The organism is Streptomyces sp. NPDC058401 (assembly GCF_042722885.1).
Classification (GTDB): Bacteria; Actinomycetota; Actinomycetes; order Streptomycetales; family Streptomycetaceae; genus Streptomyces.
Genome location: NZ_JBHXKA010000012.1, coordinates 1 through 53,892, shown reverse-complemented (window position 1 = coordinate 53,892; position 53,892 = coordinate 1). Strand labels below are relative to the sequence as shown.

Genomic DNA, 53,892 nt, shown 5'->3' with positions numbered 1-53,892 from the left:
AAGCGCGCCGACGCGGTCCAGGCCGAGCTGGCCAAGACGGTGACCAACCCCGGCGTCACCTTCGACGTGCGCGGCTACAGCGAGGACTACCCGATCGCCGACAACGGCACCGAGGAAGGCCGCAAGAAGAACCGCCGCGTGGAGGTCACCTTCCCGCGCAGCACCGGCGGCTAGCCGATCCGCGGGCCGGCCGTGGCGGGTGACCGCCGCGGCCGGGTCAGCGGAGCAGGTCGGAGTGCTGGGCCCAGAGGCAGAAGCTGCTGCTGTCGGGCTTGCACGTGTCGGCGTAGGCGTCGCCCGCCGTCTGGAGTGTGCTGAGCAGGCCCGCCGCGTTGAAGATCAGCGCGCACCAGGCCAGGCCCGTCCTCAGGGGGAGCCGCACGCTCCACAGCCTGCGTACGGGCAGGGACAGGACTACGGCCGCCAGGGACCAGCCGGCGATCCCCAAGAGCGGCCACGGGTCCGAGTCGCCGAGGGACAGGAACATCGACAGGTACCAGGCCACGGGCGGAGTGGCGAACACGACCCCGATCCGTAGGTTCCGTGCCTTCCGCCACCGCGCCATGCGGGGTGTCGGTGCCGGCCGCCGGGCCGCGCGGGACGCCGCCCGGGCCTTGAACCGGGATCTGGCCCGGGATCCGGCGGTGACCGCGGCGCGTGCGGTGGTGACCGTCTTGCGGTAGGTCCGGAGGGGCCATGGCGCAGCCGCATACGGCTGTGAGGGGAGCCGCTTCGTGGAGCCGTTCGAACCCGTCCAGCCGTCTGCGGGACGGAGTGCGACGCGCATCTCGCGCGCGTTCTGGTACCGGTCCTCGCGCCGCTTGGCCAGCGCCCGGTCGAGTACGACTTCCAGCCCGGGCAGGCCCGGCAGGCCCGCCTCGGTGAGGGTCGGCGGGCGCTGGTGCAGGTGGTGGTGGCCGACGACCAGCCGGTTCGCCCCGAAGGGCTGGCGGCCCGTGAGCATCTCGAAGAGCAGGAGGCCCACGGCGTACAGGTCGGACCGGCCGTCGATGTCGGGCCGCCCCTCGATCTGCTCGGGAGACATGTAGGCGGGCGTACCGATGGTGAAACCCGTGCCGGTCAGGGCCGTGGCCTCGGAGACCACGGAGCGGGCGATCCCGAAGTCGGCGACCTTCGCGGTGCCGTTCTCGGTGAGCAGGATGTTGCCCGGTTTGATGTCCCGGTGCACCAGGCCGAGCGCGTGGCTGGCGGTCAGCGCGTTCAGTACCTGGTCCGCGATGCGCACCGCCTCTTGGACCGGCAGTGTGCCCCGGTTGCGGAGGCGGTCTTCGAGCGATTGCCCGTCGACGAGTTCCATCACGAAGTAGGGGACGGAAGGTCCGCCCGGCCGGGGTTCGACGCCCGACTGATGCACGGCGACGACATGCGGATGGGTGAAACCGGCCATCGCCTCCGCCTCGCGCCGGAACCGCTCGACGGTCGCACGGTCCGACCCGGGTCCGGGTAACAGGGTCTTGATGGCGACCTTCCGTTGCAACCGGGTGTCCCAGCCCCGCAAGACCTGCGCCATGCCGCCACTGCCGAGCAGTCCGTCGACGCGGATCAGCCCTCCGGCCAGGTACTCGCCGGGTTCGAACATCAACTCCCCCATGGAGCAGATGATCTGACTGGCACCTCCGCGTGCGCAAGTGCCGGGCCGGTCAACCGTCCAGTAGGTGGTCGGCCTTGCCGGCCTTGATGGCCCGGATCAGCTGTTGCAGGGCCTCGCGGCTGTCTCTGAGGTACGTGTCCTCCTGGCCGGACAGGGCTATGTAGCTGTTGCCGTCCCCGTCCACCCCGATCCGGTAGCAGTTGTTTCCTTCGCCGCAGAAGGCGTCTTCCCAGTCGATGTCGGCCATCGGGGGCTCCTCAGAGTTGGCGGGCGACCGCGTGGATGAACTCGCGGGATGCCCCGGGGGACAGTGCGTGCTCGTCCATCCAGTGGATGTGGGACCGGTACTTTGCGAGCTGGGCCTCGTCGTGCATGAACTCGGGGCCGTGGGCCGAGTCGAGCTGCACGGTGTCGAGCTGCGGCACGGCGCCTTCGGCGTACAGCACCGCGTGTCCGGCGCCGGGGAAGGCTCCCGTCTCCACGGGCAGGATGCGGAGGGTGAGGTAGTCCCGCTCCGAGACCTCGCAGAGGTACTCCAGCTGCTCCCGGGTGGCCCGGCGACCGCCGAACTGCATTCGCAGCGCGGCCTCGTGCACGTACGCGTCGTACGGGCGGGCGTCGTCGCCTTCCAGCACCTGCTGGCGCTTCAGGCGGTGTGCCACGCGCATTTCGACCTCGGACGGCGGGAGCGCGGGGAGCACCGAGCCGAATACGGCGCGGGCGTAGGAGCTCTGGTGGAGCAGCCCCGGCAGGTGGACGGTCTGCACCGTGCAGAGGCGGGTGGCGTGCCACTCCAGCTCGGAGATGTCGAGCAGCCCCTGCGGGATCGACCCGCGGTACGCCTCCCACCAGCCCCGCTCCCGCGGCTGCGCGAGGGCGGAAAGCTTGTCGACGTAGGGCTTCTCCGACACCCCGCAGCGCGCCGCCAAGGTGCGTAGCCGCTCCTCGCTGACGGCGCGAAGTCCCTGTTCGATCGCGGACAGTTGGGAGCGGCTGACGTTTAGCGCGGCCGCCGCGGCCTCGGCTGAGACGTCGGCGGCGACCCGCATCCTGCGCAACTCCGCACCCACGCGCCGCTGGCGCTGCGTCGGAGAGGTCCTGGCTGTCATGCCAGCAGTCTGCCGGTTCGGGGGCAGCCCCGGTGACGGCGGGGCATTTTCTCTGAGCGCGGGCACAATTGCACCCGGGATCCGCTACATTCGGTAATGCACCGCTCACGCAAGGGAGTTGGAAGTGCATCGCCGCAGCATGCCTCGGCCTCGGCGACGAGCCACTGCCCCCACAACGCGAGAGCAACCCGTGCGCGTCGAGCTCACCCAGGTCACATCGCCATCCGCGTCTCGACAGGGAGTCCGTCATGCTCAGCCCCGTCATGCCCCCCAGCCCCGGCTGCTTCGATGCCTGCCCGCCGGCCGACGAGCCGCCCTCGCCCGACGGGCTGTCGTGCAGCCTGACCGTGCCGGGGGAGCCGTACAGCGCCCAGATCGCGCGCAGCACCGTACGGTCCGTGCTCCACGCCCACCGGCTCGACCGGGCCGTGCCCGCCGCGGTACAGGTGGTGGGGGAACTCATCGCCGCAGCCTGGTACTTGGACCCCGGCCGGAGCCTGTACCTCGCCCTCCGCCACCGCGAAGACGCCCTCCGCCTCACGGTCTACGACGGGCACACCCCGCACACCCACCCCCGCCTGGCCGCCCACTGCGAGGCCCGCCGCAGGGCGGCCCTACGGGTCATGGCCGCCGTAGTACGGGACTGCGGCGGAGCCTGGGGCTTCGGCGAGTCCCGCGAACCCGGCGGCGGCACCCGAACCTGGGCGAGCCTGCCGGTGGCGGGGGCCGCCGGATATCTGGCTTCCTAGGGGGCCGCTGTGCCCGGAGGCCTCGCACCGTCACGAAGGTCGGCTTCTCGACGGCCCTGCGGACCGCGCTGCTTCCAGGTTCGTTCTCACCATCTCAGTCGACGGATGGCCGGAGCTGAGTACGCGCTCGCATTCTGCGAGAGTGCGCTCGTACATCAGTATGGCCCGCCGCAGATCCCCGGCAGACTTGTACGCGAACGCGAGGTTGTTGCGGGAAGTCAGGGTGTCGGGGTGGTCGTTACCCAGCACTCGCTCACGGTCGGCAAGGTTGCGCTCGAAGATTGGGATGGCCTGCGCAAGGTCCCCGGCCAACTGGTAGACACCCGCGAGGTTGTTGCGGGAGTCCAGGGTGTCGGGGTGGTCATCACCCAGCACCCGCTTGGAGTCGGCGAGGGTGCGCTTGAACAGCGGGATGGCCCGCCCCAGATCACGGATAGCCGTATACGCGCCCGCAAGGTTGTTGCGGGAGTTGAGCGTCGAGGGGTGGTCATCACCCAGCACTCGCTCACGGTCGGCGAGGTTGCGCTCGTACATCGGGATGGCCTGCCCAAGGTCCCCCGCCGACTGGTAGACGCCCGCGAGGTTGTTGCGGGAAGTCAGGGTGTCGGGGTGGTCATCACCCAGCACCCGCTCGGAGTCGGCGAGGGTGCGCTTGGACATGTGGATGGCCCGCCCCAGATCCCCCACCGACCTATACGCGAACGCGAGGTTGTTGCGGGAAGTCAGGGTGTCGGGGTGGTCATCACCCAGCACTCGCTCACGATCGGCGAGGTTGCGCTCGTACATCGGGATGGCCTGCCCAAGGTCCCCCGCCGACAGGTAGGCGCCCGCAAAGTTGTTGCGGCAGGTGAGAGTGGAGGGGGCGTCAGTGCCCAGCACCCGCGTGAAGGTTGTCAACGCGCGTCGGTAGCCGTCGATGGCGGAGGTGATTGCGCCTTGTTCATATCGGTAGGAGGCGGTGCAGCTGAGGGCCAAGGCCGTGTCGATGGTGTCGTGGTCGGGCGTGTGGTGGCTGGTGAGGGCGTCGGTGTGTGGGAGGAGCGCTCGGTACGTCGCTCGGTTGCCTGGGTCGTCGATGTTGGAGGGGAAAGCGTTCGCAAGGAGGGCGGCGGCCCGGTCCCGGGCCTGGCCGATTGCTTCGGGTTGTCGGTGGGCATCGGTGGGGTCGGGGGTGCGGGCGAGGGTCTGGACGAGGCGGTGGACGGTGAGGGTGCCGTCGTGGTTGTCGGTGATCATGCTGTGCGCGATGAGGCGGCCGATCGCGGTGGGGAGTTCTGGTGCCTCGGCGAAAGGGGTGAGGAGGGTGCGGGGGATGTGGTCTGGGGCGTACCAGGCCAGGATCCGCAGGATGTCCTCGGCAAGAGGGGTGGCGGCGAGGTTGTCCAGGGTGATGCGCCAGGCCCGGGCGATCGTGCGGTCGGGGTCCCCGTCCTCGGTGCCGGTTGCGAGGGTCGCCGCGGTTCGGTGGGTCAGCATGTCGAGGTAGGCGCGCGGGGTGGTGCCGGTCTGGGCGCAGTACGCGGCGGCCAGTTCGACGGCGAGTGGAAGGTCGCCGAGTTCTGAGCAGACTTCGGCGGCGCCGGTGGTGTCGCGGGCTGCGTCGTCGGTGAGGACCCGGGTGAACAGGTCCAGGGCTTCGTTGTGGGCGAGGACGTCGAGGCGCAGGGAGGTGGCGGTGTGGTGCCAGCCGGTGGCGCGGCGGGTGGTGATCAGGAAGCGGCCCGTGCCGACGCGGTCGAGGAGTGCCGTGATGTCTGCGGGGCGTTCGACGTTGTCCAGGACGATGAGCCAGTGGTCGTGGGTGGTCAGCCATTGCAGGGCGCGTTCGGTGAGGAACGCGGGCGGCATGACGGCCAGCGCGGGCTGGAGTGAACGGGCGAGGTCGGCCAGGCCGGTGTCGATGGCTTCGGGGCTGTCGGCGGTGATCCACCAGCGGGGGTTGCCGGTGTGGTGCCGGCGGACCCAGTGGGAGGCCAGGCTCGACTTCCCGATTCCGCCCAGACCGTGAACGGCCTGCACGACGACCTCGCCGGGTGTCGCGAACGCTGCGTCCAGGAGGGTGAGGGCCTCGGCGCGGCCGACGAACAGCTTCGTGGCGGGCGCGTTGCACAACCCGGCGGGTGCCTGTACATCGGCGATCGGTCCGTACGCCTCCTGCGGCAGGACCATGCCGTTCTCGACGTAGAGGGTCACCGAGTCGATGATGTCCCGGCCTGCCGCTTGGGACCCCCGGTCGGCTTCCACCGCCGGTTGCGACGGTCCCTCGGTCGGCGACGGGCTCCCCTTACCGGTGGGTTGTCCCCAGCTCGGGAGCTTCACGCTCCCCTCCGGGCGGCCGACCCGTCGACGTCACCACCGGCGGCGATCGCCACGGCCAAGGTCCAACACGAAGCCCTCATGGCCCCATGTTCTTCCACCCGAGAGATCCAAGCCCCGGATTTGTCGAACTCAGGGCCGAGGACGGCCGCGGTTCAGTTCTGTACGTAGACGGACTGGTCGACGTAGCGGTCCTGTTCCAGGTTGTCGAGCATGAAGGCGGCGAGGTCGGCGCGGGAGATCTTGCCGAGGATGGATGCGCCTCGGTAGTCCCCGTGGCGGTAGGTGCCGGTCGCGGGGCCGTAGGTGAGGGTGGGCGGCTGGACGATCGTGAAGGTGAGGCCGGAGGCGCGTACGTATGCGTCCTGGCGCTCCTTGGCCCGGAAGCCGGTGCGTACGAGGAGGCGGACCGCGCCGACCACGCCGCGCATCCCGGGGCCGAGCCGGCGGCGGCTGATCGCGCTGGCGCCGAATCCCGTGAGCACCTCCACGCGCTCCACGCCGGTGTTGCGCATCGCCGCGAGTACGGCCCGGGTGCCCGTGTCGCAGACGGGGTCGCCGAGGGTGATGATCGCCGCTCCGGCTCCGGCGAGGGCCTTTCCCAGGGCCGGCGGGTCGTTGAGTTCGGCTACCGCGACCGTCAGATGCGGATGGCGGAGCTTGATGTGTGCGGGATCGCGGGTGACGGCGACGACCTCGTGGCCCCGGCGCAGGGCTTCGGGGACGAGTAAGGCGCCGACGCTGCCGCTGGCGCCGAAGACGGTGATCCTCATGGCTGTGCCTCCTTCAGGAAGAGGAGGGGGAGGACGGCAGGCTGGTGATGCCGAGTTGCAGGAGCATGGCGAGGATGTCCTCGACGAAGGTCCCCTCCGCGATCTTGCCTTCGTGGATGCGGTAGACCCCGACTCCGTTCCACTGGGCCGCCTTGCCCGTGGCGGGCATGCCCATGAACGGGCCCGTGTTCGTACCGCTGTTGGTGAACAGTGCGACGACGGTGTCGCCGTCGGCCAGGAACCGCTGGGGCTCCAGCCGCATGCCGGTGAACGCTCCGGCGGCGTTGGCCTCGGCGAACTTCCTGTAGTTCGCCAGGCCGTGGTACTCGCCGAGGCTGCCGCCGCGCCAGACCATGTCCTCGGTCCAGTACTGCTCCAGGGCGGACAGGTCGCCTCCGTTGACTACGTCGTCGAAGAAGCCCTGGACGACGGCGATGTTGTCCTGCGTGCTCATGGTGATGCTCCTAGCGGGGGAGGGGGTATGGGTCAGGCCGAGAGGCGGGTCGTGAACCAGGACGCGATGCGCTCGGCCACGGCGTGGCCGGTCCCGGGCGCCATGGTGTTGAAGCCGTGGACGCCGTCGGGCCAGACGTCCAGGTCGGCGTGGTTGCCGGCGGCCTGCCAGCGGGCGGCCATGAACAGGCTGTCGTCCAGGAGTGGATCGAGCGAGCCCACGGTGAAGAGGGCGGGCGGCAGGTCGTCCAGCTTCGCGAAGAGCGGGGAGAGGTACGGGTCACGGCGCTGTTCGGCGTCGAGACCGGGGAAGGCGTTGTCGAGGAAGCCGCGGAGCCAGTGCTCGGGCAGGACGGGGGTGGTGCGGTCGGCGAGACGCTGGCTGGGTGTGCCGCTGATGTCGTAGGCGCCGTAGAGGAGGCTGACCGCGGCGATGCGCTCGGCCACCTCGGGGTGCTCGTCGCGCAGCCGGAGCAGGGTCAGGGCCGCCAGGTGGCCGCCGGCCGAGGCGCCGTGCAGCAGGAGCCGGTCGGTGCCGAACTCGGCGGCGGCGTTCCGGGCCACCCATAGGGCGCCTGCCACGCAGTCGTCGACCGGGGCGGGTACGGGATGCTCGGGCGCCAGCCGGTAGTCGATGGAGACGGTCGCGACCTGCGCGTGCTCGGCGTAGTGGTCGTTGATCCAGTCGTCCTGCTGCGGCGTGCCGATGCACCAGCCGCCGCCGTGGATGCCGATCACGACGGCCTTCACCGGGCCCTCGGGCCGGATGATCCGCAGCGTGAGGTCCCCGCCCGGACCGGGGATGGTCCGCTCGCTCACCGCGTGCTTCAGGTCGGAGCTGGGTGCGAAGTCCGCGCTGCGGACGGCGGCCAGGCCTTCGGCGGTGGTGACATCGGGGTACTGCATGGATGCGGCGATCTGCTGGTTGACGGCGGCGAGTTCGGCCGCGTCCGGGTTCGGGACGAATCCGTCGGAGCTGGTGGCGGTGGTCATGGCGGTGCTCATGGCGCTGTCTCCTCTGGTGAAGCGCGGGCTGCGGGGTTCGGGGACGGGGCGGGGTCCGGGGCGGGTTCCGGGGCGGGGGCCGGCTTCAGATCCGTACCGCGGTCCGGATCCGGGGCGCATCAGGGACGGAAGGTGACTCCGGTGAGCCGTTCGCTCTCCGCCCACAGGCGGGCGCCCTGCTGCGGGTCGTCCGCGCCGCGGGGGAGCCTGGCCGGCTTCGGTGTGCCGGAGGTCTGGTCGCGGCCCGCCGGGCCGATGAACTGCCCGCTCGTGACGCCGGGGGCGGTGGCGGCGTACAGCGACGGCCACGCGGCGCCCTCGGCGGAGCCCATCAGCAGACGCTCGGCGATCGGGGTGAACACCCTGGCCAGGGGGCCGGCGCCGTGCTGCTGGAGGTTGGTCATCGCGGCCCCCGGGTGGACCACCAGCGCCTTGAGGGGGGTACCGGCGGTGCGCCGGGCGAGTTCGAGGGTGTAGACGACGTTGGCGCGCTTGGACTTGGCGTAGGCGCCCATCCCGCGGTAACGCTTCTCGCTCATCAGGTCGTCGAGCCGGCCCAGGGGCCAGCGCGCGGCGATCGCGCTGACCGTGATCACGCGGGGGTCCGGGGAGCGGAGCACGGCCGGCCACAGCTGTGCGTCGAAGGCGAAGTGGCCGAGGTGATTGGTGCCGAAGGTCATCTCGAACCCGTCGCGCGTGCTCTGGCGGGTGGGCAGGTTCATCACCCCGGCGTTGTTGAACAGCAGGTCGATCGTCTCGGTCTCGGCGATGCGGGCGGCCGCGTCCCGGATCGAGCCGAGGTCCGACAGGTCGACCACCAGGGTGTCGGCCTCGGCCTTCGGCGCTACGGCGAGCACCTCGCGCACGGCTCCGTCCAGGTTGGCCCGGCTGCGGCCGGCGAGGATGATCCGCGCGCCACGTGCCGCGAGCGTGCGTGCGGTCCGGAGCCCGATACCGCTGTTGCCGCCCGTGATCAGGGCCGTACGTCCTGCCTGGTCGGGGATCGAATCCAGGGTCCAGTGACTCATCGTAACCGCGCTCCCTTACTGAATGAACCTTCAATAGCGATGGTGCGCGCAGGGCGGACCTTTGTCAAATGAACGTTCATTAAGTACATTGGATGGATGCGTACCCGGGATCCCGAAGCCAAGAAGCAGCTGCTCTTCGAGGCCGCACTGGCGGAGTTCGCCGAGTTCGGCCGTGCGGGAGCGCGGATCGACCGGATGGCCAAACGTGCGGGCATCAGCCCGGGCCTGGTGTACTCGTTCTACGAGGGCAAGGCCGAACTGTTCGACGCGGTCTTCGACCAGATCGTCGACATGATCCTCGCGTCCGTACCGATCGACGCGGACGACCTGCCGGCGTACGCGGGCAGCCTGCACGACGCCGGCCGGGCGCATCCCGACGTCATGCGGTTCATCAGGTGGTACTACCTCGAACTCGGCGAGTCCTCGCAACGCGCCGTCGTGGCCGCCTCCATGGCCGAGAAGGTCGCGGCGATCACCGAGGCGCAGCAGCGCGGCACGGTGACTTCGGCACGGACCGCCGCCCAGATCCTCGCCCTCGTGCTGACCTTGGCGAACATGTGGCACCTGCCCGGGGAAGACGTGGCGGGCCTGGTTCCCGAACCGGACCGGCGCTCCCTGGTGACCTCCGCGGTCGCGGCCCTGGTCGCACCCTGACCCTCGGCCAACGGATGGCCGAATCCGAAGCAGGGCGTACCCGCGTCCTGACCGGCACCGGAAGGTGGCGAGGCTTGATTTCAGCCCGAGGTGGCCGTCGGTAGGGGCTCGGTGAAAGCCGCCCGCCACTGCGGGCGCGGGTCGGCGCCCAGGCTCGTCCAGTACTCCGTCCCGCGGACGATCCGGCCGTCGCGGACGGTCCAGAACGACGCCGCACGGAACACCCCGAGGCCCTCGTGCGGTACTTCCACCTCGGAGGCGACCTCGTCACCGGCGGCGACGATCCGCAGCACGCGGATCGACCAGCCCTCCGGATACTCACGGTTCACCGCGAGGTAGTTCTCGGCGCCCACGATGCGTTCACCGCTGACCGGCCACTCGACGACCGCGTCCTCGGCGACCAGCAGGGCCACGCCGTCCCGGTCCCGCGCCTGGATCCGGTCCCACAGCGCCTCTACGACCCTCGACGGCTCCATGCGTCCCACCCTGCCAGAAGGCCCGGAGAGAGAGGGGCCGGTCAGAGCAGGAGGCCGAGGGCGGTGGCCAGCATGACTGCGGCCGTCGCGGCGTGGACGCCGTAGGCGGTGGCCTTCGGCCCGCCGCTGCGGAGCACGATCAGCGTGTCGGCGACCGGCATCACCGCGAAGGTCAGTACGTACCAGCCCAGCACCGACGTCGGCGCGACGAGCATCAGTACGAAGATGAAGGCCCCGCACACGATCTCGCGCGCCCCCTTCACGTGCAGCCAGGACCGGAAGGCGGGGTCGTCGACCGGGGTGTCGGGAATGCCGAAACCGGTGGCGTTCCGCGGCTTCGCGAAGACCATCGCGCCCATGGCGATGAGGGCCGCGCCGAGCAGGCCGGCGAGAACGGTGGCGAGGGTGGTGAGCATCGGAAGTCCTGTTCGTCTACGCGGTGGGTTGTTGGCGGAGTCGGGTGGTGGTCAGGGGACGAGGACGATGCGGCCGCGTACGCCGCCCTTGGCCATGGCCTCGTAGGCGTCGGCCGCTTCGGCGAGCGGGGTGACGGCGTGGACTCGGGTCGGGAGTTCGCCCGTCGCCGCCCGTTCGAGCAGGCGGGCGAGGAGCGGGCCGTCGGGGCGGGCGAAGAGGACCTCGACGGCGATGCCGCGCTCCTCGGGAAGCCGGAACGCGGGCTGCACGCCGACGAATCGGCCGCCGTCGCGCACCGCCCGCAGGGCGGGCTCCTGCAGGGCTCCGGCGTCGGCGACGGCGTCCCAGCCCTGCCCGGGGCCGGTGGCGAACTCGCCGCCGAGGCCCCGTACGAACGGCTCGTCGGCCGGGCGGGCCAGCCCGGTCACCTGCCAGCCGCTGTCCCGGGCGAGTACGGCCACGTACGCCCCCACCGCGCCGGCCGCGCCGGTCACCAGCAGGCGCCGGGACCCGGCGGGCGCCTCGCCGAGGAGGGCGACGAGCTGGGCCGCGGCGGTGGCGTTGAGCGGCACCACGGCCGCTTCGACCAGGTCCAGGGCGTCCGGTACGACGGCGACCTTCGCGGCGGAGACCAGGAGGTGTTCGGCATGGGATCCGTGGTCGCGGTCGAAACCGTCGAGGAACCCGGCGACCCGCGTGCCGACCGGCAGCTCGACGCCCGGACCGGCGGCGTCGACCGTACCGGCGAAGTCCCAGCCGAGCCCGGTGTGCTGAGGCTGATCGACCAGGCCCAGCCGGTGGAAGACACCCCCGGCCACGCCCAGGTCCACCGGGTTGACCGCCGCGGCGGCGACCTCGACCCGGATCTGCCCGGCCCCCGGCTCGGGCAGCGGGACCTCTACGGTCTCGATCGACCGGGGTCCGGAGGGGACGCGGACCACGGCCCGCCGTGACGTTCGGAGCGTTCGGAACGGTCGGGACGTCATGTGCTGCGTCATCAACTTCTCCTTGGTAGTGGCCCCGTCAGCTGGCCTTGCCATCGCTGGGGCGTGTCACCACCATGGGGGAACCTGCTTCCCGGCAGGAAGAAGGCACCTGGAAGTGCCTAAGTGACCGAGCGGAGAGGCGAGTTATGCCGACCACGACCGCATCCGAGCGGCGGGCCGCAGCCAAGGCGGAGTACGACGCGTTCTTCGCGCAATGCCCCAGCCGCCAGCTCCTGGAGCGGATCTCCGACAAGTGGGTCGCCCTCGTGCTCGCCGCGCTGGGCGGGGACGGCCCCGGGACCACCCCGGGAGACGAGCCGCGGCCCATGCGCTTCTCCGAGCTGCAACGCCGGATCTCGGGCGTGAGCCAGAAGATGCTGACGCAGACGCTGCGCGCACTGGAGCGCGACGGGATGGTGACCAGGACCGTGACCCCCACGGTGCCCGTCACCGTCAGCTACGAGCTGACCGGCCTCGGCCGCTCGCTCCAGGGCCTCATGCAGGGGATCAAGGCATGGGCGGAGGGCCACATGGAAGAGGTCCTCACCCATCGCGGCGGCTACGACCACGGGCAGGGCGACACCGCCGACTGACGTGTGGTGAGTGGAAGTTCAGCCGCGGCGGGCGGAGTTCAGGCGGGCCGCCTGGCGGGTCAGGTGGTCGCGCTCCGCGAGGTTGGGGGCCCGGTGGGCCGCCTCGGCGTACAGGCGGGCCGCCGTGACCGGGTCGCCGTCGCGCTCGTGGAGGTACGCGGCCACCGCGGTGTGGCGGGGGAGCGTCTCGTCCAGCTCCGCCAGCGCCGCCAGGCCCGCGCGCGGGCCGTCCGCCTCGCCGACCGCCACCGCCCGGTTCAGGCGGGCGATCGGGCTGTCGGTCAGGCGGACCAGCTCGTCGTACCACTCCACGATCTGCACCCAGTCCGTCTCCTCGGTGCTCTGCGCGTCGGCATGGAGCGCCGCGATGGCGGCCTGCGCCTGGAACTCCCCCAACCGGTCGCGGGCGAGGGCGGGATGCAGGATGCCGATGCCCTCGGCGATCAGCCGCGTGTCCCAGCGGCCGCGGTCCTGCTCGGCGAGCGGGACCAGACTGCCGTCGGGGGCGGTCCGGGTCGCGCGCCGGCCGTGGTGGATCAGCATCAGGGCGAGGAGCCCCGACACCTCGGGATGGTCGATCGAGGCCGCCAGGCCGCGGGTGAGGCGGATGGCCTCGGCGGCGAGGTCCACGTCGCCGGAATAGCCCTCGTTGAAGACCAGGTAGAGCACGCGCAGGACCGTACCGACGTCGCCCGGACGGTCGAGGCGGACGTCGGAGACGGTGCGCTTGGCCCGGCTGATGCGCTGCGCCATCGTCGCCTCGGGGACGAGGTAGGCCGCGGCGATCTGGCGCGTCGTGAGCCCGCCGACCGCGCGCAGGGTGAGCGCGACGGCGGAGGACGGGCTCAGGGACGGGTGGGCGCACAGGAAGTAGAGCTGGAGCGTGTCGTCCACCGCGGGCGCGGGGCCCGGTACGGGCTCCTCCTCCACCCGGTCCTCGCGCCGGCGGCGGGCGGTGTCCGCCCGCGTCGCGTCGAGGAACCGGCGCCAGGCCACGGTGACCAGCCAGGCCTTCGGCTCCCGGGGAGGGTCCTCGGGCCAGCCGCGCACCGCCTCCAGCAGGGCCTCCTGGACGGCGTCCTCGGCCGCCGCGAAATCTGCTCCGCGGCGGACGAGGATTCCGAGGACCTGCGGGGTGAGGCTCCTGAGCAGGGCCTCGTCCATGTCAGTGGCACTCGGGGACGGTCGGGGGCGCGGCCAGGAACGGGCGCAGCTCCAGCCACTCGTGGATCGGCTTGCCACCCGCACCGGGGGCCGCCGACAGCTCCCCGGCCAGCTCGACGGCGCGCTCGTAGCCGTCCACGTCGATCACCATCCAGCCGGCGATCAGGTCCTTGGTCTCGGCGAAGGGGCCGTCGGTGACCGGCGGGCGGCCCTCGCCGTCGTAGCGGACCCAGGTGCCCTCGGGGGCGAGCGCCTGACCGTCGACGAACTCGCCGGTGCCCTCCAGCTTGGCCGCGAAATCGTGCATGTACTGGATGTGGGCCGTGATCTCCTCCGGCGTCCACTCGCTCATCGGGACGTCGTTGGCGCAGGCAGGGGCACCGCGGTAGTGCTTCAGAAGCAGGTACTTGGCCATGATGGTCTCCTCCGTGCGGTGCGGCCATTGTGGCCGCTTCCACAGAGGAGACGGAGCGGGGCGCGGGTTCTCGACATCGCCGCCGAAGTTTTTTCCACGGATTTTCCGCGGATTTTCCGCGGAGTTCCGACGGGACTGCCGGGGGCCCGGACCGGGCGGTCGTGCCACCCGGTCCGGGCCGTGGATTCAGCGGTTCACCTGGCCGAACCAGCTGCTGTAACCGTTGCCATTGCCGTGCCCGTTGCCGTGCCCGTTCCCGTGCCCGTTCCCGTGGCCGCTGCCGTAGCCGTACCAGTAGGTGTGGCAGTGCCACCGGCCCCAGCTCTGGTGGTGGCCGTGCTGGGTCCAATGGCAGTAACGGACGCGGTAGCCGTCGCCACCGCCATCGCGCTGACCCTCGTGACCGGACGCCATCGCGGTGACGCCGGCGACGGGGCCGGCCTGCGGCGCCGCCGCCGGTGCGGCGAAGGCCTGGGAGGGAAGCAGCGCTCCTGCCGCGGCCAGGGCGGCCGAGGCGATGAGTACGGCAATGCGTCTTCGGCAGGGTCCGCGGGGTACGCGGGGTGTGTCGGTCATGAGGATCCACCTCCGGCGAGCAGACAGGGACAGGAACGGAGGAGGCGGGGGTCGCCTGCTCTACGCGATCACCGCCCTCGCTCCCCTCACTGAACCCCGGGCCGCCGCCCGCCGTCATGCCCCTGATGTTCGGGGCTTGACGGGCGGCGCGTCCTGCGCTTTGTCCCGCCAGCGGACGAAGAGGCTCTCCGCGTCGCCGCTGTACGACCACGGGATCCGCGTGGCCCGGTTGTCCAGCAGGGCGAAGACGCCGGCCGCCCGGTCCTCCATGCCCGCGTGGACCAGACCGTGGGCCAGATGGTTCAGATCGGCGACGTCCTGGGCGTACGCGACCGTCCGCCGGGCGATCCAGGTGTCCAGCGCGTGGCGCAGGTCCCAGCGCGCCCGGTCTCCGCTCCAGTGGTAGGCCAGCCCGATCGCCGTACGCCCCTCCGCCTCCGTCTGGTGCCGGTACTGCTCCGCCCGCGCCACCTGCGGCAGCACCGCGAGCGGTGAACCGGGCGGGGCGTAAGCGGCCACGTCCCAGGCGAAGTTGTTGGCCTCGCCGTTCGAACCGTGCCAGCGCGGGGAGAGGTAGCGCAGCGCCTGGTGGTGGGCCTCCCGGTGAAAGGGGTCGCGGGCGCGGAGCTCCTTCCACCAGTGGCCCATGTTCGGGTCGCCGCGGTCGTACAGCCGGGCGAGCGTCACGAGGGAGACGTACGGGTACGGGTCCTCCGGCGCCAGATCGGCCGCCCGCAGACACAGGCCCGCCACCTGGTCCAGGCTGTCGTTCGCGGGCATCGCCCCGCTGCGCGCCGCGGCGAACGTCCGCATCACCTCGGTCTCCGCGCGCAGCACGGCCGCGTCCGGATCGGTGGGGTCGGCGGCGTACCAGACGTCCACGGTGCGCCGGCTCGCCGCCGCGTCCGCGAGCAGCCGGATGCGGTGCGCCCGCCGGTCCCAGTCGTCGCGGGGGTGCTCCGCCAGCAGGTCCCGGGCCCCTTCCCAGCGGCCCATCACCATGTCCTGGCGGCACTGCTCCAGGCTCCGGTCGCCGTACGCCTGGTCGTAGACCGGTGCTCCGGAACGGCGGCGGCGCGGCCAGGGTGCCATGGACTGTCCTCGGATCGGTGGGGGGACGGCGCGGGTGGGACGGACGGCGCCGGTGGGAGGGGCGGCGCCGTCGGGCTCCGGGTGGCGCCGTCGGGCTCAGGGTGGTGCCGTCAGAAGTCGGTGAGCACGTCGTCCCGCCGTTCGGCCGCCGCGAGACCCGGTCCGGGGACCGGCCCGGAGCCCTGTTCCCCGTAGAAGGCGTCCTGTTCGGGATCCAGCGGCCTGGGCCTGAAGTACGAGACCCCCCGCAGCCGGGAGACGGTCATCGGGACCAGGCCCAGCGCGAGCGCCCCGAGGCCGATGGTGAGGGCGCTGCCTGTCAGTTGCGGAACCGACATGGCGAAGATCCAGATCATGAACAGGGCCCCGCCGAGCGGCCACAGCCCGACGAAGAGGAAGGTGCCCACGGACCGGAACAGCACCTTGCGGTGGGCGACCACGGCCGCCAGGCCGGCGAGGGCGTAGTAGAAGGCGATGTGCAGGCCGATGCCGCTGACCGCGTCCCGTACGAACTGCGTGCCGGAGCCGGCCGTGACGGAGACGGCGACGAGGAGCAGCGCGACGGCCGCCACCGTGGCGGTGGCGACGGAGGGCGTCTGCCAGTCGCGGTGGATGCGGCCGAACGCGGCGGGCACGGTGCGGTCGCGGCCCATGGCGAAGAGGGTGCGGGTCGCCTGGAGGAGGCTGGTCTCCAGGGTGGCGATCGTGGACAGCACGACGGCGAGGACGAGCAGCCGGCCGCCCCAGCCCGGCCAGACGGCGTCGCCGAGCACGGAGAGGAAGCCGTCGGGGTCGGCCCGTACCGCGTCCGCGCCGATCAGGATGTTGGTGGCGACGGTGAAGACGAGGAAGACCGCGAACGACAGCGCGACTCCGATCAGTCCGCCGAGGCCGAAGGAGCGGCGGCTGGTGCGGGTCTCCTCGTTGAGGTTGCTGGAGACGTCCCAGCCCCAGTAACTGACGCCCGCGATCAGCGCGCCCGCGACGAAGCTGTGCGAGGCGTCGAAGTGCCCGAAGCCGAACCAGGAGAGCGAGAACTCCGCCGCGTTCCCGTCCTTGGCCAGGGCGGCGACGGCGAAGGCCAGCAGCAGCACGAGCTGGACGCCGGTGAGGATCCGCCGGGTGTACGGGCTGATCCTGGCCCCCTGCGCCACCACGCCCGCCATGAGCAGGAACCAGCCGGCGCCGACGGCCGTGGCCAGCCCGGTGTTCGCGGCCAGGTCCGGGCTGACGAGGGCGAGGGTGGCGCTGCCGGCCGGGAGGGTCGCCGATACGAGGAAGGCCGTCGCGGCGACGACCAGGGCCCAGCCGCTCAGGAAGCCGAGGAAGGGGTGCAGGGTGCGCGCCACCCAGGCGTAGCTCGCCCCGGCGTTGACGTCGAGGCGGCCCAGGTGCCGGAAGGCCAGCGCGATGCCGATCATCGGTATCGCGCAGTACAGGAGCACCGCCGGGCTCGCGACGCCGACGGCGGTGATGAGCGTCGGGATCGTCGCGGCGACGGTGTACGCCGGGCCGCAGCCCGCGACCGCCAGGACGACGGAGTCGAACGTGCCCAGCGTGCCGGCCCGCAGGCCGCCCCCGTCGGTGCCGGCCCTTTTGCTCACCACTGGCTGTGCCCTTCTGAGCCGCGATCCGCGTTCCGCGTTCAAGGGCTAGATCTTGCCCGCGGTGACGTGGGGGACACAAGGGCTGTGGTTCGGTTTCTTTTGTTCAACTGCCTGTTGATGGCGGGGATTCGCGCTCTGGGGGGACCGGTGCTGCGGATTTCGTTGGAAACGACTTCGGTGCGCAGCGGGCCGGTTGGCCTCGATGCGCACCGAAGGAGAGGGGTGGGGCTGGGTCAGCAGGTGGGGATGCGGTTCAGGTTCGCTGCGTAGCGGGCGGCGATCCAGCCGCGTCCGTCGGCGAGCTTGTACCAGATGGCGTTGCCGTCGACCTCGGTGCCGTTGGTCTTGCACAGCACCTGGACCTCGGCGCCGTACTTGACCACGCCGGCCTTCTTGTACTGGGTGCCGGGGCCGGTGCGGACGTGCAGCTTGTCGCTGACGATGCGGGCCGTCGGCTTGCCGGGCTTGTCGCCCTTGCCGCCGTGGTCCTTGCCGTGGTCCTTGCCGTGGTCCTTACCGCCGTGGTCCTTGCCACCGTGGTCGTTGCCGCACTTGCACGTGCCGGGCTTGCCCTGGTCGCCCTTCGGGCCCTTCGGACCCTGCTCGCCCTTGGGTCCGCCCGGTCCGCGCTCGCCCTTCGGCCCCTTCGGACCCTGCTCGCCCTTCGGGCCGCCGGGGCCGCGGTTGCCCTTCGGGCCCTGCTCGCCCTTCGGTCCGCCCGGTCCGCGGGCTCCCGTCGGTCCGGCCGGGCCGGGGTTCCCGAGGTCGCCCCTGTCACCCCTGTCACCCTTGTCGCCCTTTTCACCCTGGTCGCCCTTGGGGCCGCCGGCCGGGCCGGTGTCGCCCTTGGGGCCCTGGGGTCCGCCCGGTCCGGGAATGCCGGCCGGTCCCGTCGGTCCGGTGTCGCCGTTGTTGCCCGCGTCGCCCTTCGGGCCCGCGGGGCCGGTGTCGCCCTTCGGACCGCCCGCCGGGCCGGTGTCGCCCTTCGGGCCGGGTGCGCCCGTCTCGCCCTTCGGACCCTGGGGGCCTCCGGCCGGGCCCTGGTCGCCCTTCGGACCCGTGGGGCCGGTGTCGCCCTTCGGACCCGTGGGGCCGGTGTCGCCCTTCGGGCCCTGGTGGCCCTTGTCGCCCTTCGGCCCGTGGTCGCCCTTCTCGCCGCGGTCACCCTTCTCACCGCGGTCGCCGCGGTCCCCGCGCTCGCCCTTCTCGCCCCGCTCGCCCTGGTCACCCTTGTCGCCCTTGGGGCCGGGGTGGCCCGGCTTGCCGTGGTGACCGGGCTGTCCGTCGTGGCCCGGCTTCCCGTCGTGTCCGTCGTGCCCGTCGTCGCCCTTGGGGCCCGTCACCGGGGTGGACACCGCGTACAGACCGGGCGCGGAGCCGTCGGCGGCCCACTCGCCCCCGTCCAGGGTCGTCCCCTCGGGAGCGTCCGCGTCCACCCGTACGAGTACGCCCAGCCGGGTGCCGCTCTCCGCCGGGAAGGCGAAGCCCGCGCGGGTGCCCGCGTCGCAGGTCAGCTGGCGGGCGTTGCCCGAGAGGGTGCAGGGCGCGCCCGCACGGTCGCCGTTCCAGTAGAAGCGGGCCTCGGGGAAGGTCGTCCGCTCCGGCGCGGTGATCCGGAAACTGCTGCTGAGTGCCGGATCGCCGCCGGTCTCCGCCACGATCACCACACGGCCGGTCTTTCCGGCGGCGATCGAGGGGACGTACGGCTGGGAGAACCGGATGTGCGGCGAGCCGGCGGCGAAAGCCGGCACGGCCGGCAGCAGGCAGGTCGCGGTGACGGCCGCGACGACCAGGGCGGCCGACGTGCAGCGGGAAGCAGACAAGGGTGTTTCCTCCGCGAGGAAAAGCAACGGAACCGGAGGGCGACCGCCGAATGCGGTCTTCCGGTGGACAAAAGTCCCAACACCAGTTAAAAGCTGACAATGCGACCCGGTTGTGTACGACGCGTAACCGATCACTCGGCAGCCGCGTGAATCCCTCCGTCCGCCCGCACCAGGACGTACGCCGCCTCGCGCGCCCGCACCGCCGCCCCCGGGCCCGGCTCCAGGGCCGCGACCACCGTCGCCCCCTCGACCAGCAGCAGGAGCTGCTCCGCCAGGCCCTCCCGGCCCGGACCGGCGATGCCGGCCAGCAGCGCCCGTAGCTCCGCCTTGTGGCGCCGTACGACGTCCAGCACTCCGGCGGGACCCGCGCCCAGCTCCCCGTACGCGTTCAGGAACGCACAGCCCCGGAAGTCCGGCTCCGAGAACCACCGCGCGAGCCACTCGAAGACCGCCCCGACCGGATCGGCCCGCCCGGCGGCGGCCGCTGCGCCCAGGCTCGCCATCCAGCGTCGGTCGCGGCGCTCCAGATAGGCGGTGACCAGGGATTCCTTGGCCGGGTAGAGGCGGTAGAGCCGCTTGAGCGGGATACCCGACTGCGCGCGGATGCGGTCCATGCCCACGGCCTGGATGCCTTCGGCGTAGAACAGCGCCTCCGCGGCGTCCAGCAGGCGGGTGCGGGCCTCTTCGTCGTTCATCGGGGCGGCGGGCATGCAAGCAGCGTAGACCAGAATCCCTTGCGCCGAGAACGCCCGTTCTCTAGGGTGGGAGGCACGCAGAGAACGGTCGTTCTCCCTATGGCCCACCCGCTCGCCCGCCCGCTCGCCCGCCCAGCCGAGAGGTCCCCACCATGACAGTCACCGGTTCCGCCGCTGGTTCCGTGCGGCCGCCCCTGCCGCCCTTCACCGAGGAGTCCGCCCGCGCCAAGGTGCAGGCCGCCGAGGACGCCTGGAACAGCCGCGACCCCGAACGCGTCGCCCTCGCCTACACCGAGGACTCCGCCTGGCGGAACCGCGACCGCTTCCTGAACGGGCGCGCCGAGATCCGCGCCTTCCTCGCCGACAAGTGGGACCGGGAACTGGAGTACCGGCTGCGCAAGGAGCTGTGGGCCTACACCGACAACCGCATCTCGGTGCGCTTCGAGTACGAATGGCACGACGCGAACGGCCAGTGGTGGCGCAGCCACGGCAACGAGCAGTGGGAGTTCGACTCCGCGGGCCTGATGCGCCGCCGCGAGGCCAGCATCAACGACATCCCGATCGAGGAAGCGGACCGCCGCCTCTGAGCCGACTCCACTCGACGGGCGACTACACTCCGTAACCCTCCCTCCAGGCCGCGGAGTTATGCTGAGGGCAACCCCTGAGGAGGCAACGTGACCGAGCGCAAACCGCCTGGCGTCAGCTTCGAATCCTTCGTGGACCGCCAGATCAGGCAGGCCGGGGAACGTGGCGACTTCGCGGAACTGCCCGGCTTCGGCAAGCCGCTGGCCTCGCTCGACGCCCCGTACGACGAGCTGTGGTGGGTCAAGGGCAAACTGCACCGCGAGGGCTTCGCCGTCCTCCCGCCGGCGCTCGCGCTGCGCAAGGAGGCGGAGGACGTCCGGGAGGCCCTCCAGACCGCCCGCACCGAACGCCAGGTCCGCGCCCTCCTCACGGAAATCAACGACAAGATCCGCGAGGCCCTCCGCCGCCCCCCGCCGGGCCCCCCGCTGAACCTCAAGGAATTCGACGTAGAAGCCGAACTCACCCAGTGGCGGGAGTCCCGGGAGTCCCGGGACAGCGTCGGCCCGGCCGGGTCCTAGCAGTAGCCGTCCACCCTGGCGCCGGCTCGCGCGAGGTTGCGCCAGGGGTGTTCTGCTCCGTCGGAGGCGGCGGACCGTAGGAGCTCAAGGATCGTGCACCCCGGGTAGCCCCGAAAACTCGCGTAGGCGCCCCGGTAGTAGCAGCTCCAGTAGCTCACCACCCGCCGTTGAGTGCGCGCGAAGAAGGCAGGGTTGTCCACGAGGAACTGCCCGTAGGCGAGGTGGCCGCAGGTGCCGGGCGTGGCGAGATCGCGGAGCTCGTCGCAGATGACGACCAGGATCTCCAGGACGTACTCGCCCACCAGCTGCACGACGAAGGGGACGACCCACGGGTCCGTGGAACCGACGACCTTCTCCAGGTGGCGCTGCCTGACTATGCCGTCGCAGTGCCTTGAGTACAGGCAGTGCAGAAGCTGTTGTTGGCGCGACGAAAGCGACGCCACCCTGTCCGTCGACGGCTCGTTGTTGTAGAGGCGCCCGGGGATCAAAACCTGCCGGCCCTCGACAGTGACCGAGAACGAGGCTTGCGGCTGGAGCCGAGAACCAGGCATAACTGCCAGGACGGCCTCAGCATCGCTTGCAAGCTCGGCTGGAAACGCCGTGATCAGTGGATTGCTGCGGTCGGAAAGCGGCTGCACGAGCCGAGCATATGCGGATGCCTCGGCCCGGTGGCCGGCATTAACGGCCCCGCCGGCCGGCGCGGGCGACCCGGGCCCGGGGTCAGCGGGCTGCGCCGATGACGTTGCGGGCCGCGAGGCGGAAGTCCTTCGAGGACGACGACTTCGCCGGCGCGGTGCACCTCGCGGGCCAGAGCGACGAAGCGGCCCGTCTTCTCGTCGACGTCGGTGAGGTCGGGCTGGTCCGAACGCAGCGCGGCGAGGACGGCGTCCATGGCGATGTCGCGGTCGTGGAAGGCGCCGAGATAGCCGGCGTACGCGTCGCGGCGATGCTGGCGGCTCCACTGGGCGTGCTGGGACCGTGCCTGGGCACGGACGTTGACGGCAAGTCCTGAGTCCATGGGCCCCATCTGCCGTTCCTGCCGTTCATCCCGTACGAGCAGTGTTCGAGAGCAGCGGACGCCGAACGGCGAGCTACGGCGAGCTACGGCGCGTCCGCGGCGGCCCGGTCGGACTCGCTGCGCAGGACGCAGAACTCGTTCCCCTCGGGGTCGGCGAGGACCGCCCAGCCCGAACCGTCGGGGTTGCGGTGATCGCCGACGAGAGCGGCGCCGAGGCCCAGGAGCCGGTCCACTTCCTCCTCCCGCGAGGTCTCGGGGCGCAGGCACAGGTGGATCCGGTTCTTGACCGTCTTCGCCTCGGGGACCTGGTTGAAGTACAGCACCGGGCCCTCCGCCAGCGGCACTTGAGCATCCCGGACACCCGGCCGCGCCCCCGGAGGAAGCGGACGCCCGGTCACCCGACTCCAGAACAGGGCCAACGCATAAGCGTCCGCACAGTCGATCGCCACGTTCTGCACTACCGAAACCATGGCCCGAGTCTTCCCGATCCCCCCACCGAACGCCACGCAGCACGACCGGACCGGCCGGGACCGGACCGGCCTGAGCTGCGTCGGATGACGTACTTCCACGAGGACCTGACCCAGCACGCGCGGTACATCCACGGGGACGAGTACGGGCCGACGCCGCCGTGCGGCAGCCTCTACGCCTACGGCCCGACCTGGGACGCCACCGCCGCCGCCCTGAAATCCAGAGCCGACACCCTGGAAGCCCGCCAGGCACACCGCAATCGCGTTGACCATCCTGCCAGGCAGTGCTTGAGTCGGCGCGTGGACAGCATTTCCGGCAACCGGCGGTTCTGGAACCAGATCAGCAGCGCCTACCAGCACGAGCACGACCCGCAGATCGGTGCAACGCCCCGGCTGTGGGGCACGTACGCCATCCCCGACGCACACCTGCACGCCCTGGGCGACGTCACCGGCAAGCGCGTCCTCGAACTCGGCTGCGGCGCCGGCCAGTGGTCCAGGGCGCTCGCCGCCGAGGGCGCCACCGTGGTCGGGCTCGACCTGTCCGAAGCCCAGCTCGCCGCGGCAGCCCGCGCGATGGGAACGGCCCGCTACCCGCTGGTGCAAGGCGCCGCCGAACAGCTCCCGTTCGCCGCCGACAGCTTCGACCTGGTGTTCTGCGACTACGGCGGGCTCAGCTGGGCGCCCCCGCACCTGGCCGTCCCGCAGGCCGCACGCGTCCTGCGCCGCGGCGGCCGCCTGGTGTTCAACGTCGCCAGCCCCTGGTTCGAAGCCTGCTACGACGAAGCCACCGGCCGCACCACCACGACCCTGCACCAGGACTACTTCGGGCTGAACACCATCACCGAAGACGAAGGCGCGACCAGCTATCAGCTCACCTACGGCGACTGGATCAGGGTCCTACGCGGCGCAGGCCTCGTCATCGACGACCTCATCGAGCCCCGCCCCGCCCCCGGAACCCCCAACGGCTACAACCGAACCGACCCACCGGACTGGGCACACCACTGGCCGGCAGAAACCCTCTGGGTAACCCACAAACCGTAAGCACCGCCGCACCGATACCCCGGCATCCGCATCGGCCTCGGCACGGTTGCCCAGGGCCCTGCACCGCCTTTCCCACGTCATGCGTGGCCGCCCCGATGCGTGTCAGCGGGTGGTCCAGCCGCCGTCGAGGATGAGGTTGGCGCCGGTCATGTTGGAGGACATGTCCGAGGCCAGGAAGAGGGCTGCGGAGGCCACCTCGTCCGGGCGGCCCAGGCGGCCCAGGAGGGTGCGGGACTCGAAGTCCGCGCGCATGGCTTTCGGGTCGGGGCTGGAGAGGAAGACCGACTCCAGGAGGTCCGTCGAAATGGGGCCCGGGGACAGGGCGTTGATGCGGATGCCGGCCTTCGCGTGGTCGATGGCCGTTGCCTTGGTCAGCTGGATCACCCCGCCCTTGGAGGCGCAGTACGCTGCCACCCCCGCGTCGCCGACCACGCCGAGTTCGGACGCCAGATTGACGATGACCCCGCCGCCGCCCGCGGCCATGGCCGGGACGGCGTGCTTGGAGCAGAGGAACACCCCGCGCATGTTCACCGACATCAGCCGGTCCCATTCCTCGACGGTGGTGTCGAGGATGGTCTTGGCGAACTCGATCCCGGCGTTGTTGACCAGGACGTCCACCCCGCCGTGGTCCGCGACGGTGTGCGCGATCAGGGCGGCGACCTCGGTTTCCTCGCTCACGTCCGTGCGGACGAAGCAGCCGCCGAGTTCCAGGGCCTCCCGCGTCGCGTCCAGGACGTCCGCGAGGACGACGTGCGCGCCCTCCTTCGCGAAGCGCTCCGCGATGGCGAGTCCGAGGCCCTGCTTGGCCCCGGTGACGACGGCGGTCTTTCCGGCGAGCAGCATGCCGGCCAGCGTACTGAAGGCCGGGTGTGGGGATGTCAGGTTCTGCTTGCCCTCAGTGCGGTCAGGGCCTCGGTGACGCGGTCCGTCTGGTGGGTGGCGCCGCGGAGGTTCGGGTGGAGGACGGTGCAGGCCTCGCCGCGGGCGGGGATGGAGCGGCAGAGTTCGGAGGGCGGGTCGCTCTGCTCGCCGGGCCCGGTCAGGCTGTCCTTGATCCCGTACATCCAGCGCTGCTCGGCGCCCGCGCACACCCCGTGCCCGGTGCTGGAGGAGTACGTGTCCACGTACACCGCGCCGCTGCGGCGGGCCTGCTCCCGCAGGAGGGTGTTGAGCCGGCGCTCCACGGAGTCGAGCCAGGGCATGTCGCCCTTGGCGACGGTTCCGAGCTGGTGCCAGGACCCCCAGCCGCAGCCCGCGGAGCTGTCGACGACGGCCGGGTACCCGACGACCGCCACCCCGGCGTGCGGGGCGCGCGTGCGGATCTCCTTCAGCAGGGCCGTGAAGTCGGTCTCCAGCGCGGTGAACCGGGCGTCGAGCCCCGCGGCGCCCCCGCCCCGCGCGTAGTGGTCGGTGCACGGGGTGCCCGTACCGAAGGAGGCCAGGCCCCGCTTCACGCAGGTCTCGACGATCTCGGAGAAGCCCACGGAGTTGCCGCCCGCCCCGACCGTCACGAGATCGGCGGTTGTCGTAACGGCCCCGATCTGCGCCGGCTTCGGGGCCCATCCGCCCGGTGGGGGCACGGACGGTGGCCCCTTCAGCTCGGACTGCGGGCCCAGCAGCCCCGCTCTGACCTCCGCGGCGGAGCAGGTGACATCGGTGAGCTTCAGCTTCAGCCGCCGCGCGGCCTGGTGCGGATAGTCCTGCTCGGAGCGGCCGCATCCGTCGGTGTTCCAGGGCCGCACGAAGGAGGCGGCGCTGTAGGAGTCCCCGAGGGCGACGTAGGAGAGAGGAGCGGGCGCCTGCGGCGCGAGCGCGGTGGCGAAGACGGCCGCCGCCGCGGCGGCGGTGGTGAGGGCGAGACGCATCATGACGGCGGTACCTCCGGCTCGGGCGCCGCCGCAGCCTTTCCGCAGCGCGCATCACCAAAAGTAGCCGACTTGACTACGGAGAGTAATCGAGTGGGGTGGTGTTCGTTCGATCGAGTGAACGAGGGAGGGCGGGGAGGGCCCAGAGGGGGCTAGGAGAGGGTCCGGTGAGGGCTCGGGGAGGCCCCGGGGAGGCCCCGGAGAGGGTCTATGCCTGCCCGTGGGCCTGGGTGATCAGGTCCGTCGCGACCTCCAGGGCGGCCTGGCGGGTCTCCTCCGGGTCCCCCTCCACGTGCTGGAGGAACATCATTCCCGCGTGCAGGGTGAACAGGGCGCTCACGCACCGCACCTGGTCGGCCAGCGGGGCGTCCTCCTGGCCGGTCCGGAGCAGTTCCACCAGGGCGAAGAGCCGCTTCTTGACCGTCTCGCCGATGGCCAGCTCCCGCAGCGAGGCCTGGTTCTCCTGCATGAAGCGGTACAGCGAGGCGCCGCCGGCCATCGCCTCGCTGTAGCGGCGCAGGACCTCCCGCTTCATCTCCAGCGTGCGCGGCTGCTCCTCCGCCCACTGGATCAGCTCGTCGATGGGCCGCGTCAGGTCCTCGAACAGGCTGACGATGATGTCTTCCTTGGTCTTGAAGTGGTAGTACAGCGCCGCCTTCGTGACCCCCAGCCGCTCCGCGATCTCCCGCAGCGACGTCTTCTCGTACCCCTGCTCGGCGAAGAGTTCCAGTGCGACGTCCTGGATGCGCTGCCGCGTATCGCCACGGCGCTGCTGCGGACTGCTGCTGGACATGACTCTCCCCTGACTACTTACTTGACGCCCGGCTAGTTACGGGTCTACCTTCCCCAGTGTAGTGAACTAGCCGGTCGGCAAGTAAGTCCCAGGGCCGGTGCGTATGCGCCAGGGGAGTGGAACATGGTGGAAATCAAGAAGAACGCGGACGCCTCGGAGGAGGTGAAGCCGCGCAGCGTGCGGGTCGTCCTGATGGCGCTCATGATCGCGATGCTGTTGGCCATGCTGGACAACATGATCATCGGTACGGCCATGCCCACGATCGTCGGCGAGCTCGGCGGCCTGGAACACCTCTCGTGGGTCGTCACCGCCTACACCCTGGCCACCGCCGCCTCCACTCCCATCTGGGGCAAGATCGGCGACATGTACGGGCGGAAGGGCTCCTTCCTCACCTCGATCGTCATCTTCCTGGTCGGCTCCGCGCTCAGCGGCATGGCCCAGGACATGGGCCAGCTCATCGGCTTCCGCGCGATCCAGGGCCTCGGCGCCGGTGGTCTGATGGTCGGCGTCATGGCGATCATCGGCGACCTGATCCCGCCCCGCGAGCGCGGCAAGTACCAGGGCATGATGGCCGGCGTGATGGCCCTCGCCATGATCGGCGGACCGCTGGTCGGCGGCACCATCACCGACCACTGGGGCTGGCGCTGGTCCTTCTACATCAACCTCCCGCTCGGCGTCGTGGCCCTGGCCATGGTCACCGCGGTGCTGCACCTCCCGAAGAAGGACCGGGGCGAACGCCCCAAGATCGACTACCTCGGCGCGGCCCTGCTGACCGTCGGCATCACCTCCACCGTCCTGGTCACCACCTGGGGCGGCACCGAGTACGCCTGGGGCTCCACCGAGATCATCGGCCTGATCGCCGTCGGCATCGCCTCCATCGCCGGCTTCCTCTACGCCGAGACCAAGGCCGCCGACCCGGTCATGCCGCTGCACATCTTCCGCAGCCGCAACTTCACCCTCATGTCCGTGATCGGCTTCCTGGTCGGCTTCGCGATGTTCGGCGGCGTGCTCTACCTGCCGCTCTTCCAGCAGTCGGTCCAGGGCGCCTCGGCCACCAACTCCGGCCTGCTGCTCCTGCCGATGCTGCTCTCGATGATGGTCGTCTCGCTGGTCGCGGGCCGCATCACCACCAGCAGCGGCAAGTACAAGATCTTCCCGATCATCGGCGGCGGACTCATGGTCGTCGGGCTCTTCCTGCTCGCCACCATGGACACCGGGACGACCCGCCTGATGTCCGGCGTCTACATGGCCGTCCTGGGCGCCGGCCTCGGCTTCCTGATGCAGATCACGATGCTGGTCGCGCAGAACAGCGTCGACATGAAGGACATGGGCGTCGCGTCCTCCTCGGCGACCCTGTTCCGTACCCTCGGCGGCTCCTTCGGCGTGGCCCTGATGGGCTCCCTGTTCACCAGCCAGGTCACCAGCACCATGACCGACCGGCTCGGCCCCGAAGCGGCGGTCAAGGCGGGCTCCGCCCAGCTGGACGCGGCGAGCCTGGCGAAGCTCCCGGAGGTCGTCCGGGAGGCCTACCAGCACGCGGTGGCCGCCGGTACGCACTCGGCGTTCCTGCTGGGTGCGGGGATCGCGGTACTCGGCTTCGCGGCCGCCTGGTTCGTCAAGGAAGTCCCCCTGCGGGGGGCCGGGCCGGCCGGTGCGGGCGGTGGTGGCTCGGCGAAGGCGGAGGTCGCGCCGGAGGCGGCCGTCATGCACTGAGCTGCTCTCGCTCGGTGTCGGATTCGGGTGGGCCCGGGTCGGTGGATCTACGGATCCTCCGACCCGGGCCCATCGGCGTGTGCGGGGCCGCTGCGCGGGGCGGATGGCGGCCGTGGCCGGCCGGTGGGGCCGCTGCGCGGGGCTTCCCCCACCCCGCCCCTTCCCGAAACCGGGGCTCCGCCCCGGACCCCGCTCCTCAAACGCCGGAGGGGCTGAAAAAGGCCGAGAGCTTCTGCCATGCCTCCCACGAGAGGTTCCACTCGCCGAAGACGTCGCCGACGCGGGCCTGGTCGTAGAACCACGCGGCGTCCGCGGTCTTCATGCCGATGCAGCCGTGACTGCGGTTCGCCGAGCCGATGTAGCTCTCCGCCCATTCCGCCTGGTGCGCGAACGTGCCCGAGACCGTCAGTCGCATCGACTTGTCGACCCACTGGTGAAGGAGGAAGTGATGGCTGCCTTGCGCATGGGTGGGTGAACCTCCGTCTGGAACCCGGGTCTTGGGGCCGGGATGTCCGGTATGAGGCCGGTCCGGGCGTCCTCGGTTTCAACCGGGACGGGACTCGGGACCATGGAGTACCAAACTCCTATAACCCATAATTTATGGGCCATTCGGCTGGAACCCCGTATCCCCGGCCGACGTCCTGACCAGTGCGGGGTCACACGGCGGACGTGGATACGGGGAGTTGAGACAGCACATGGAGTTCATGACGCGCACGCGGATGCGGGGTGCGAAGGCACGGATCGCCGTTGCCGGAGCGGTGGCGGCGGTGGCCGCGACCGCGTGGGGGGTGACGGCGCTCGTCGACCCGGGCCACCACACCAACCACCAGAACGTCTCCCGGCAGACCGACGACGCCGAGCCGCAGGCACCCGGGAAGCCGGGCGGGCAGGTCCCCGACGGCATAGCCCACGCGTCGGAGAGCGGCGGCGACACGGTCAACATCACCATCGACGACGGCCCCGACCCCCAGTGGACCCCGAAGGTGCTGGAGGTGCTGAAGAAGTACGAGGTCAAGGCGGTCTTCTGCATGATCGGACCGCAGGCCAAGGACCACCCCGACCTGGTCAAGAAGGTCGTCGCCGGCGGTCACCGGCTCTGCGACCACACCATGGACCACAACACCGGGATGGACAAGAAGCCCGTCGCCTACCAGCAGCAGCAGATCCTCGACGCGAAGAAGCAGATCGAGGACGCCGCGGGCGGCGGGGCCAAGGTGGAGTACTACCGGGCCCCCGGCGGTGCGTTCACCCCCGAGAGCAGGGCCCTGGCCGCCGCCAACGGCATGCGCCCGCTCGGCTGGAACATCGACACCAAGGACTTCAGCAAGCCGGGCGTGGCCGCGATCGTGGGCACGGTCAAGACCGAGATCGGCAACGGCCCCACCATCCTCTTCCACGACGGCGGCGGCGACCGCACCCAGAGCGTCGCGGCCCTCGACCAGGTCCTCGCCTGGCTGAAGGAACAGGGTCGGCCCACCGGGTTCCCCGTGGTCACCGGCCCCAGCGCCTGACACGCCGTCCGGCGGCGAACGGGTGAGGGTCGACGCCCCGCCGCCGCCCGGGGTGTTCGCTGGTCGCGCACGCAAGCCCGTACGGGCGCAGGAACGCGTCCGTACGCCCCGTACGCCCGACCAGGAGGTCTCCGTGGCCATCGCCCCCGGGAAGCTGTCCGACCCCGTCGTCGGCGCCCTCGTCAGCGCGGTCAACGCGCACGACAAGGACGCCTTCCTCGCGCTCCTGACCGCCGACGCGACCATGTCCGACGACGGAACGGAGCGCGACCTCCACGAGTGGATCGACCGGGAGATCTTCGACTCCGGCGGCCACATGGACGTCCAGTCCGAAGCGGACGGCGGCCGCACCCTGGTCGTCGGCTACCGCAACGACACCTGGGGGGAGATGCGCACCGCCTGGCGGTTCGTCATCGCCCCCGGCGGCGGCCGCATCAGCCGCTTCGAGACCGGCCAGGCCTAACGCGTCCACCGCGGCCCGGCCGGATCCCGTACGGGTGAAAGGGCGCCCGGCGTCGTTCCGGCCCGCCGGAGGGTCCCGTTGGGCCGGGCATGAACCGCACCCGCACCGCCGCCCTCGTCCTCGCCGCCGCCGCGGCGGCCCTCGCCCCGGCCCTCTCGGGCCCGGCCACCGCCGCGGACGGCGGCGCGTACCTCCAGGACCCGAGCGGAGGGGAGAAGACGATGAAGTCGATGTGGACCAAGGACGACATGCACAAGGTGGAGGCGCAGTTCCGCTTCTTCCCCTCGGTCCAGTACAAGACCATCACCCGCCCCGGCCCCAAGGGCGCAGAGGAGTACGAGCGCAAGATCGGCGACCCCACGACCCTGGCCTGGGAACCGGCGTACGAGTTCGCGTGATCGGTGGCGGATTCGCAGGGGGTCAAGAAGGTGCTGACGACGAAGGACGGCAAGCAGGTGCTCGTCCTGCACGCCGTCCTGCGCGATGCCCGGCGCACGGAGGTGGCGCAGGTGCACCAGGAGCTCAAGAACCGGCCCGCGACGGGCCGTACGAAGATCCCGGGCGGGAAGCGCATCGCGTGTGACACCGGGAAGTACACGGTGCAGTGGTCGGTCACCCGGACCGGCTACGGAACGCTCACCGGATCCCTGCCGTGGGACTCCAGCTGCGAGCAGTGGCGCACGGCCTTCACGCCGAAGAACCAGGGCGCGAGCTGACCGAGCCGGGTCGCGTGCCGGGTCGCGCAGCAGGTCGCGTACCGGGTCGCGTACCGGTCGCGCAGCAGGTCGCGTACGCCGGAGGAGGTGGGCCGGCCGCCCCGCGCGCCTTGTGGGCGCTCGCGGGCGACTGGGCCTCGGCCTTGGATCAAAGCCGTACCAGCCATGATGCCGCCCGGGGTGGGGTGCGGCAGGGGGCGAAGGTCCCCTTCGACAGGGGCGTTCGGGCATTTCTCTGTGTCGGACGGGCGCTGGGTCAGCGCGCCTTCTTGGCCTCGTTCGCCTTGGCGGCGATCTCCTCCAGGACGGCCTTCGGGTCGCCCGAGGGGTCCACGGCGCGGCCGATGTTGCGCTTGATGGTGTCGCTGATGACCACCCAGGACGGGTCGTTGACCGGGTAGAGCTGCGCACCGCGCAGGGCGTTCAGGAACTGCTGGTCGTTCTTGTCCATGCCCGAGGAGCCGGCCAGCGTGCGGGACGCCGAGACGGTGGACGGCAGCAGGTGGTAGCGGCCGGCGAAGTCCGCCAGGTTCTTGTCCCGGTAGACGAAGTCGAGGAACTTGCCGATCTCGTCGCGGTGGCCGTTCTGCTTGAAGGCCATCATCCAGTCGGCCACGCCCACGTTCGGCGGGACCTCTCCGGAGCCCAGCATCTCGGAGGGGGGCATCGCCACGGCGCCGACCGTGATCCCCTTGGAGCGCGCCTCGTGGGCGAGCTGGGGGTAGCCGTTGAGCATGCCGACCTCGCCGCGCGTGAAGCCGGCGAAGGCGTCGGCGCGGTTGAGCTGGGACGGGGGAACGGGGCCGACCAGCCCGGGTTCGACCAGGTTCTGCTTGATCCACTTGAAGGTCGTGATGTTCTGGTCGGAGGCCAGGCTGTAGTTGCCGCTGCTGTCGGCGTAGCCGCCGCCGTTGCTGAGCTCCCAGATCATCGCCTCGGCGTGCGCCTCCTCCGGGCCCAGGGGCAGGGCCAGGGGGGTCTTCACCCCCTTGGCCTTGAGCGCCGTGGCGGCGGCCTTCAGGTCCGTCCAGGTCTTGGGCTGCCAGCCGTTCTTGGAGTCCTTCGGGATGACCCCGGCGTCGGTCAGCAGCTTCTCGTTGTAGAAGAGGAGGCGGCTGCTCGCCACGAAGGGCAGGCCGTAGAGGGTGTTGTGCACCGAACCGGCGTCGGCGAGCGGCTGGAGGAAGTTCGCCTCGGCCGTGACCGAGAGGAGCTCGGGCGCGGAATAGAGCTTGTCCTGCGCCGCGAAGTCCGAGTAGCCGCCCATGAGGGCCATGTCCGGGGCGTTGCCGTCCTTGACCATGCGGGAGACTTCGCGGTCGATGTCGGCCCACGGCAGGAGCTGGACCTGGACCTTGATGCCCGGGTTCGAGGCGGTGAAATCGGTCGTCACCTTGTCCCAGAAAGCCTTGGAGCTGGTGGCCGGGTTGTCCCCGTATTCGGCGGCGACGAGGCGGAGGGTACCGCCGTCATCAGCGCTTCCGCCGGAGCTGCCGCAGCCGGCCAGCGGTATCAGCAGACCGAGCACGACCGTGGTGGCGGCCGCGCTGAAGATTCTTCGTCGCACGGGTGGATTCCCCTGATTTTCTTTTGAGTCGCGTTATTACTTATGAGTTACTCCGGGCTGCGGTGTCCCTCAGTGGCCCGTTGGCCGGAATTCTCTCCTGAGGGAGGGCGGTTGGTTCCATTGGGGCGGCACTTGTGGTCAATGCTCCAAGTGCGGCATTTCAGAATGGTGTTTTCCGATATGTGATCAACAATTCGGACGCGCGTAGACATGCCGAAACGCCCGTTTCCGGTCAGGGAACGGGTCGGAACCGGCCGGAACGGTCCGGCGGGGGAGGGGACGGGAGGAGCGGGCGGGCGGCCGGTCTCAGTCCGCGAAGTCGCCCGCGTACGGATCGGGCTCGCCCGTTTCGGGGTTGCGGCCCTCCTGCCAGCGGCGCTGGGCCTTGCGCCAGTGCACGAAGCTGAGGTGGCCGCCGTCCCAGAAGGTGATGCTGACCGGGCTCACGTCGAACTCGTCGTTGCACAGCAGGTAGAGGAACTCGGCCATGCCGTACGGGTACACGGCGAAGGAGTCGGCGGTGTGCCGGCCGACCACCAGAACGGGCCAGCGGTCGGGGTCGGGGTCGGTCGTCAGCCAGCACAGGATGTCGGAGCCGCCGGTGACGCCCCAGGCGAGGATCGACTCCGGGTCCACGTCGAAGGCGGCCCGGCCGCCCTCCGCCTCCCAGACCTGGCGGGCGTTGGCCGTCTCCTCCGCCATCTGGGCCGGGTCCCACTGGAGTCCGGGCTTGGGCAGCGGCAGCAGCACGCTGGCCTCGCCGTTGATCGAGCCCGCGCCGAAGCGGCCCATGAAGGCGATGAAATCGGCGGGGAAGCGGTTGCCCCAGACGGCCTCGGCCGCCTGCCAGTCGATGTCCTCGTCGGCCCCGTGGGTCGCCGGCATGATCTGCTCCAGCGCTTTGATGCGCGCGTTCTCGGTCATGCCGCTCCCCTGCCACACCCCAGCTCAACCGCCCCAACCTACCGCCGGTCCAGGGTGGCGCCTAGCTGGTGGTGAGACGGATCCGGAGCGGGGAGCCGATGCGCAGGCCCCAGGCGGCCATGGCTCCGGCCTCGGCCTCCAGGACGTGGCGGGCGCGCAGCCGGGGGAGGCCGAGGCGGCCGGGGGCCATGGTGGTCAGCGCGATGACGGTGAGCCGGCGGTCGAGGTGGGCCACGTCGATGGCGAAGCCCATCCGGAAGGTGTGCACGCTCGACGCCGGGGTCAGGAGCATCGCCCCCTCGATCCCGTCCCGCCCGAGCAGCCCCCGGGTGCGGGCCCGGTAGGACGCGGCCACCTCCACGGGCACCTCCAGCGGAGCCTCCCCGGGCTCCCCGGGTCCGCCCGCCTCCCCGGGTGCCCCCGCCCGGTCGACGTAGAGCATGGCCGGACCGTCGTGCCAGCGTTCCCTGTTCCCCATGCGCCCCACCCTAGGGTCGGGCCCGCCCCCGGGTCCGGGCTTCGGCGTCAAGCCGGCGCACCCGAGGGGGTCCCCCTGGGGAGGGACGGCCGCACGTTGGTCCGTACGGGCTCCCGCCGGGCCCCACAAGGGCTGTGGGGGCCCTTGCGGCTCTGCGGAGTGCTCCAGGATGGCTCCGGAGAGTAATCGTGTCGCGGTGATGCGCGCAGCACGCTTTACGAAGGGTTATGGTGGAACCCCCCCCTCGGGCCGGTCCGTATCCCCCCCACGGACCGGCCCGTTTTTCGTCTCCGCGCAGTGTCGCGGGGGCGCCGGGCAAAGCAGCAGGTCAGCCCCGCTGGGCCCAGATGTTGGCGCCGGGGGTGGACACCGCGAAGGAGTCGATCTCCTTCAGCTCCTGCTCCGAGAGCGCCGCAGCGGACAGGGAAGCCACGTTCTCCTCCAGCTGCTTGACGCTGGACGCGCCGATCAGCGCCGAGGTCATCCGCTCGTCCCGCAGCACCCAGTTCAGCGCGAGCTGAGCCAGCGTCTGCCCGCGGCGCGCGGCGATCTCGTTCAGCCCGTTCAGCCGGCGCACGACCTCTTCCGACAGCAGGTCCGGGTTGAGGGACTTGCCCTGGGTGGCCCGTGAGCCCTCCGGGATGCCCTTGAGGTACTTCCCGGTCAGCAGCCCCTGCGCGAGCGGCACGAAGGAGATGCAGCCCATGCCGGCCTCCTCCAGGGTGTCGAGCAGGCCGTCCTCCTCCGTCCAGCGGTTGATCATGGAGTACGAGGGCTGGTGGATGAGGGGACGGATCCCCATCTCCTTCAGCAGCCGGGCCGCCTCGGCCGTCTGCTCCGCGGTGTACGAGGACACGCCCACGTAGAGCGCCTTGCCCTGCTGGACCGCGGACGCCAGCGCGCCCATGGTCTCCTCCAGCGGGGTCTCCGGGTCGAAGCGGTGCGAGTAGAAGATGTCGACGTAGTCGACGCCCATCCGCTTCAGGGAGGCGTCCAGCGAGCCGAGCAGGTACTTGCGGCTGCCCCACTCCCCGTACGGCCCCTCGTGCATGAGGTAGCCGGCCTTGGTGGAGAGGACCAGCTCCTCGCGGTGGGACGCGAAGTCCTGCGCGAAGATCTTTCCGAAGTTCAGCTCGGCCGAGCCGGGGGGCGGGCCGTAGTTGTTCGCCAGGTCGAAGTGGGTGACGCCGAGGTCGAAGGCCCGGCGCAGGATCGCCCGCTGGGACCCGAGGGACGCGTCGTCGCCGAAGTTGTGCCAGAGGCCGAGGGAGATGGCGGGGAGCTTGAGGCCGCTGCGGCCGGTGCGCCGGTACTCCATGGAGTCGTAGCGCGAGGGCTCTGCCCGATAGGGATTGTTTTCAGTCACGTTGTCCTCCCTATCACGGACTTGTGACAGGACCGAGTTGGATGCCGGATCCCGTCGCGCAGTAATGTGGCGGTCTGTGGACTTGGGGGGGACCACCGCATTCCGCATGGGGGTATCGCTCGGAGGGGCTGGAAGATCGTGAAGCTGCGCGACCTGGTACGCCGTCCTGTGTACAGGCTCTACGCACGCCGGGTGGAAGGCCGCATCGACCATGACGAGACGCCCAAGCACATCGGTGTGATCCTGGACGGCAACCGCCGCTGGGCCAAGGCCTCCGGAGGCACGACGGTCCAGGGCCACCAGGCCGGCGCCGACAAGATCTCCGAGATGCTGGGCTGGTGCACCGAGACGGACGTCGAGGTCGTCACCCTGTGGATGCTCTCCACGGACAACCTGGACCGGCCCGAGGTCGAGCTCCGTCCGCTGCTCAACATCATCGAGAACACCGTCCGGGGCCTCGCCGCCGACGGCCGCTGGCGCGTCCACCACGTCGGCAACCTGGACATCCTGCCCGCCGGGACCCAGAGCGTCCTGAAGGAGGCCATGGAGGCCACGCGCGACGTCGACGGGATACTCGTCAACGTCGCGGTCGGCTACGGCGGCCGCCAGGAGATCGCCGACGCGGTCCGCTCGCTCCTGCTGGAGCACGCCTCGAAGGGCACCTCCTTCGAGGAGCTCGCCGAGATCCTCGACATCGAGCACATCGCGGAGCACCTCTACACGCGCGGCCAGCCCGACCCGGACCTGGTGATCCGCACCAGCGGGGAGCAGCGGCTGTCCGGATTCATGCTGTGGCAGAGCGCGCACTCCGAGTACTACTTCTGCGAGGTTTTCTGGCCGGCCTTCCGCAAGGTCGACTTCCTGCGCGCCCTGCGCGACTACGCCGCCCGCCACCGGCGCTACGGCAGCTGACTCCGCCCGGCAGGCTCCCCTCGGGGCACCTGACCTGCGGTTGTCTGATACCCCCTCGGCACCTCGCGGCGCGCCCGGACCCCTCCGTGGCGCGCCGTCCCCGTGTTCCCGTACGTCCGTGGCGCCTCCCGGGACCCTCCGCGCGAGGCCTTCACCAGGGATTCACCGAGCGTCCGTCATATGCCATGGCATGGCTGGACCCAATATGGGAATACCCCATGCAGGTCGACGCCCGATCCACGGGTGTCGAGTCTCAGCGGACGGCATGGGGTCGTCCGCCCGGGAGGCCCTTTGCACCAGGACGCACGTGCGGTTCGCACGGACGGAGTGAAGGGCCGGAAGTCGGCCCGCGCAGGGGTGCCGATGACCGGTCCGGTCTTCATGGCCCGACCTCTTCCGAGGGGGTACGTCCTTCCGTGGTGACCAGCACAAAGAGCCGCCTGCCCGACAGGCGGACCTACGTCCTCGACACCAGCGTCCTGCTGGCAGACCCCAACGCGATCTCCCGATTCGACGAGCACGAGGTCGTGCTCCCGATCGTGGTGATCACCGAGCTGGAGGCAAAGAGGCACCATCCCGAACTCGGCTACTTCGCCCGTCAGGCCCTGCGGCTGCTCGACGAGTTCCGGGTGCTCCACGGTCGCCTCGACGCACCCATCCCGCTGGGCGATCTGGGCGGCACCCTGCGCGTCGAGCTCAACCACTCCGACCAGAGCGTCCTGCCCGCGGGCTTCCGGCTGGGGGACAACGATTCGCGGATCCTCGCGGTCGCACGCAACCTCCAGGCCGAGGGCTACGACGTCACGGTCGTCTCGAAGGATCTCCCCCTGCGCATCAAGGCCTCCTCCGTGGGGCTGATGGCAGAGGAGTACCGCGCGGAGCTCGCCATCACCGATGCCGGCTGGACCGGCATGACGGAGCTGGCGCTCTCCGGGGAACAGGTGGACCTCCTCTTCTCCGAGGAGCGGCTCTACGTACCGGAGGCCGCGGAACTTCCCGTGCACACCGGTCTGGTCCTCCAGTCGGAGCGCGGCAAGGCACTCGGCCGGGTCACGGCCGACGGCAACGTGAAGCTCGTGCGGGGCGACCGCGAGGCCTTCGGGCTGCACGGCCGCAGCGCCGAGCAGCGGATCGCGCTCGACCTCCTGCTCGACCCCGAGATCGGGATCATCTCGATGGGCGGCCGGGCCGGCACCGGAAAGTCGGCGCTGGCGCTGTGCGCGGGGCTGGAGGCCGTACTGGAGCGGAGGCAGCACCAGAAGGTGATGGTCTTCCGGCCGCTGTACGCGGTCGGCGGCCAGGACCTCGGCTACCTCCCCGGGGACGCCAACGAGAAGATGAGCCCCTGGGCCCAGGCGGTGTTCGACACGCTCTCGGCGGTCGCCGGGCGCGCGGTCATCGAGGAGGTGCTCAACCGCGGGATGCTGGAGGTCCTGCCGCTCACGCACATCCGCGGCCGCTCGCTGCACGACGCGTTCGTGATCGTGGACGAGGCGCAGTCGCTGGAGCGCAACGTCCTGCTGACCGTTCTGTCCCGCATCGGGGCCAATTCGCGGGTGGTCCTCACCCACGACGTGGCCCAGCGGGACAACCTGCGGGTCGGCCGGTACGACGGAGTCGTCGCCGTGGTCGAGAAGCTGAAGGGGCATCCGCTCTTCGCGCACATCACGCTGACCCGGTCCGAGCGCTCCCCGATCGCCGCGCTGGTCACCGAGATGCTGGAGAACCTGTAGGGCGGGCCGACGGTCCGTACGGGCCGCAAAACAGCTAAAACGCGCATAGCGGGAAGGTGAGTTGGCGCCGCCCGGCAAAGGCCAGAGAGCCTAGCCGGGCGGCGCACCCGTGCACAGGGGTTTGCCGTAAGCGAGGGCGACATGCCAGGTGTGACCTTTCCCACGCAACGGAGAATTGCCCTGCGGCGTCGAGGTCCGGCAGAGTCTGTTTTCCGTCAGGCCCCGCATACGGCACACCTGTATCTCCCGTGAGATGCGCGCAGTACCGCTAACTCCACAATCGATCGCCGTATGCCGCCCGGAGCATCACGCGGCACTCCCGCAAGGGAGTTGCCCACGGGCCCGCGTCTCCAGTGACCGAACCACCACGGAGGCCAGTGCCAGGGGCACTATTGCGACCGCGTGGTCACTGCGGATGCTGCTGGAAGGAAACCGTGTGAGCCGGATCTCGGTTCGGGGATTCGCCGTGGCTTCGGCCACCGCTGTCACCACCGTCGGCGCCGTCGTGGGTGTTGCCACTGGCGACCCCGCCTCGAACGACCTCGAGACGACCGCGTCGGGGACGACTCTCCTCGCGGAAATCCCGGTCGGCGACCAGGCGCAGGTCCAGAACGCGTCCCTGACGCAGCAGGCCGACTCCATCGCCCACGCGGCCGACACCGACGCCAAGCGCTCGGCGGAGGAAGCGGCCCGCATCCAGGCCGCCCAGGACGCCAAGTCGAAGAAGGCCGAGGCGCAGAAGGCCGAAGAGCAGAAGGCCGCGGACGACAAGGCGAAGAAGGAGCGCGAGGAGCAGGAACAGGCTGCCAGCCGTTCCGCCTCCCGCGACGGATCCTCGTTCACCCCCCAGGCCTCCTACACGGTCGCCCAGGTCAAGGCGATCGCCCAGCAGATGGTCCCGGCGGGGCAGTTCCAGTGCTTCTCCAAGATCATCAACCAGGAATCCACCTGGAACTACCAGGCCGTGAACAAGTCCTCGGGCGCCTACGGCCTCGTCCAGGCCCTGCCCGGTTCGAAGATGGCCTCGGCGGGCGCCGACTGGCGCACCAACCCCGCCACCCAGATCGAGTGGGGTCTGAACTACATGAACAGCCGCTACGGCAGCCCGTGCAGTGCCTGGAACTTCCACATCGCCAACGGCTGGTACTAGGCCCCGGCCCGGGCGCAGAAGACGCCGGTACGAGAGCGCGCCCGCGCGCCTCAACCCCGAGGAGCCCCGCACCGTCCTACGGTGCGGGGCTCCTCGCGTGTACGGTCTTTCGAGGCGTGCCCCGGCGCGCGGTCCACGGCGGGGGGAAGGGAACGACATGGCGAAGACAGGCTGGCTCGGCCGGCTCGGCAAGAGGCTGAGCGACGTGGAGGCCCGGCTCGCGGAGCGGCGGGCCGAGGTAGAGGCCGAGACCTCCGGCGATCTGCCGCTGCGTCACCCCGGCGCGGGGGCCCGTACGGGACCGCGCACCGGCACGGATGCAAGCGCGGCCGTGCCCTCGGCGGCCACCGCGGCCACCGCCGCTTCCCCGGCCTCCGAGTCCTCCGACTCCCCGGCCCCCGCCGCCGCCCCCGCGCAGCCCTCCGCGGCCCCGGGCGCCGAGCACGCCGGCTACGGCAACCCGCTGCGCCCCGACCCGGTGTCCGTCATCCCGTGGGGCGTGCGCGTCGCCGCCGAGGCGAGCTGGCGGCTGCTGCTGCTCGCCGGGATGCTCTGGGTCCTGATGCGGGTGATCAGCGAAGTCCGCCTGGTCGTCCTCGCCTTCGCCGCCGCGCTCCTGGTCACCGCCCTGCTCCAGCCCTTCGTGGTGCGGCTGCGCCGGCTCGGGATGCCCCGGGGCCTGGCCACGGCCCTCACCGCGATCCTCGGGTTCGTGGTCATCGGACTGGTCGGCTGGTTCGTGGTCTGGCAGGTCATGGACAACCTCGACCAGCTCTCCGACCGGCTGCGCGAAGGCATCAACGACCTCAAACTCGCCGCGCTGGACAGTCCGTTCCACGTGACCGAGAAGCAGATCAACGAGATCGCCAAGAACCTCAGCGAGACCATCGGCACCAACACCGAGCAGATCACCTCCGCCGGCCTGCAAGGCGTCACGGTCCTCGTCGAAGTCCTGACGGGCATGCTGCTCGCGATGTTCTCCACGCTCTTCCTGCTCTACGACGGCAAGCGCATCTGGACCTGGTCCACGAGCCTGCTCCCGGCCGCCGCCCGCCCCGGCGTCGCCGGCGCCGGTCCGCGCGCCTGGCGGACCCTGACCGCGTACGTGCGCGGCACGGTCCTCGTGGCCCTCATCGACGCCGTGTTCATCGGCCTCGGCCTCTACTTCCTCGACGTGACGATGGCCGTGCCGCTCGCCGTCTTCATCTTCCTGTTCGCCTTCATCCCGCTGGTCGGTGCGGTGATAAGCGGTGCCCTGGCCGTGGTCGTGGCCCTGGTGACCCAGGGGCCGTTCACCGCGCTGATGGTGCTGCTCGTGGTGCTGGCCGTGCAGCAGATCGAGGGCCACGTGCTCCAGCCCTTCATCCTGGGCCGGGCGGTACGGGTCCACCCGCTCGCGGTGGTGCTCTCGGTGGCGGCCGGCGGCCTGGTCGCCGGCATCGGCGGAGCGGTGGTCGCCGTACCGCTGGTCGCCGTCACCAACACCGTGGTCGGCTACCTGCGGGCCTACTCGCGCGAACAGCTCCACCACGGGCACTCCCCGGTCGGCCCCGGGCCGCACGGGGCGACGGCCCTGGGCCGGACGGCATCCGAGGCGGAGGAGACACGTACGGGTGATAACGGAGCCTGAGTTCGACGGCGGCTCGTCCGGCCTGCCGGTCCCGGAGGCCCTGGAGAGCCCGGAGGGGCCGCAGGGGCCGCAGGGCTACGGCAGGTCCCCGTACGGCCGCCGGCCCTGGCGCTGGGCGCTCGGCGGGGCCCTCCTCGCCTCCGTGCCGTGGGCCGGCGCCTGGTGGGCCGCGACCCCGCAGGACCCCAGCCCGCCCCTGCGGTACGCGCTGCCCCAGAGCCTGTGCGACTCGGCGAAGCTGCCGGGACTGGCCCGGCTGGCGGAGCGCATCGCGTGGGACTCCACCCCGAGGCAGTGGGAGCATCCGGGCGTCGACCGCGCGATGTGCATGCTGCGCACGACGCCGCCCGAATCGGCGGAAGGACCCGAGCGCTGGCTCGCGTACGAGGTCCAGGTCTCGATGGAGCTGCACAAACGCACCGACCCCGCGGCGGAGTTCGGCGCGGATCCCGGTGCGGTCGGCTGGGTCGGCCTGGGCAGACCGGATCTCCGCTCGGTACCGGGGCTCGGGGAGCGGGCCCTGATCTCCGAGACGGAGTACGAGAGCGGCTGGCGGCTGGCCGTGCTCGACGGGGGCACCGTCTTCACCATGGACGTGTCCGTGTGGTCGGGCGGCGATGGCGAGCCGAGCCCCGACGAGCCGGCCCCGGAAGAACCGCCGAAGCCCGATTCCGACGCGGTCCAGGCTGCGATGATCGACGACATGCACGGCCTGATGAAGGCACTGCACCGGTAGGTGCGGCAGCCGCCGGGGCGTGGGGGCGCGGGGGACGGGGGACACGGGGATGATCGGCGAGCCCGAGATCGACGGGGACTGGCACACGGCGAGCGGACCGGAGGGGACAGCGGAGGGCGCCGCGGAGGCCCTTCCCGGCGCGCCCGGGCCCGGGCGCGTACGGCGCGGCCGTCCGCCGTGGCTGTGGGCGCTGGGCGGGGTGCTGGCGGCCTCGGCGGTGTGGGCGGGCACGCTGGCCGTCCAGGACCGCGTCCCGGACGTTCCGCGCCTCGGCTACCGGCATTCCCCGGACCTGTGCAAGGAGTTCGAGCTCAAGACGGTCGCCCAGACCGCCGGCCGGGGGTTCGAAGGAGGCCGGAGCGGCGAGGGGGTGCACCTCGCGCAGGACTGGGCGTACTGCACGATCTCCACGCCGTACCAGGACGGGACCATGATGTACGGGGCCGAGCTGCTGGTCGAGCTGCACAAGAAGGGTGACCCGGCGCCGGACTTCGCCACCGGCCCCGGGACGGCCCCGGAGAACCGGCTGGACCTCGACGAGCGCCAGGAAGTGCAGGGCCTCGGCGACCGGGCGGTGCTCGACCGGCAGTACGCGCACGACGGAACGCGGCTCATGGTGCTGGACGGAGGGGCGGTCTTCACCCTCACCATGCAGTGGTTCCAGGTGCGCGAGGCCGCGGCCGTCGACGGGAACATCCCGCCGGCCACCATCGACGAGAACGCGATGCACGCGGCGATGATCGAGGACATGCGGGCCCTGATGGCGAAGCTCAAGCGCTAGGAACGGATACGCACGGAGCCCCCGCGACCGGAGTCGCGGGGGCCCAGTGCTGCGTACGGTGCGTGCGGGGGAGGGTTACTCGCCCGCGAGCGCGGCCTCGGCGTCGAGGGTGACGGCGACGCCCTGGATCACCGCGGCGATCTTGAAGGCTTCCTGGATCGTCTCGCGGTCCATGCCGGCCTTGCGCAGGACCTGCTCGTGCGAGTCCAGGCACTGGCCGCAGCCGTTGACCGCGGAGACGGCGAGAGACCACAGCTCGAAGTCGACCTTCTCCACGCCGGGGTTGCCGATGACGTTCATCCGCAGGCCCGCGCGCAGGGTGCCGTACTCCGGGTCGGAGAGCAGGTGGCGGGTGCGGTAGAAGACGTTGTTCATCGCCATGACCGCGGCGGCCGACTTGGCGGCGGTGTACGCCTCAGGCGACAGGGCCGCCCTGGCCTCCGGCTCCAGCTCGCGCAGGACGCGCGGGGAACGGGCGGCGATGGCGCAGGACAGGACGGTGCCCCACAGCTGCTGCTGCGTCAGGGTGTCCTGGTTGCCGATGACCGAGCCGAGGTTCAGCTTCAGGTCCTTGGCGAAGTCCGGTACCGCGGACTTGAGGGAGTCGAGGGACATCCGTCACTCACCGGCCAGCAGGGCGCCCGCGTCGATGGTGCTCTCGCCCTTGTTCCAGTTGCAGGGGCACAGCTCGTCGGTCTGCAGGGCGTCGAGGACCCGCAGGACCTCCTTGGGGTTACGGCCGACGGAACCGGCGGTCACCATGGAGAACTGGATCTCGTTGTTCGGGTCCACGATGAAGACGGCGCGCATCGGGAGACCGTCCGAACCGAGGATGCCGAGGTCGGCGCAGAGCTCGCGCTTGATGTCGGACATCATCGGGAAGGGCAGGTCGCGCAGGTCGGCGTGGTCCTTGCGCCAGGCGTGGTGGACGTACTCGGAGTCGAGCGAGAAGCCGAGGATCTGGGCGTCACGGTCGGCGAACTCCTCGTTCAGCTTGCCGAAGGCGGCGATCTCGGTCGGGCACACGAAGGTGAAGTCGAGCGGCCAGGAGAACATGATCTTCCACTTGCCCTCGTAGGTCTTGTGGTCGATCTGCGCGAACTCGGCTCCGGCCTCCAGCGAGACGCAGGCGGTCAGGTCGTAGGTGGGGAACTGGTCGCCGACAGTGAGCACGTGCTCTCCTTGCGCAAAGGAAAGTGACCCTTTTGGGGGCTTTCCGGGGGGTTGGACGTATCTCACATGCTGACACAGCGGCATTGATTGCAGAAATAGCTAGCCTGGTGCCCAGTGATCGGAGGTACCTATCAATGGCTGTGGGTCATGGCCCGGGACGCCCGGGACACAGAGGACCGAAGCAGGCGACGCTCGCCCAGCTGCGGGCCTTCGCCGTCGTCGCCGAGCAGCTGCACTTCCGGGACGCGGCCGCCGCGATCGGGATGAGCCAGCCCGCGCTCTCCGGCGCCGTGTCCGCGCTGGAGGAGGCGCTCGGGGTGCGGCTGCTGGAGCGGACCACGCGCAAGGTGCTCCTCACGCCCGCCGGGGAGCGGATCGCGGGCCGCGCGCGGGCCGTGCTCGACGCGATGGGCGGACTGCTGGAAGAGGCCGAGGCGGTACGGGCCCCCTTCACCGGGGCGCTGCGGTTCGGGGTGATCCCCACCGTGGCCCCGTACCTGCTGCCGACCGTGCTCGGGCTCTTCCACCGGCGCTACCCCCGCCTCGAACTCCAGGTGCACGAGGAGCAGACGGCCTCGCTGCTGGAAGGGCTGGCAGGCGGGCGGCTCGACCTGCTGCTGCTCGCCGTACCCCTCGGGGTGCCCGGGGTCACCGAACTGCCGCTCTTCGACGAGGACTTCGTCCTGCTCGCACCGCGCGACCATCCGCTCGCCGGACGCAAGGACATCCCGCGCGAGGAACTGCGCGGGCTGCGGCTGCTCCTCCTCGACGAGGGGCACTGCCTGCGCGACCAGGCCCTCGACATCTGCCACGACGCGGGACGCACCGCCGGGGCGGACGTCACCACGACCGCCGCCGGGCTGTCCACGCTCGTCCAGCTGGTCGCCGGGGGGCTCGGCGTCACGCTGCTGCCGCGCACCGCGCTGCGTCTGGAGACCGCCCGCAACGAGCACCTGGCCACCGGGTACTTCGCCGAACCGGCGCCCTCGCGGAGGATCGCACTGGCCATGCGGACGGGCACGGCCCGCGCGGAGGAGTTCCGCGCCGTCGCCGACGCACTGCGCGAAGCCGTACGCCCGCTCCCCGTCTGGCTGACGGACTGAGGAGCGGGCGTACGGGGCTTGCGTGCGCGGGCCGGGTTACTCCGTGCGCAGCCCGTCCGGGCGCATCAGGCGCAGCAGCGGCGGCAGGCTGAGCAGGGTCACCAGGACGGCGACGCCGCCGCCGATGCCGACCATCGACAGGATCGAGGTCCAGTCGATCCGCAGGGGTACGGACGACATCTGCATCAGCACCACGCCGAGGGCGACTCCGACCACCGTGGCCAGGGCCAGGCCCAGCCCGATCGGCAGGGCGGTCTGCCAGAGCACGGACAGGCTGAGCGTGGAGCGCTTCGTACCGAAGGCGACCAGCGCCGACAGCAGCTTCTTGCGCTCGCGCAGCTGCTCCAGCTGGGAGACCAGCAGACTCGCGCCGATCAGCATCAGCACGAGGGCGGAGCCCACGAACAGGCCGGTGCGGATGGAGGAGTACCGGTCGTTGACCTCGGTGGCCCGCAGGGTCATCGGGACGGACAGCGGATCGGCCTTGAAGACGGCGTTCCGGGCCAGCTCCACCGCGTCGGGCACCTTCGGGTCCAGCTTCACGAACACCTGGGCGGACTGGAACCTGCCCAGGCCCTTCGGGGCAGCGGCCGGGGTGGCGAGCAGGCCGGTGACCGTACCGCCGGCGGGGTCCTTGCGGGCCGTGACGGTCGGGGCGTCGGCGGGCACGGTCCAGCGGGTCGGGGCGCTTCCCTCACCGCCGTAGATGTTGCCCGTGAACAGTGCGTCGCCGGGCCGGGCGGAGTCGCCGCCCATGGTGCGGTTCGCGTCGGCGCCGGCGACGACGAAGACGTCGCCGTCCTTGCAGGAAGGCAGCTGTGCCACCTCCGCGAGGGCCGCGCAGGTGCCCATCGTCACCATGGTCGAGGCGTCCTCGTACTCCATGTTCGCGCTGCGCGCGGCGAAGGTGGAGCCGAGGGCCACGGCCTGGGTGACGCCCTTGGTCCCGTCCAGCGCCCGGGCCAGGGGCTCGCCCCCGCCGGGGCTGCGCAACATGACGGAGATCGAGGCGCGGGCGGGGTCCTGGCCGGTGTCCGCGGTGTACGAGTCCGAGGTGCCGGCGAAGAGCATCTGCAGGGCGATCGCTCCGGCGACCGCCACCGCGATGCCGTTGACCAGCCGGGCGGCGCTGCCGCTGGTGAGCTGGAGCCGACGGGCGGCGAGCTGCCAGGAGACCGGTCCCGCGCCGCCGATCAGGCCGACCACCCGTTCCAGCACCCAGGGGAGCAGGACGGTGATCCCGACGAGGAGCAGGACCACGCCGCCGGAGACCTGCCACTGGTTGAACTTCCCGCTGTCGTTGCCGCGGCCGATCATCGGGGCCAGCAGGCCGAGTCCGGCCAGCGGGAGCAGCAGCCGCCACCAGATCCGGCGCTTGCGCGGGGTCGTCGTACGGACCACGCCGAGCGGCTCGATGACCACGCCGCGCAGGGCGAACAGGGTCACGGCGACGGCCGCGGCGGGCACGGCGACCGCGATGAGCGCGGCCAGCCAGGGCGCCGGGTTGAGGTCGGCGGGGAAGACGCTGCGCTGGTAGAGGTCCATGGCCGGGGCGAGTTGCCGGGCGGCCAGGAAGAACCCGGTGCCCAGGGCCAGGCCGATCAGCGATCCGGCGGCCGCCTCGCCCGCCGCGATCCGGCGGACCATCCGGCCGTCGGCGCCGACCAGGCGCAGTGCGGCGAGCCGGCGGTCGCGGCGGTCGCCGCCGAAGCGGACGGCGGCGCCGATGAACACGGCGACCGGCATCAGCAGGGCGACGAACGTCAGTACCACCAGGAGCGTGAGGACGGGGTCCAGGGCCTGCTTCTCCATGGTGTTCTCGAAGGCCGTGACCCGCTTGACGTACTCGGGCGAGGACTTGCGGAGTTCCGTGAGCCGGTCGCTGCCCGCGTAGAAGTAGAGGTCGCCGGGGCCCACCAGGCCCGCGTCGCCGATGGTCGCGACGATCTTCCCGTCGAGGCGGTCGCGCAGCAGCCTGCCCTCACCGGTCTTCATCAGCCGGTCGAGGGCGGGGGAGACGATCAGTTCGCCGGCGCCGGGGAACTTCTTCACTCCGGGCGGCAGCGGGGCGTCCGGCCCCTCGGGCTGTACGAGCCGTCCGTCGACCCCGTAGGAGCGGTAGGACTGGTCCACTTCGGCGATCAGCAGCGTGTCGCGGCCGGGCTGCTCGGCGGTGGGCGAGGTGAAGGTCTGCCGGGCGTCGCTGCGCGCGTCGCGGGCGGCCATGGCGCCGGGGATCGCGCTGGTGACGAGCAGCAGGGCCACGCCGAGGCCGACGCCCACACCGGTGAGGAGCGTACGGGTCCAGCCCTCGCGGCCGCCGCCGAAGGCGAAGCGGGCGCCGAGTGCGAGATCGCGGAGCCAGACGCGGAACGCCGGCTCCGCGCCCGGGGTGCCGGGGCCGTCGTGGCCGCCGCGCCCGGTCTGATGGCCGCGCCCGTCCTGCCTGCTGTGCTTGCCGGTGGTTCCGAGGCTCATACCGCGCGCTCCATGTCGCGGGACTTGCCGTCCCGCACGACGATCTCGCGGTCGGAGTACGCGGCCACGCGGGTCTCGTGCGTGACGAGGACGACGGCGGCGTTCGTGGACCGGGCGGCGTCGGTGAGCAGCTGCATCACGAGCTCCCCGTTGAGCGAGTCGAGGGCGCCGGTGGGTTCGTCGGCGAAGATCAGCCGGGGGTTGGTGACGAGGGAGCGGGCGACGGCGACGCGCTGGCCCTGGCCGCCGGAGACCTCGCCGGGGCGTTTGCCCCCGAGGTCGTCGACCTGGAGCCGCTCCATCCACTCCAGGGCGGTCCGCTCGGCCTGCTTGCGCTTCACGCCGGTCAGGCGCAGCGGCAGGGCGACGTTCTCGACGCAGGTGAGCTCGGGGACGAGCTGGCCGAACTGGAAGACGAAGCCGAACTCGCTGCGGCGCAGGGCGCTGCGCTCGGCGTCGTTCATGGCGGAGAGCTCGCGTCCGGCGTAGGTGATGGTGCCGGAGTCGGGGGTGACGATCCCGGCGAGGCAGTGCAGCAGGGTCGACTTGCCGGACCCGGACGGGCCCATGATCGCGACGACCTCGCCGGCGTGGATGGAGAACTCGGCTCCGTCGAGGGCGTGGGTGCTGCCGTAGGCCTTGCGGAGGTCCGTGGCGCTGAGCAGTGTGCCGGCGGGGGTCATCGGCGTATCTCCTGGGCGAGCTGGTCGAGGCGGGCGGCGGTGAGTTCGAGCCACCGCAGGTCCGCTTCGAGGTGGAACAGGGCGTGGTCGCAGACCAGCTGGTCGGCGAGGTCACCCTTGCGCTTGCGCTGGGTGAGGATGCGCATCAGGCGCAGGTGCTCGGCGCGCTGGGTGTCCAGCAGCTCCTGGGCGCTGCGGCCGGTCAGCAGGGCCAGGACGACCTTCGTGAAGAGGGTCGACTGGAGGTACGGCTCGGGCTTCTCGGGCTGGGCGAGCCAGCCCTCGACGTCGGTGATCCCGGCGTCGGTGATCGCGTAGCGCTTGCGCTCGGGGCCGCCCCCGCTCTCCACCCCGTCGACCTCGACCAGACCGTTCTTCAGCAGCCGGGACATGGTCGAGTAGACCTGCCCGTAGGCGAGGGGCTTGTCGTGGCCGAATCTCTCGTCGAAGGTCCGCTTGAGGTCGTAACCGTGCCGGGGGCCGGCCTCCAGGAGGCCGAGGAGTGCATGACTGATGGACATGCGGAGGACTATACACGCGGTGTATACGCTCGATGTATAGAGGCGGGGGGCGGTGGCAGGGGCCCGGAACATCTGCCATTCGGAGGAACCTGACCACGCGGGAGACGGCCCGGGGCCCGGCCCGTGCCGTTGCTGGCATCTTGAAGGTTCATGCGAGCACCCACCGGCCACGTCGCCGCACTCCCACCGCAGCAGACGGGCACCGAGGTGCGGACGGCGCCGAAGCCGCCCGCGCACGGCCGCCCCGCATCCGACTGGTGGATCCGGGCCATGGCGGGGGTCCTGTTCTTCGCCTACATGACCCTGTCCCTGCGGATCCACGAGCGCCTGCACTCCCGCAGCTTCGATCTGGGGATCTTCGTACAGGTCGTGCGTTCCTACGCCTCCGGGCACCTGCCCGTCTCCGAGGTCAAGGGGCCGGACTTCCCGGTCCTCGGAGACCACTTCTCGCCCGTCCTGGCCCTGCTGGCACCCCTGTACTGGCTGTGGCCGTCGGTGAAGGTGCTGCTCGTGGCGCAGGCCGCGCTGGTCGCCGGGAGCGTGCTGCCGCTGGCCTTCTGGGTCCGCCGCACGGTGGGCTCCGCGGCCGCGGTGGCCATCGGCACCTGTTACGGGCTCGCGTGGGGCATCGCGAGCGGGGTCTCCTCCGACTTCCACGAATGGGCCTTCGCCCTGCCGCTCCTCACGCTCTCCCTGACGGCCCTCGCCGACGGACGGCTGCGCGCCGCCGCGTACTGGGCGCTGCCGCTCCTGCTCGTGAAGGAGGACCTCGGTCTCACCGTGGCCGCGATCGGCCTGCTCATCGCCTGGCGGGGCGGGCCGGGCGGCCGCAGGACGGGGCTCCTCACGGCCGCGGCCGGCGTGCTCGGGAGCGCGCTCGCCCTGCTGGTGCTGAGCTCCTTCCACCCGGGCGGGTTCGACGGCTACTTCCTCTCCCACAACCCCGGATCCGGCGCGGCCGGCGGGGCGGGGACGGGATCGGGCGGGGGTGCGGCGGAGCTGCTCCACCGGTTCACGCTCGGTCTCATCACCCCGCAGGAGAAAGTCACCACCCTCGTCCTCGCCCTGGCCCCCACGCTGTTCCTGGCCCTGCGCTCCCCGCTCGTGCTGGTGGCCCTGCCCTCCGTGATGTGGCGCCTCGCGTCGAGCTACCCGGACCACTGGGGCACCGGCTACCACTACTCGCTGCTGCTCATGCCGGTGGTCTTCGTGGCGTTCGCCGACGCCCTGCGGCTACGGGGTACGCGCGGGCGCAGCCTGTACCGCTACCTGGCGGGCTCCGCGGCGGTCACCTTGCTGCTGCTGCCGCACTTCCCGCTGTGGCAGCTGGTCCAGCCCGCCACCTGGAAGGACGAGCCCCATGTCGTGGCGGCGCACCGCGTGATGGACCGGATCCCGGACGGGGCCACGGTCCAGGCGTCGACGTACCTGCTGCCCCACCTCGCCGACCGCACCAGCGTCAGCCTCTTCGGCTGGGGGGACAGCCGGCCCGATCCCGAGTGGATCGTCGTCGACACCACGGTCGCGCCGCAGCTGCGGTGGCCGCAGTCGGCGATCCAGGAATCCATGGCCCTCGACCGGGCACGGAGCCAGGGGTACCGGATCGCGGCCCAGCAGGACGGCCTGGTCCTGCTGAGCCGCCGGTCCTGACGGCGCGGGCGTACGGGCGGTTCGCCTCGGCCGGGGCCGTCAGTTCCGGGCCGTCTGGTGGACCGTCACCGACCGGAACACCACGGGCTGCCTGGGCCGCCCGTCGGCCGACCCGTCCGCCGTGCCGTTCGCGGCGATCTTCCGCAGGACGTCCAGCCCGCCGACCACCCTCCCGAAAGGGGTCCAGTCGGGCTGCATGAGGAGCTTCGGATCGGCGTAACTGATGAAGAACCGGCTGCCGTTGCGGCCGGGCTGCGCCTTGGACAGGGCGACGGTGCCCGCCGGGTAGGCGGCGCCGCTCAGGTTCTCGTCGGGGAAGTGGTAGCCGGGGTCGGTCCTGCCCGAGCCGCCGGCGGGGTCGCCGCATTCCAGTACGAAGATCCCGCTCGTGGTGACCCGGTGGCACGCGCTGCCGTCGAAGTACTTCTTCCCCGCGAGGAAGGCGAACGAGGTGGTGGCGCAGGGGGCGGCCCCGGTGAACGCCTCGATGGTGACCTTGCCCTGGTCGGTGACCAGCTCGGCCGTGTACGGGCGGGCCCGCGCGGGGTCGTGCACGGGTACCGCGCCCGGGCCGGCGGTGGTCGGGGTGTACGTGCACCCGGCCGGGGCCGGGGCGGCGGCCGGCTTGGAGTCGTGCGGGGTTTCCGTGAGGGACAGCGCCGACCAGATCAGCCCGGAACAGGCCGCGGCCGCCGCGAGGGCGGTGGCCGCCTTCCGTACGGCCGGGCGGCGCACCACACCGCCCGGGGCGGCTGCCGTCGGGGCGGCTCCTGCCTTGGCGTCGGCCTCGGCGCCCGGCGCCGACTCCGGTGCCGGTTCCGCCGCGGCCGGTCCGGCCGCTCCCTCGGGGGCCGGTCCGGGCTTCCCGTCGGTCCAGTTCATCCGAGCCTCGCATTCGGTGGGAGACCCCCCGGGGTGACGCGCAGAGCGTACCGACGCGGCCTCAGGAATCCGGAGAGGCGCGGGGGCGGCCCCGGGGCGGGATGGGGCCCGCCCCGCCGGGGAGGCGGCCGGCTTCGGACAGGGCGCGGCGGAGCAGGAACTCGATCTGCGCGTTGGCGCTGCGCAGTTCCTCCCCCGCCCACCGCGCGAGCGCGTCGTGCACCTGCGGGTCGAGCCGCAGCAGCACCTGCTTGCGGGCCTGCCGCGCCGCCTTGGGGGCCGCCGCCGGCCCGTCGGACCGGTCGGCGCTCCCGGCCCCGTCGGCGGGGGAGTCCGTGCCTCCGTCGGGGCTCACTGGTAGAGGGTGCCCGTGTTGACCACCGGCTGGGCCGCGCGGTCGCCGCACAGGACCACCATCAGGTTGGACACCATCGCCGCCTTCCGTTCCGGGTCGAGGTCCACGATGTCCTGCTCCGCGAGGCGGTTCAGGGCGAGCTCGACCATACCGACCGCGCCCTCGACGATCTGCTTGCGTGCCGCGACGATCGCACCGGCCTGCTGGCGCTGGAGCATCGCGGAGGCGATCTCCGGGGCGTACGCGAGGTGGGTGAAGCGGGACTCGATGATGTGGACGCCGGCCGCCTCGACGCGGGCGGACAGTTCGACGGCGAGCTTCTCGGTGATCTCCTCGGCGTTGCCGCGCAGCGACAGGCCGCCGTCCTCGTGGGCGTCGTAGGGGTACTCGATCGCGATGTGCCGGACGGCCGCCTCGGTCTGGGTCTCGACGAACTCGGTGAAGTCGTCGACCTCGAAGACGGCCCGCGCGGTGTCCTCGACCCGCCACACCACCACGGCCGCCAGCTCGATCGGGTTGCCGTAGGCGTCGTTGACCTTCATGACGGGCGTCTCGTGGTTGCGGACCCGGGTGGACAGGGGCCGGCGGGAGGTCAGCGGGTTGACCCAGCGCAGCCCGTCGGTGCGGACGGTGCCGCGGTAGCGGCCGAACAGCTGGACCACGCGGGCCTCGCCCGGCGCGACCGTGTTCAGGCCGCACATGGCGATCACGGCGGCGATGGTCAGCAGGACGCCCGCCGCGATCAGACCCGCCTTGGCCCCGTCGGAACCCGACACCGCGCCGAGCGCGATCAGGCCCGCCCCGGCCGCGACTCCCGCCAGGCCGAGCAGCAGCGCGAGCCCGCCGCCCACGCTCCGCGCGGGGAACTCCCGTACGCCTGCCTCGGTACCGCCCGTGGTGTTCGTCATCATGTGCCCCGTTTCATTCCGTGGCGGCCGGTCGGGCCGCTTAGCAAAGTGATATCACTTTTTCGGGCCGGGCGGGAGTGGGGAAGCGGCGTGGCGGGGGCGGGCGGTGGGAATGCGGTGCGGGGCCCGGCAACCTCCAGGGCTCAGGCTGCGTCGGTTCCTACGGGACGGGTGCTCATTGTCACGTCCGAATTGCCCGGTATGAGAGCCCGTTGGCCGGTTTTTGTCACAGCCTGCGGTGTTAGCTTTCTGAGCTGACGTCGGGGGGTTATCGAGCGGAGCGGGAGCGATGGGCCGAGCAGAAGCGCGAAAGGCGCAGCAGCAGCAGCGCGGTGCGCGACGCGCGCCGCGCGGGCGCGTCAAGGGCAAGGGCGGGGCATCGGGCGGCAAGCCGACCGGCATACGCCGCTTCTTCACCTGGAAGAAGGTGCTCGGCACCTTCTTCGGGGCCGTGCTGCTCGGCATGGCGGCCCTGATCGGCCTCTACTTCTACGTGGAGCCCCCGGACCCCAACGCCGAGGCCCTGACGCAGAACAACGTCTACAAGCTCTCCGACGGCACCGTCATGGCCCGCGTCGGCACCACGAACCGCCAGATCGTGTCGATCGACAAGATCCCCGAGCAGGTGCAGACGGCCTTCATCGCGATCGAGAACAAGTCCTTCTACAGCGACAAGGGCGTCGACCTCAAGGGCATCGCCCGAGGCGTGTTCAACACCGTCACCGGCAAGGGCAAGGCGGGCGGTTCGACGATCACCCAGCAGTACGTCAAGAACTTCTACCTGACGCAGGACCAGACGGCGACCCGCAAGCTGAAGGAGCTGATCATCTCCCTCAAGGTCGACCAGGAGATGGAGAAGCCGGAGATCCTCGCGGGTTACCTGAACACCAACTTCTACGGCCGCAACGCCTACGGCATCCAGGCCGCGGCCCAGGCCTACTACGGGGTCGACGCCGACAAGCTGACCCTGGAGCAGGGCGCGTACCTCGCCGCCGTCCTCCAGGCCCCCAGCCAGTACGACTGGGCGACCGCCGGCCCGAACGGCAAGCGCCTGGTCATGGTCCGCTTCAACGGCGTCCTCGACAACATGGTCGAGATGGGCAAGCTGGACCCGGCCAAGCGCAAGGAAATGAAGTTCCAGGAGCCGATCAAGCCCAAGGCGCCCACCGGCATGGAAGGCCAGAAGGGCTACCTGATCCAGGCCGCCGACGAGGAGCTCAAGCGCCAGACCGGCATGTCCGAGGGCCAGCTCAAGGCCGGCGGCTGGGAGATCACCCTCTCCATCGACCCGAAGAAGCAGGCGGCGCTGGAGAAGGCCGTCCAGGACGAGCTGGAATCCAAGCTCGACCGCAAGGGCCGCGCCGTCGACTCCGCCGTGCAGGCGGGCGCCACCTCCGTGGACCCGAAGACCGGCGCGATCGTCGCGATGTACGGCGGCACCGGGCAGAGCGAGCAGTGGGCCAGCAACGCCCTGCGCAAGGACTTCCAGCCGGGCTCGACCTTCAAGCCGATCGTGCTCGCCTCCGCCATGGAGGGCAAGGCCAGCACGCAGGGCGGGAAGCCGATCACGCCCAACACCCTCTACGACGGCACGAGCAAGCGCCCCGTGGTCGGCAGCGACATCCCCTTCAACCCGCAGAACCAGGACGACCACGACTACGGCGACCCGATGATGACGGTGCAGTCCGCCACCAACTCCTCGGTGAACTCCGTGTACGCCCAGATGATCGTGGACGTCGGGCCGAAGAACGTGAAGAAGACCGCCCTGCAGCTGGGCATGCAGGACCGCGACGGCTGGCCCGAGGACAAGCCCGCCATGTCGCTCGGCACCATGAGCGCCGACACCCTGGAGATGGCCGGCGTCTACGCCACCTTCGACAACCACGGCAAGAAGGTCACGCCGAGCATCATCAAGTCCGCGAAGCACGCGGACCGCGAGTTCAAGCCGGTCCGCGCCGTCGGCGACACGGCCATCAGCCGCCGGACCGCCGACACCGTCACCAAGGTGCTCACCGGCGTCGTCGAGGACGGCTCCGGCAAGGCGGTGAAGAGCTCGGCCTACGAGGCCGCGGGCAAGACCGGCACCACCGAGCGCAACGTGGCCGCCTGGTTCACCGGCTTCACCCCGGAACTGGTCACCGTCGTCGCGATGTTCGGTGACGACCCCACCACCCACGACCAGACCAGCCTGACCGGTACGGCCGGCGGCGGACGCGCGGGCGGCTCCAGCTTCCCGGCCGCGATCTGGAAGCAGTACACCCTCGACGCGCTCAAGGGCGGCAGGACCGGCTCCTTCGACCTGGACGAGGCCGACATGGGCAAGGTCCAGTCGCCGAGCGCCACCACCTCCCCGTCGAGCACGCCGAGCCCGTCCACGAACACCCCGACGCCGAGCAGCACCCCGTCGCCGACCCGCACGCCGAGCGGGACGCCGACCCCGACGCCGAAGCCGACCCCGACGCCGACTCCCACGCCGACGCCGACCCCGACGCCGACGAAGTCGGCCTCGGGCAAGCCCTCGCCGCCGAACCCGGTGCCCGAACCGTAGGCTCCGCAGCACCGGGCCCCGCAGACCCGTAGGACCGCAGACACCTCTGCCCCGCAGGCACGAAGCCTGCGGGGCAGAGGC

57 protein-coding genes and 1 pseudogene (1 of these 58 only partly in view) are annotated in these 53,892 nt (G+C 71.2%); 22 read left to right on the top strand and 36 right to left on the bottom strand.

All coding sequences use genetic code 11. The features are described 5' to 3' along the window. Positions 1-174, top strand: partial view of an OmpA family protein gene (locus ACFWNV_RS06705; protein WP_383941549.1) — the end only. Its footprint begins 465 nt before the window's first position; 174 of the gene's 639 nt are visible here — the last part of the coding sequence; its start codon lies beyond the left edge, outside the window; the stop codon is at positions 172-174. Between the two features lie 43 nt (positions 175-217). Here ACFWNV_RS06705 and ACFWNV_RS06700 read toward each other — a convergent pair whose 3' ends face one another. The 3 genes from ACFWNV_RS06700 to ACFWNV_RS06690 are packed head-to-tail and all read right to left on the bottom strand — an operon-like array spanning position 218 to position 2,721. Next, complete coding sequence (locus ACFWNV_RS06700) at positions 218-1,612, bottom strand: serine/threonine-protein kinase (RefSeq protein WP_383941546.1); 1,395 nt, start codon at positions 1,610-1,612, stop codon at positions 218-220. A gap of 49 nt (positions 1,613-1,661) precedes the next feature. Further along, a complete protein-coding gene (locus ACFWNV_RS06695) occupies positions 1,662-1,859 on the bottom strand; it encodes a hypothetical protein (RefSeq protein WP_383941542.1) in 198 nt (65 codons plus the stop codon). 10 nt (positions 1,860-1,869) lie between these two features. After that, positions 1,870-2,721 carry a helix-turn-helix domain-containing protein gene (locus tag ACFWNV_RS06690; RefSeq protein WP_383941539.1) on the bottom strand — a complete coding sequence of 284 codons (852 nt, stop codon included), beginning with the start codon at positions 2,719-2,721 and terminating at the stop codon, positions 1,870-1,872. Between the two features lie 248 nt (positions 2,722-2,969). Between ACFWNV_RS06690 and ACFWNV_RS06685 the strand changes: the two genes are divergently transcribed. Beyond that, complete coding sequence (locus ACFWNV_RS06685) at positions 2,970-3,470, top strand: ATP-binding protein (RefSeq protein WP_383941537.1); 501 nt, start codon at positions 2,970-2,972, stop codon at positions 3,468-3,470. 30 nt (positions 3,471-3,500) lie between these two features. Here ACFWNV_RS06685 and ACFWNV_RS06680 read toward each other — a convergent pair whose 3' ends face one another. The 5 genes from ACFWNV_RS06680 to ACFWNV_RS06660 all read right to left on the bottom strand — a co-directional run bounded on the left by ACFWNV_RS06680 (position 3,501) and on the right by ACFWNV_RS06660 (position 9,045). After that, positions 3,501-5,663 (bottom strand): tetratricopeptide repeat protein, encoded by a 2,163-nt coding sequence (locus ACFWNV_RS06680; RefSeq protein ID WP_383941534.1) that lies wholly within the window; start codon positions 5,661-5,663, stop codon positions 3,501-3,503. A 278-nt stretch (positions 5,664-5,941) separates the two neighbouring features. Continuing rightward, positions 5,942-6,559: an NAD(P)-dependent oxidoreductase gene (locus ACFWNV_RS06675; RefSeq protein ID WP_383941531.1), complete on the bottom strand. Its 618-nt coding sequence runs from the start codon at positions 6,557-6,559 to the stop codon at positions 5,942-5,944. A gap of 13 nt (positions 6,560-6,572) precedes the next feature. After that, positions 6,573-7,013 (bottom strand): ester cyclase, encoded by a 441-nt coding sequence (locus tag ACFWNV_RS06670; RefSeq protein WP_383941528.1) that lies wholly within the window; start codon positions 7,011-7,013, stop codon positions 6,573-6,575. A gap of 32 nt (positions 7,014-7,045) precedes the next feature. Then, entirely contained in the window at positions 7,046-8,017 is a 972-nt protein-coding gene (locus ACFWNV_RS06665) for an alpha/beta hydrolase (protein WP_383941525.1), read from the bottom strand. Positions 8,018-8,136: 119 nt separating this feature from the next. Then, the gene (locus tag ACFWNV_RS06660; protein ID WP_383941522.1) at positions 8,137-9,045 is read right to left on the bottom strand and encodes an oxidoreductase; all 909 of its coding nucleotides are present in this window, start codon (positions 9,043-9,045) and stop codon (positions 8,137-8,139) included. 96 nt (positions 9,046-9,141) lie between these two features. Between ACFWNV_RS06660 and ACFWNV_RS06655 the strand changes: the two genes are divergently transcribed. Beyond that, on the top strand, positions 9,142-9,699 hold the full coding sequence (locus ACFWNV_RS06655) for a TetR family transcriptional regulator (protein ID WP_383941520.1): 558 nt from the start codon (positions 9,142-9,144) through the stop codon (positions 9,697-9,699). A gap of 80 nt (positions 9,700-9,779) precedes the next feature. Here the strand turns inward: ACFWNV_RS06655 and ACFWNV_RS06650 are convergent, their stop codons facing one another. The 3 genes from ACFWNV_RS06650 to ACFWNV_RS06640 are packed head-to-tail and all read right to left on the bottom strand — an operon-like array spanning position 9,780 to position 11,590. Next, positions 9,780-10,175, bottom strand: a complete 396-nt coding sequence (locus ACFWNV_RS06650; protein WP_383941517.1) for a nuclear transport factor 2 family protein — start codon at positions 10,173-10,175, stop codon at positions 9,780-9,782. A 41-nt stretch (positions 10,176-10,216) separates the two neighbouring features. Then, on the bottom strand, positions 10,217-10,591 hold the full coding sequence (locus ACFWNV_RS06645) for a DUF4267 domain-containing protein (RefSeq protein ID WP_383941514.1): 375 nt from the start codon (positions 10,589-10,591) through the stop codon (positions 10,217-10,219). A 51-nt stretch (positions 10,592-10,642) separates the two neighbouring features. Next, a complete protein-coding gene (locus ACFWNV_RS06640) occupies positions 10,643-11,590 on the bottom strand; it encodes an NADP-dependent oxidoreductase (protein ID WP_383941511.1) in 948 nt (315 codons plus the stop codon). 134 nt (positions 11,591-11,724) lie between these two features. Between ACFWNV_RS06640 and ACFWNV_RS06635 the strand changes: the two genes are divergently transcribed. Beyond that, positions 11,725-12,171 (top strand): winged helix-turn-helix transcriptional regulator, encoded by a 447-nt coding sequence (locus ACFWNV_RS06635; RefSeq protein ID WP_383941509.1) that lies wholly within the window; start codon positions 11,725-11,727, stop codon positions 12,169-12,171. An 18-nt stretch (positions 12,172-12,189) separates the two neighbouring features. Here ACFWNV_RS06635 and ACFWNV_RS06630 read toward each other — a convergent pair whose 3' ends face one another. The 7 genes from ACFWNV_RS06630 to ACFWNV_RS06600 form a co-directional block, all read right to left on the bottom strand. Next, entirely contained in the window at positions 12,190-13,335 is a 1,146-nt protein-coding gene (locus ACFWNV_RS06630; RefSeq protein ID WP_383941506.1) for an RNA polymerase sigma factor, read from the bottom strand. A gap of 1 nt (position 13,336) precedes the next feature. After that, entirely contained in the window at positions 13,337-13,750 is a 414-nt protein-coding gene (locus ACFWNV_RS06625; protein ID WP_383941503.1) for a YciI family protein, read from the bottom strand. Between the two features lie 186 nt (positions 13,751-13,936). Next, positions 13,937-14,326, bottom strand: a complete 390-nt coding sequence (locus tag ACFWNV_RS06620) for a hypothetical protein (protein WP_383941500.1) — start codon at positions 14,324-14,326, stop codon at positions 13,937-13,939. Positions 14,327-14,440: 114 nt separating this feature from the next. Then, positions 14,441-15,418, bottom strand: a complete 978-nt coding sequence (locus ACFWNV_RS06615) for a hypothetical protein (protein WP_383941497.1) — start codon at positions 15,416-15,418, stop codon at positions 14,441-14,443. 110 nt (positions 15,419-15,528) lie between these two features. After that, a complete protein-coding gene (locus ACFWNV_RS06610) occupies positions 15,529-17,022 on the bottom strand; it encodes an APC family permease (protein WP_383941494.1) in 1,494 nt (497 codons plus the stop codon). A gap of 236 nt (positions 17,023-17,258) precedes the next feature. Continuing rightward, on the bottom strand, positions 17,259-18,848 hold the full coding sequence (locus ACFWNV_RS06605) for an SH3 domain-containing protein (protein WP_383941491.1): 1,590 nt from the start codon (positions 18,846-18,848) through the stop codon (positions 17,259-17,261). Positions 18,849-18,979: 131 nt separating this feature from the next. After that, entirely contained in the window at positions 18,980-19,558 is a 579-nt protein-coding gene (locus ACFWNV_RS06600; protein WP_383941489.1) for a TetR/AcrR family transcriptional regulator, read from the bottom strand. Positions 19,559-19,695: 137 nt separating this feature from the next. Here ACFWNV_RS06600 and ACFWNV_RS06595 point away from each other — a divergent pair, with 137 nt between their 5' ends. Then, complete coding sequence (locus ACFWNV_RS06595; RefSeq protein ID WP_383941486.1) at positions 19,696-20,130, top strand: nuclear transport factor 2 family protein; 435 nt, start codon at positions 19,696-19,698, stop codon at positions 20,128-20,130. A gap of 87 nt (positions 20,131-20,217) precedes the next feature. Next, positions 20,218-20,646 carry a DUF1992 domain-containing protein gene (locus tag ACFWNV_RS06590; protein WP_383941483.1) on the top strand — a complete coding sequence of 143 codons (429 nt, stop codon included), beginning with the start codon at positions 20,218-20,220 and terminating at the stop codon, positions 20,644-20,646. Here ACFWNV_RS06590 and ACFWNV_RS06585 read toward each other — a convergent pair. Then, complete coding sequence (locus tag ACFWNV_RS06585; RefSeq protein ID WP_383941480.1) at positions 20,643-21,284, bottom strand: hypothetical protein; 642 nt, start codon at positions 21,282-21,284, stop codon at positions 20,643-20,645. The genes ACFWNV_RS06590 and ACFWNV_RS06585 overlap by 4 nt on opposite strands. Positions 21,285-21,382: 98 nt before the next feature. On the opposite strand from ACFWNV_RS06585, the gene ACFWNV_RS06580 reads away from it, so the two are divergent. Continuing rightward, positions 21,383-21,658 (top strand): hypothetical protein, encoded by a 276-nt coding sequence (locus ACFWNV_RS06580; RefSeq protein WP_383941477.1) that lies wholly within the window; start codon positions 21,383-21,385, stop codon positions 21,656-21,658. 89 nt (positions 21,659-21,747) lie between these two features. Here the strand turns inward: ACFWNV_RS06580 and ACFWNV_RS06575 are convergent, their stop codons facing one another. Beyond that, positions 21,748-22,134 (bottom strand): VOC family protein, encoded by a 387-nt coding sequence (locus tag ACFWNV_RS06575; RefSeq protein ID WP_383941474.1) that lies wholly within the window; start codon positions 22,132-22,134, stop codon positions 21,748-21,750. Positions 22,135-22,431: 297 nt separating this feature from the next. Here ACFWNV_RS06575 and ACFWNV_RS06570 point away from each other — a divergent pair, with 297 nt between their 5' ends. Further along, positions 22,432-23,172: a class I SAM-dependent methyltransferase gene (locus tag ACFWNV_RS06570; protein WP_383941692.1), complete on the top strand. Its 741-nt coding sequence runs from the start codon at positions 22,432-22,434 to the stop codon at positions 23,170-23,172. Positions 23,173-23,274: 102 nt separating this feature from the next. On the opposite strand, the gene ACFWNV_RS06565 is transcribed toward ACFWNV_RS06570, so the two are convergent. The 3 genes from ACFWNV_RS06565 to ACFWNV_RS06555 form a co-directional block, all read right to left on the bottom strand. Then, the gene (locus ACFWNV_RS06565) at positions 23,275-24,015 is read right to left on the bottom strand and encodes an SDR family NAD(P)-dependent oxidoreductase (RefSeq protein ID WP_383941471.1); all 741 of its coding nucleotides are present in this window, start codon (positions 24,013-24,015) and stop codon (positions 23,275-23,277) included. A 35-nt stretch (positions 24,016-24,050) separates the two neighbouring features. Beyond that, entirely contained in the window at positions 24,051-25,040 is a 990-nt protein-coding gene (locus tag ACFWNV_RS06560; protein ID WP_383941469.1) for an SGNH/GDSL hydrolase family protein, read from the bottom strand. Positions 25,041-25,245: 205 nt separating this feature from the next. Further along, positions 25,246-25,830 carry a TetR/AcrR family transcriptional regulator gene (locus ACFWNV_RS06555; protein ID WP_383941466.1) on the bottom strand — a complete coding sequence of 195 codons (585 nt, stop codon included), beginning with the start codon at positions 25,828-25,830 and terminating at the stop codon, positions 25,246-25,248. 123 nt (positions 25,831-25,953) lie between these two features. Between ACFWNV_RS06555 and ACFWNV_RS06550 the strand changes: the two genes are divergently transcribed. Then, positions 25,954-27,543 carry an MDR family MFS transporter gene (locus ACFWNV_RS06550; RefSeq protein WP_383941463.1) on the top strand — a complete coding sequence of 530 codons (1,590 nt, stop codon included), beginning with the start codon at positions 25,954-25,956 and terminating at the stop codon, positions 27,541-27,543. A 196-nt stretch (positions 27,544-27,739) separates the two neighbouring features. Here the strand turns inward: ACFWNV_RS06550 and ACFWNV_RS06545 are convergent. Further along, positions 27,740-27,970, bottom strand: a pseudogene (locus tag ACFWNV_RS06545) (L,D-transpeptidase); the annotation flags it as partial. A gap of 277 nt (positions 27,971-28,247) precedes the next feature. On the opposite strand from ACFWNV_RS06545, the gene ACFWNV_RS06540 reads away from it, so the two are divergent. The 4 genes from ACFWNV_RS06540 to ACFWNV_RS06525 all read left to right on the top strand — a co-directional run bounded on the left by ACFWNV_RS06540 (position 28,248) and on the right by ACFWNV_RS06525 (position 30,233). Next, a complete protein-coding gene (locus tag ACFWNV_RS06540; RefSeq protein WP_383941460.1) occupies positions 28,248-29,054 on the top strand; it encodes a polysaccharide deacetylase family protein in 807 nt (268 codons plus the stop codon). Between the two features lie 133 nt (positions 29,055-29,187). Further along, complete coding sequence (locus tag ACFWNV_RS06535; RefSeq protein WP_383941690.1) at positions 29,188-29,517, top strand: nuclear transport factor 2 family protein; 330 nt, start codon at positions 29,188-29,190, stop codon at positions 29,515-29,517. 89 nt (positions 29,518-29,606) lie between these two features. After that, positions 29,607-29,915, top strand: a complete 309-nt coding sequence (locus tag ACFWNV_RS06530; RefSeq protein WP_383941457.1) for a hypothetical protein — start codon at positions 29,607-29,609, stop codon at positions 29,913-29,915. Between the two features lie 3 nt (positions 29,916-29,918). Continuing rightward, a complete protein-coding gene (locus tag ACFWNV_RS06525; RefSeq protein WP_383941454.1) occupies positions 29,919-30,233 on the top strand; it encodes a hypothetical protein in 315 nt (104 codons plus the stop codon). Between the two features lie 256 nt (positions 30,234-30,489). Here the strand turns inward: ACFWNV_RS06525 and ACFWNV_RS06520 are convergent, their stop codons facing one another. The 4 genes from ACFWNV_RS06520 to mgrA all read right to left on the bottom strand — a co-directional run bounded on the left by ACFWNV_RS06520 (position 30,490) and on the right by mgrA (position 34,568). After that, positions 30,490-31,800 (bottom strand): extracellular solute-binding protein, encoded by a 1,311-nt coding sequence (locus ACFWNV_RS06520; protein ID WP_383941451.1) that lies wholly within the window; start codon positions 31,798-31,800, stop codon positions 30,490-30,492. A gap of 306 nt (positions 31,801-32,106) precedes the next feature. Further along, positions 32,107-32,724 carry an SMI1/KNR4 family protein gene (locus ACFWNV_RS06515; protein WP_383941448.1) on the bottom strand — a complete coding sequence of 206 codons (618 nt, stop codon included), beginning with the start codon at positions 32,722-32,724 and terminating at the stop codon, positions 32,107-32,109. Between the two features lie 61 nt (positions 32,725-32,785). After that, on the bottom strand, positions 32,786-33,202 hold the full coding sequence (locus ACFWNV_RS06510; protein ID WP_383941445.1) for a DUF192 domain-containing protein: 417 nt from the start codon (positions 33,200-33,202) through the stop codon (positions 32,786-32,788). Positions 33,203-33,530: 328 nt separating this feature from the next. Further along, on the bottom strand, positions 33,531-34,568 hold the full coding sequence (gene mgrA / locus ACFWNV_RS06505) for an L-glyceraldehyde 3-phosphate reductase (RefSeq protein ID WP_383941442.1): 1,038 nt from the start codon (positions 34,566-34,568) through the stop codon (positions 33,531-33,533). 138 nt (positions 34,569-34,706) lie between these two features. Between mgrA and ACFWNV_RS06500 the strand changes: the two genes are divergently transcribed. The 6 genes from ACFWNV_RS06500 (at position 34,707) to ACFWNV_RS06475 (ending at position 41,510) form a co-directional block, all read left to right on the top strand. After that, entirely contained in the window at positions 34,707-35,480 is a 774-nt protein-coding gene (locus ACFWNV_RS06500) for an isoprenyl transferase (RefSeq protein WP_327254716.1), read from the top strand. A 416-nt stretch (positions 35,481-35,896) separates the two neighbouring features. Next, entirely contained in the window at positions 35,897-37,213 is a 1,317-nt protein-coding gene (locus ACFWNV_RS06495; RefSeq protein ID WP_266880864.1) for a PhoH family protein, read from the top strand. A 418-nt stretch (positions 37,214-37,631) separates the two neighbouring features. Then, entirely contained in the window at positions 37,632-38,363 is a 732-nt protein-coding gene (locus tag ACFWNV_RS06490; RefSeq protein WP_383941686.1) for a transglycosylase SLT domain-containing protein, read from the top strand. 157 nt (positions 38,364-38,520) lie between these two features. Continuing rightward, positions 38,521-39,993, top strand: a complete 1,473-nt coding sequence (locus tag ACFWNV_RS06485; protein ID WP_383941438.1) for an AI-2E family transporter — start codon at positions 38,521-38,523, stop codon at positions 39,991-39,993. Then, positions 39,977-40,729, top strand: coding sequence for a hypothetical protein (locus ACFWNV_RS06480; protein WP_383941435.1), 753 nt, complete (start codon positions 39,977-39,979; stop codon positions 40,727-40,729). Before ACFWNV_RS06485 ends, ACFWNV_RS06480 begins: the two co-directional genes overlap by 17 nt. 49 nt (positions 40,730-40,778) lie before the next feature. Further along, positions 40,779-41,510: a hypothetical protein gene (locus ACFWNV_RS06475; protein WP_383941432.1), complete on the top strand. Its 732-nt coding sequence runs from the start codon at positions 40,779-40,781 to the stop codon at positions 41,508-41,510. A 75-nt stretch (positions 41,511-41,585) separates the two neighbouring features. Here ACFWNV_RS06475 and ACFWNV_RS06470 read toward each other — a convergent pair whose 3' ends face one another. Together ACFWNV_RS06470 and ACFWNV_RS06465 are read right to left on the bottom strand one after the other, a co-directional pair. Continuing rightward, positions 41,586-42,125: an alkyl hydroperoxide reductase gene (locus tag ACFWNV_RS06470; protein ID WP_383941430.1), complete on the bottom strand. Its 540-nt coding sequence runs from the start codon at positions 42,123-42,125 to the stop codon at positions 41,586-41,588. Between the two features lie 3 nt (positions 42,126-42,128). Next, entirely contained in the window at positions 42,129-42,683 is a 555-nt protein-coding gene (locus ACFWNV_RS06465; RefSeq protein ID WP_383941427.1) for a peroxiredoxin, read from the bottom strand. A gap of 134 nt (positions 42,684-42,817) precedes the next feature. Here ACFWNV_RS06465 and ACFWNV_RS06460 point away from each other — a divergent pair, with 134 nt between their 5' ends. After that, complete coding sequence (locus ACFWNV_RS06460) at positions 42,818-43,786, top strand: hydrogen peroxide-inducible genes activator (RefSeq protein ID WP_383941424.1); 969 nt, start codon at positions 42,818-42,820, stop codon at positions 43,784-43,786. 36 nt (positions 43,787-43,822) lie between these two features. Here ACFWNV_RS06460 and ACFWNV_RS06455 read toward each other — a convergent pair whose 3' ends face one another. Genes ACFWNV_RS06455 through ACFWNV_RS06445 form a run of 3 tightly spaced genes read right to left on the bottom strand, consistent with a single transcriptional unit; the run spans position 43,823 to position 47,468 of the window. Beyond that, complete coding sequence (locus ACFWNV_RS06455; protein WP_383941421.1) at positions 43,823-46,264, bottom strand: ABC transporter permease; 2,442 nt, start codon at positions 46,262-46,264, stop codon at positions 43,823-43,825. Beyond that, a complete protein-coding gene (locus tag ACFWNV_RS06450; RefSeq protein WP_383941418.1) occupies positions 46,261-46,947 on the bottom strand; it encodes an ABC transporter ATP-binding protein in 687 nt (228 codons plus the stop codon). The genes ACFWNV_RS06455 and ACFWNV_RS06450 overlap by 4 nt, the downstream gene beginning before the upstream one ends. After that, the gene (locus ACFWNV_RS06445) at positions 46,944-47,468 is read right to left on the bottom strand and encodes a PadR family transcriptional regulator (RefSeq protein WP_383941415.1); all 525 of its coding nucleotides are present in this window, start codon (positions 47,466-47,468) and stop codon (positions 46,944-46,946) included. The genes ACFWNV_RS06450 and ACFWNV_RS06445 overlap by 4 nt, the downstream gene beginning before the upstream one ends. A 150-nt stretch (positions 47,469-47,618) precedes the next feature. On the opposite strand from ACFWNV_RS06445, the gene ACFWNV_RS06440 reads away from it, so the two are divergent. Further along, complete coding sequence (locus ACFWNV_RS06440; RefSeq protein WP_383941412.1) at positions 47,619-49,118, top strand: DUF2079 domain-containing protein; 1,500 nt, start codon at positions 47,619-47,621, stop codon at positions 49,116-49,118. 39 nt (positions 49,119-49,157) lie between these two features. Here the strand turns inward: ACFWNV_RS06440 and ACFWNV_RS06435 are convergent, their stop codons facing one another. The 3 genes from ACFWNV_RS06435 to ACFWNV_RS06425 all read right to left on the bottom strand — a co-directional run bounded on the left by ACFWNV_RS06435 (position 49,158) and on the right by ACFWNV_RS06425 (position 51,266). Continuing rightward, entirely contained in the window at positions 49,158-50,000 is an 843-nt protein-coding gene (locus tag ACFWNV_RS06435; protein WP_383941409.1) for a peptidylprolyl isomerase, read from the bottom strand. Positions 50,001-50,061: 61 nt separating this feature from the next. Then, positions 50,062-50,355, bottom strand: coding sequence for a hypothetical protein (locus ACFWNV_RS06430; RefSeq protein ID WP_383941406.1), 294 nt, complete (start codon positions 50,353-50,355; stop codon positions 50,062-50,064). Beyond that, positions 50,352-51,266 (bottom strand): SPFH domain-containing protein, encoded by a 915-nt coding sequence (locus ACFWNV_RS06425; RefSeq protein WP_383941403.1) that lies wholly within the window; start codon positions 51,264-51,266, stop codon positions 50,352-50,354. The genes ACFWNV_RS06430 and ACFWNV_RS06425 overlap by 4 nt, the downstream gene beginning before the upstream one ends. Positions 51,267-51,552: 286 nt before the next feature. On the opposite strand from ACFWNV_RS06425, the gene ACFWNV_RS06420 reads away from it, so the two are divergent. Next, the gene (locus ACFWNV_RS06420; protein WP_383941401.1) at positions 51,553-53,811 is read left to right on the top strand and encodes a transglycosylase domain-containing protein; all 2,259 of its coding nucleotides are present in this window, start codon (positions 51,553-51,555) and stop codon (positions 53,809-53,811) included. Positions 53,812-53,892: the final 81 nt, after the last annotated feature.

What these genes read in the sequence shown, in the direction of transcription:
- ACFWNV_RS06675 (WP_383941531.1), bottom strand. Translation starts at nt 6,559, where the DNA reads ATGAGGATCACCGTCTTCGGCGCCAGCGGCAGCGTCGGCGCCTTACTC.
- ACFWNV_RS06540 (WP_383941460.1), top strand. Translation starts at nt 28,248, where the DNA reads ATGACGCGCACGCGGATGCGGGGTGCGAAGGCACGGATCGCCGTTGCC.
- ACFWNV_RS06640 (WP_383941511.1), bottom strand. Translation starts at nt 11,590, where the DNA reads ATGACGCAGCACATGACGTCCCGACCGTTCCGAACGCTCCGAACGTCA.
- ACFWNV_RS06515 (WP_383941448.1), bottom strand. Translation starts at nt 32,724, where the DNA reads ATGACCGAGAACGCGCGCATCAAAGCGCTGGAGCAGATCATGCCGGCG.
- ACFWNV_RS06425 (WP_383941403.1), bottom strand. Translation starts at nt 51,266, where the DNA reads ATGATGACGAACACCACGGGCGGTACCGAGGCAGGCGTACGGGAGTTC.
- ACFWNV_RS06690 (WP_383941539.1), bottom strand. Translation starts at nt 2,721, where the DNA reads ATGACAGCCAGGACCTCTCCGACGCAGCGCCAGCGGCGCGTGGGTGCG.
- ACFWNV_RS06575 (WP_383941474.1), bottom strand. Translation starts at nt 22,134, where the DNA reads ATGGTTTCGGTAGTGCAGAACGTGGCGATCGACTGTGCGGACGCTTAT.
- ACFWNV_RS06475 (WP_383941432.1), top strand. Translation starts at nt 40,779, where the DNA reads ATGATCGGCGAGCCCGAGATCGACGGGGACTGGCACACGGCGAGCGGA.
- ACFWNV_RS06470 (WP_383941430.1), bottom strand. Translation starts at nt 42,125, where the DNA reads ATGTCCCTCGACTCCCTCAAGTCCGCGGTACCGGACTTCGCCAAGGAC.
- ACFWNV_RS06655 (WP_383941520.1), top strand. Translation starts at nt 9,142, where the DNA reads ATGCGTACCCGGGATCCCGAAGCCAAGAAGCAGCTGCTCTTCGAGGCC.
- ACFWNV_RS06620 (WP_383941500.1), bottom strand. Translation starts at nt 14,326, where the DNA reads ATGACCGACACACCCCGCGTACCCCGCGGACCCTGCCGAAGACGCATT.
- ACFWNV_RS06685 (WP_383941537.1), top strand. Translation starts at nt 2,970, where the DNA reads ATGCTCAGCCCCGTCATGCCCCCCAGCCCCGGCTGCTTCGATGCCTGC.
- ACFWNV_RS06445 (WP_383941415.1), bottom strand. Translation starts at nt 47,468, where the DNA reads ATGTCCATCAGTCATGCACTCCTCGGCCTCCTGGAGGCCGGCCCCCGG.
- ACFWNV_RS06530 (WP_383941457.1), top strand. Translation starts at nt 29,607, where the DNA reads ATGAACCGCACCCGCACCGCCGCCCTCGTCCTCGCCGCCGCCGCGGCG.
- ACFWNV_RS06440 (WP_383941412.1), top strand. Translation starts at nt 47,619, where the DNA reads ATGCGAGCACCCACCGGCCACGTCGCCGCACTCCCACCGCAGCAGACG.
- ACFWNV_RS06645 (WP_383941514.1), bottom strand. Translation starts at nt 10,591, where the DNA reads ATGCTCACCACCCTCGCCACCGTTCTCGCCGGCCTGCTCGGCGCGGCC.
- ACFWNV_RS06435 (WP_383941409.1), bottom strand. Translation starts at nt 50,000, where the DNA reads ATGAACTGGACCGACGGGAAGCCCGGACCGGCCCCCGAGGGAGCGGCC.
- ACFWNV_RS06565 (WP_383941471.1), bottom strand. Translation starts at nt 24,015, where the DNA reads ATGCTGCTCGCCGGAAAGACCGCCGTCGTCACCGGGGCCAAGCAGGGC.
- ACFWNV_RS06700 (WP_383941546.1), bottom strand. Translation starts at nt 1,612, where the DNA reads ATGGGGGAGTTGATGTTCGAACCCGGCGAGTACCTGGCCGGAGGGCTG.
- ACFWNV_RS06650 (WP_383941517.1), bottom strand. Translation starts at nt 10,175, where the DNA reads ATGGAGCCGTCGAGGGTCGTAGAGGCGCTGTGGGACCGGATCCAGGCG.
- ACFWNV_RS06660 (WP_383941522.1), bottom strand. Translation starts at nt 9,045, where the DNA reads ATGAGTCACTGGACCCTGGATTCGATCCCCGACCAGGCAGGACGTACG.
- ACFWNV_RS06485 (WP_383941438.1), top strand. Translation starts at nt 38,521, where the DNA reads ATGGCGAAGACAGGCTGGCTCGGCCGGCTCGGCAAGAGGCTGAGCGAC.
- ACFWNV_RS06555 (WP_383941466.1), bottom strand. Translation starts at nt 25,830, where the DNA reads ATGTCCAGCAGCAGTCCGCAGCAGCGCCGTGGCGATACGCGGCAGCGC.
- ACFWNV_RS06510 (WP_383941445.1), bottom strand. Translation starts at nt 33,202, where the DNA reads ATGGGGAACAGGGAACGCTGGCACGACGGTCCGGCCATGCTCTACGTC.
- ACFWNV_RS06450 (WP_383941418.1), bottom strand. Translation starts at nt 46,947, where the DNA reads ATGACCCCCGCCGGCACACTGCTCAGCGCCACGGACCTCCGCAAGGCC.
- ACFWNV_RS06630 (WP_383941506.1), bottom strand. Translation starts at nt 13,335, where the DNA reads ATGGACGAGGCCCTGCTCAGGAGCCTCACCCCGCAGGTCCTCGGAATC.
- ACFWNV_RS06600 (WP_383941489.1), bottom strand. Translation starts at nt 19,558, where the DNA reads ATGCCCGCCGCCCCGATGAACGACGAAGAGGCCCGCACCCGCCTGCTG.
- ACFWNV_RS06635 (WP_383941509.1), top strand. Translation starts at nt 11,725, where the DNA reads ATGCCGACCACGACCGCATCCGAGCGGCGGGCCGCAGCCAAGGCGGAG.
- ACFWNV_RS06615 (WP_383941497.1), bottom strand. Translation starts at nt 15,418, where the DNA reads ATGGCACCCTGGCCGCGCCGCCGCCGTTCCGGAGCACCGGTCTACGAC.
- ACFWNV_RS06420 (WP_383941401.1), top strand. Translation starts at nt 51,553, where the DNA reads ATGGGCCGAGCAGAAGCGCGAAAGGCGCAGCAGCAGCAGCGCGGTGCG.
- ACFWNV_RS06455 (WP_383941421.1), bottom strand. Translation starts at nt 46,264, where the DNA reads ATGAGCCTCGGAACCACCGGCAAGCACAGCAGGCAGGACGGGCGCGGC.
- ACFWNV_RS06625 (WP_383941503.1), bottom strand. Translation starts at nt 13,750, where the DNA reads ATGGCCAAGTACCTGCTTCTGAAGCACTACCGCGGTGCCCCTGCCTGC.
- ACFWNV_RS06595 (WP_383941486.1), top strand. Translation starts at nt 19,696, where the DNA reads ATGACAGTCACCGGTTCCGCCGCTGGTTCCGTGCGGCCGCCCCTGCCG.
- ACFWNV_RS06580 (WP_383941477.1), top strand. Translation starts at nt 21,383, where the DNA reads ATGACGTTGCGGGCCGCGAGGCGGAAGTCCTTCGAGGACGACGACTTC.
- ACFWNV_RS06550 (WP_383941463.1), top strand. Translation starts at nt 25,954, where the DNA reads ATGGTGGAAATCAAGAAGAACGCGGACGCCTCGGAGGAGGTGAAGCCG.
- ACFWNV_RS06670 (WP_383941528.1), bottom strand. Translation starts at nt 7,013, where the DNA reads ATGAGCACGCAGGACAACATCGCCGTCGTCCAGGGCTTCTTCGACGAC.
- ACFWNV_RS06560 (WP_383941469.1), bottom strand. Translation starts at nt 25,040, where the DNA reads ATGATGCGTCTCGCCCTCACCACCGCCGCCGCGGCGGCGGCCGTCTTC.
- ACFWNV_RS06695 (WP_383941542.1), bottom strand. Translation starts at nt 1,859, where the DNA reads ATGGCCGACATCGACTGGGAAGACGCCTTCTGCGGCGAAGGAAACAAC.
- ACFWNV_RS06460 (WP_383941424.1), top strand. Translation starts at nt 42,818, where the DNA reads ATGGCTGTGGGTCATGGCCCGGGACGCCCGGGACACAGAGGACCGAAG.
- ACFWNV_RS06665 (WP_383941525.1), bottom strand. Translation starts at nt 8,017, where the DNA reads ATGAGCACCGCCATGACCACCGCCACCAGCTCCGACGGATTCGTCCCG.